Raw genomic sequence first — 57,671 nt, forward strand, 5'->3', positions numbered from 1 at the left:
GCTGTCACGCCGTGATTATGGAACGGTAGAGTTACACGCCCGTATGAAACGCCGTATGTATGAAAAAAATGAAGGTATTATTGATGAAACGTTGATTGAAAGAGTGATTGCTCGCTTAAATGAACAACATTTTCTTGACGATGTCCGAGTCATTAAACTGCACTTACAGGGGTATATTCGTAAAGGCTATGGACCATTGAGAATTAAGCAAGAACTAAAGCAAAAAGGTTTCACATCTTCTTTAATTGATTTGCAATTTGCAAACCTTGATGTTGATTGGTTTGAGCTTGCGCGACAAGTACGCTGTAAAAAATTTGGTGATGAAGCCCCTAGTGATTTTAAAGAAAAAAGTAAACAAATTCGTTACTTACAATATCGTGGCTTCTCTGGCGATATGATTTTCGAGCAGTTTCGTTAGCGAGTGCTTATCTCTATAATGCGTTATCATTAGACCGTTTTTTATTCATAAATCCGCCATTAATACCTGCTAAAATTCGACGACTTTGCCGCTAATTGACCTGTTCAAGGTGAAGTATTGCTTGCATAATAAAAAATAAAACTTGTAGTTCATTTCATCAAACTGGTTTGGGCGATAAAAACAATGTCACCTCAACTAGGAATGATCATGAAAATAAGCTCGTTATATAAATTAAAACTCGTTTTTTGGGCATTATTGCCCATTACTGCTATGGCAAATGTCGATTTAGCTGCGATGGAATCGCGTATTAAAGCACTTGAGGCTCAGATGGCAGAAGCAGTCTCTCGAGCAGTAAAGGCTGAAAATAGAGCCAGCAAGTTAGAACAAATGATGGTAGTGCAAGAACAAGTTTCATCAAATCAACCGCAAAAGGTGCCCAAAAAAGAGCCTGAAAAATCTAATGTCAAATATAACGCTCAAAACGGTGAGCTCAATATGTATGGCGATATTGAATTGAATATGGATGGTTCGAGCCGTAAAGGGCAAATTACTTCGATACGTACAGCAGTCAGTAAAAGTGCGAGTGGCGGTAAAAACGATAACTGGGATATTAATGGGCGGATCTTGCTCGGCTTTGAGGGCAAGCACTACCTTGCTAATGGCAATATGGCTGGTTTCAAAGCTGAGCCGTTAGCTGAAGCTGACGGTGGTATGGGGCTAGATGATGCTTTCTTTTACTTTGGCAATAAGGATAACTGGAAAATCAAAGTTGGACGTTATGAAGGCTACAGTATGTTTCCTCTTGAGCAAGATATCTTTATTTCCTACTCAGGAAACACATCGAACAGCTTATACACCGATGGTTACGGGTATGTGTATATGATGAAGGAAGGTCGTGGGCGTTCGGATGATGGAGGTAGCATTCAACTGTCGAAAACTATCGATGATTGGTATTTTGAGATTAATGCGCTAGTTGAAGATGGTACCGCATTATTTGGTGACGAGCGCTACCATGGTTATGATCTTGATAATCGTAAAAACTCCCTTTATATCCGACCTGTTGCGGTTTGGCAGCCAAAGCCATTTAAAATTGCGTTAGCAATGGAAAGCCAAGTGATGGATAACGCCTATGGCACGACTATTGATGGCCAATGGAAGGATCTGTCAAAGCGTAATGGTTATGGGCTAAGTATGGTTTGGGATTCTATAGCCAAGGATAATATGAGTGGCATAAAAACGGCGCTTAATATGGCTTATATGGATGCGGATGCTGAAACGGATTTTTCAGTAGGTGGGTATGCTAAATGGCGTCGTTTTGTTTTAGGTTATATTTATGCTCATAATAACATTAAAGATTTTAACCCTAATAAATATCAATATGTGTTAGATGATGACTCGATACTCAATGGGGTACCGGGAAAATATGATCTCCATACCATCTATGCTTCTTATGAAATTCCTAAAATCTTATACCTTGATAATTATAAGATTTATTTAGGTGCTTATTATTCAACAATTTATACTGCAAAAGCAGAATTAATTGATAAATCGGATGATGAACGTTATGGGTTTCGCGTTCGTTTCAAATATGAGTTTTAACTGTTAAGTTGTTAGGGGGCTTTCTCTTCAGAAAATGCTACAAATTTGGAGAGATAGCCTCTATATTCCTTCCTGCAAAAAATTATTAGCCATTCGATATAATGATCAGCAAATTTTTTATCATAACTATCCGCTACGGATATGATCCGCGTCAGTAAATTTTGCTTATCATTTGTGCAGAGTACGGTGAGATAAAATTAAAATATGAGACAGGCAGGAGAAATACATGATTGAGCTTTTAATCGGCGTCATCGTTGCGATAGGCGTTGGGCGCTATATTATCAAAGGCTACTCAGCAACGGGTGTGTTAATGACAGGGGGTATTTTACTCTTAATCATTACGGCCATAATGGGTAAAAGCATTTTACCCGAATCGGTGAAAGCAACAGGTTGGCGCGTTACCGATATTCTGGAATATATTAAATTCCTATTGATGAGCCGTGGTGGCGATCTAGGAATGATGATCATGGTGTTATGTGGGTTTGCTTCTTATATGACTCACATTGGTGCCAATGATGTGGTGGTTAAAATTGCTTCGAAACCGCTAAAAATGATCAACTCACCTTATTTGCTGATGGTTGCGGCTTATATTGTGGCGTGTTTGATGTCATTAGCGGTTTCTTCAGCAACAGGACTAGGGGTGTTGTTAATGGCGACACTATTCCCTGTGATGGTGAATGTTGGGATCAGTCGTGGTGCTGCGGCAGCAATCTGTGCTTCTCCTGCTGCTATCATCTTAGCGCCAACATCTGGCGATGTGATTTTAGCTGCAAAAGCTGCTGAGATGCCCCTGATTGATTTTGCTTTTAAAACCACGTTACCTATCTCAATTGCAGCGATTGTTGCGATGTCTATTGCGCATTTCTTTTGGCAACGTTTCCTTGATAGAAAAGAAAACGTTAAAACAGAAATGCTTGATGTGAACGAAATCAAAACTCATGCACCAAGTTTTTATGCTATTTTACCGTTTACCCCCATTATTGGTGTCCTGATTTTTGATGGTAAATGGGCGCCTGAGCTGCATATTGTTACGATTATTGTTGGTTGTATCATTATGGCTGCGATCATTGAATTCATACGTAGCTTTAGTGCCAAGCATGTCTATTCGGGGCTAGATGCTTGCTATAAAGGTATGGCTGATGCTTTTGCCAGCGTGGTAATGCTATTAGTTGCTGCGGGTGTGTTTGCTCAAGGTTTAAGCACTATTGGCTTTATTAAAGGTCTGATCGATCTTGCTCAATCTTTTGGTTCAGGGGCAATTGTAATGATGATTGCATTGGTGATTATTACGATGTTAGCCGCAATGACAACAGGTTCGGGTAATGCACCTTTCTATGCATTTGTTGAGTTGATCCCTCATTTAGCGAAACAAATGGGGGTAAACCCTGCTTATTTAGTGATCCCAATGCTGCAAGCCTCTAATTTAGGTCGCACATTATCGCCGGTGTCTGGTGTCGTGGTTGCGGTATCGGGGATGGCGAAAATTTCACCGTTTGAAGTCGTGAAGCGGACATCAATACCCGTTCTTGTCGGTTTAGTTGTGGTGATCGTTGCGACTGAAATATTGGTTCCTGTATATCTTTAATTAGATAGACTCGCCATACATCAAGGTGCAGTGGTGTTGATTACACTTATTTAGTCGAATTACATCGTTTACCTATGTAGTTCGACTATCTTCGTTTGTCGCCTACCTGCATCTCGACTTATTTAGAATATCATTAAAAATGGCTGAGAAGGTGAACTCTCAGCCATTTCTTATTTAAATACCAATAGTTAATAACGCTATTAATCAAAAATTTGTTAATTTTAAGTGTGGTTTGTTTAAACAAATTACGGTCTTTTATTTCACCATTAATTTCATTTCTCATTATTAAGCGCTTTTTTTGCGATCTGTGCCAAAAAGCCAGACAAAACCACAAAAATAAGCTAGGTACTTGATATCAATTGATGCAAAATCCGCACATCTTTTTTATATGAACAATTAATGATAATTTTATGAACGCGACAGACAAACCAGTTAATAAATGGACTTATAAAGATTTTACGTGGGTTTTATCCCTATTTGGTACAGCGGTTGGAGCTGGAGTACTTTTTTTACCGATTAAAGCAGGTGCTGGTGGCTTTTGGCCGTTAGTTATTCTTGCGATCATTGCAACGCCAATGATTTGGCTTGCTCATAAAGGATTGGCACGTTTTGTTTTATCCGCTAAAAATCCTCATGCAGACATTACTGACACGGTAGAAGAGCATTTTGGTAAAGTTGGCGCAAATATCATTACATTTGCATATTTCTTTGCCATTTACCCAATCGTCTTAATCTATGGTGTTGGTATCACGAATACCGTCGACTCGTTTTTAGTGAATCAGATTGGTATGGAGCCGCTCCCGCGTTGGTTACTTTCTGGTGTGCTGATTGGCGCGATGACTGCCGGAGTGCTATTTGGCCGTGATTTAATGCTACGTGTCACTTCAATGATGGTTTATCCGTTGGTATTTATTTTACTTGCGCTGTCACTGTATTTGATCCCTGAGTGGAACACATCAATGTTAGAAGTCGCTCCTGATTGGAGCGCGATGCCAGTCGTAGTATGGATGGCTATCCCATTGATTGTATTCTCATTTAACCATAGCCCGATCATCAGCCAATTTACCAAAGACCAACGCTTACAGTTTGGCGATAAAGCGGTAGTTAAAACGGATATGATCACCGGGGGCGCAGCGCTAATGCTAACCGGTTTTGTCATGTTTTTCGTTTTTTCTGTCGTGTTATCTTTAAATCCTACCGAGTTAGAAGTCGCGAAAAAAGAGAACATTAGCGTGTTATCGCATATTGCCAATATCAATCCATCACCAATCCTCTCTTACTTAGGGCCAATTGTGGCGTTCGCGGCGATTGTTTCAAGTTACTTTGGCCACTTCCTAGGGGCACATGAAGGTTTAGTTGGTTTAATTAAATCACGTTCTTCTTTTTCTATTAAGAAAATTGAAACAGCTTCAATGCTTTTTATTGTATTAACAACATGGTTAGTGACTATCAAAAACCCAAGCATTTTAGGGATGATCGAAACGATGGGAGCCCCAATGATCGCTGCCATCTTATTTATTTTGCCTGTTGTATCAATGCAAATCGTACCTGCAATGAAAAAGTATAGCACTTCAATCGCGGCTCGAATTTTCACCTTTATTTGTGGATTGGCCTCTATTACTTCAGTGATATACGGCGCGTTACAATAAGCTATCGTTAACCGATACATTGATAGAAAAAGCTCACTTTAGTTTTATGGTGAGCTTTTTTTTATGGTTTAACGTTATAAGAAATAACGTTAAAAATAGTGAATAACCTCGTGTTCATGCCGTGTGATGGCTGATCACTAAGATATTAACCTGTATGAAATAATTTCAAGTGATGATGGGTTGTCTGCTGAAAAGTGTTAGGTAATATCTATTTATATAACAAAATAGTCGTTAATCATGGAGTCCCATAAAGTGGGAATTGCGATAAATTAGCGGCAGTATAATAAGGATAACAAATGAAGTTAGAAACATTATCGATTCACGCAGGCTACTCACCCGATCCAACCACAAAAGCAGTGGCAGTCCCTATTTATCAAACAACGTCTTATGCATTTGATGATACCCAACATGGCGCTGATTTATTTGATTTGAAAGTTGCTGGCAATATTTACTCTCGGATCATGAACCCAACTAACGATGTTTTAGAACAACGCGTTGCAGCTTTAGAAGGGGGAGTTGCAGGGCTCGCCGTGGCATCTGGTATGGCGGCGATCACTTATGCAATTCAAACCATTGCTCAGGCAGGGGATAACATTGTTTCGGTCGCTAAATTATATGGCGGAACCTATAACTTGATGGCGCACGCATTGCCTCGTTTTGGTATTGAAACACGTTTTGCTGAGCATGATGATCTGGCCGCGCTAGAAGCATTAATTGATGATAAAACCAAAGCGGTTTTTTGTGAATCTATTACTAACCCAGCAGGTTTCATTGTTGATATCGCGGCATTAGCTGAAATAGCGCATCGTCATGGTGTCCCTTTAATTGTCGATAATACAGTTGCAACACCTTATCTGTGCCGCCCATTTGAGCATGGTGCAGATATTGTAGTGCACTCATTAACAAAGTATATAGGCGGTCATGGTACATCAATTGGCGGTATGGTTGTGGATTCTGGAAAATTTCCTTGGACGGAACATGCAGAGCGTTTCTCATTGCTAATTGAACCTGATATCGCTTACCACGGTGTCAGTTATACAGAACATTTTGGGGCAGCAGCCTTTATTGCACGCTGTCGTGTTGCTCCATTACGCGGTACTGGTGCAGCATTATCACCCTTTAACGCGTTCTTGATCTTACAAGGGCTTGAAACGCTTGCTTTGCGCATGGAACGTCATACTGAAAATGCCCAAAAAGTGGCTCAGTATTTGGAAAAACACCCTCAGGTTGCTTGGGTTAAATATGCAGGGCTACCAAGTCATCCTGAACATGCACTAGCGCAGAAATATATGCAGGGTAAACCTGCGGGGATCATGTCATTCGGTATTAAAGGCGGGCAAGAAGCAGGTGCTCGTTTTATTGATGGGCTAAAACTGATTGTAAGATTAGTGAATATTGGTGATGCAAAGTCACTTGCATGCCACCCAGCTTCAACCACGCATCGACAGCTCAATGATGAGGAGCTCGCGAAGGCGGGGGTTTCTCGCGATATGATCCGTCTTTCGATAGGTATTGAACATATCGATGATATTTTGGCAGATTTAGAGCAAGCTTTAAGCGCAGCGAAATAATATTTTTAATACTGGCAGCTATTGGGAAATTTTCATGCTCAATAGCTGCTTTTTATTAGAAATTTTAATATAACCCAGCTGACTATTCGCTTGGTGAATTTGCAAAAGAGAAATGATTGATAATCATATTTTGATTGTTTGATCTATTTTATTTTAAACGTTGAACTATTCTCTTAGGCTCCAGTCTTAAATTAGCGAGAGCAGTAGAGCCTTGCTAACTCTCTATTTTATCTTTATTTATTGATTGTTTAAGAATCATAATTTAATTATTTCTTTGTTTATGTGAGGTTTACTCGCACTATTGATAATAGTGAGTTAAGCCATATTAATGCTAAATGGTTATCGCGTGACATGTCACGCTTTTACTCGAAAATCGTATTTAGGCCTATATCTAATTATTAAATATTTATTACAAGAATGGTTGAGAAAAAATGAATATGGCAAATAATAAAATTGCCTACCTTAAGTGGTGCCTGTTATTTGGGTTTGTATTACTAACTTATTTTATTCCCCTCAATGGACGGCTTCTCTGGCAACCAGATGAGCTACGCTATGCAGAAATCAGTCGTGAGTTGATTTTAAGCTACAATTGGAGTGTACCTGAGCTTCTTGATATTCGTTATTTTGAAAAACCTATTTTTGGCTATTGGGTAAATGCATTTTTCCAAATGCTGTTTGGTGAAAATAATGTCTCAGTGAGACTTGGGGTGGTGTTTAGTACCCTCACCAGTGGGGTATTTGTCTATCTATCGGCAAAGATGGCTTGGAAAAAAGCCGATCTTGCCTTTAATGCTGTTTTAATTTACCTCTCTATGCTGATGGTACTAACCATTGGTACTTACAATGTGCTTGACCCAATATTGACGGCATTTATTACTATGTCGATTTTCTTTTATCAATGGGGGCTGACCACACGAGTTTTTTCGCAAAAACTACTGGCCTTTATTCTGTTAGGAGTGGCTGGTGGACTCGGTTTAATGACTAAAGGTTTCTTAGTATTAGTCATCCCTAGCTTAGTGATCTTGGTGAGTTCAATTTACTACAAGCAATTTAAAGAGATTTTCTTTTTTTCTTTTGTCTCTCTTTTCACTATGTTTGTGGTTTGTCTGCCGTGGGCGCTTGTGATTGCAGGTCGCGAGCCTGATTATTGGAATTATTTTTTCTGGGTGGAACATGTTCAACGCTTTATGTCGGATAATGCGCAAAACCGCTCACCTTTCTGGTTTTATATTCCTATACTGATTGCGGCTGTACTACCATGGTTAGGTTATCTAGTCGCTTCATTGATTAATAGTGTTAAAGAAAAAGGTCTGCATATCTATTTCTTGATGTGGTTTATCATCCCTTTTCTCTTTTTCAGTATTACAAAAGGTAAGCTGTTAACTTATATCTTGCCATGTCTTGCGCCGTTAGCCGTTTTAATGGCAGCCTATATCGATAAAATTCTACAACAAACGCAAGTTGCGGCGATCCGCTTCAATGCGATAATTAATATCATTATTGGTTTAGTTGTCGCCACTGCACTGTTTTTTGCACCTCATTTTTCTCAATTAAATGTGTATGCAGTAGATGAAGAGAATAAAAGATTGCTTGCTGCTGGCGCATTTTTGTTTTGGGGCGTGATTGGTATTGTTTCCTATCGCCGTCGTTTTTGGTCAGTGGCAGCCGCTTGTACTTTGGCTGTGAGTCTTGTCGTGGGTCATGTGCTTCCTGCTAAGGTAGAAAGTAATAACACCCCACAAAAATTGATTGAAAAGTATCGTCCCCAGCTGTCCGATAAAACTTATTTGCTGACCAACAATGTAGGGCTAGGAACAGCACTTGCTTGGGTGTTAAAGCGTAGCGATATTACGATGCTGCACCAAACGGGCGAGTTAGCTTATGGAATAAAATACCCTGATGCGGCAAATCGTTTCTATCGTTTAGATCAGTTACCAACGTTGCTAGAACAGCATAATTATCAAGATGTCGCCGTGGTTGTTGAAGGCTCTCAAGATAATATTTTGTCTGCTTTACCCGGAAACCCTACGATTATTCATGAAGGTAATTTAGTGTTTGCCCTTTATGAAGGCCGTAAATAGCTTAATCGGCTGGGAGTGATAGGGAATTGCTCATCGATATTGAGTATCCACATCATGTTGAATGAATGTGTTACCATTGATGAGCAATTTCTCGCAAGCATTTTTCTAGCTTTATTCGCAAAGCTTTTTACAGTCACAGGATAGCCATAAATCCTATTCTCGGATGGTATAGAGTAAGATTTTGTGGTGATTTTTGATCGTCTAAATTGAATTTTCTATAAACAACGTTGCTTTCATTTTTCTATTCCGTTGGTTTTCTAACCTCATATTAAATATAAAATTATAAGCCTAATATTATTTCAATAGTATTTTATTTGATTTAGGGATAATAATTTAAGCAAAAATAATGACATTCAATCATTAAATGTCAGTCTTATTTTGTGGGTTTTATTCGTGGCGACAAAATATGAATACATCGCTAATTTTTTAAATTAAATTTTTTATATCACATTAATATTTAGCCAAATTTAGCTATGATATAGGCCGCAATTTAGTATGAAATTGCAACCATACAATACTCTGGGCAAGCACAGTGTATTTAAACTTATCAGCAATGAGAGAACCATCTTATGCTAAATATATTTAATTTAAGAATAAAAGGAATAATTGATTATGACATCAAAATTAGGGGGAAACCGCCAGAAGCAACAAAATAAAACCGCCAATAAATCTAAGAGTGCTAGCTCGCAAAAGTCTGATTCAGCAGTGGTTGCTAAAATTAAGCAAATTGCTCCTGAGACGCTGAAAGAATGTAGTCATACATTACCAGCTGATTCAGATTATTACCCACTTCAATCTGAGAGTCATGGTGGTAGTAATGTCTTTTTTAACCAAGCTGGTTCTGATTGTCGTTTTAATTTGGTTGATGGAAAAACTGGGGCTATGTACCTAGCAACATCCCCTGAAACAGCGATGAAAGAAGTTTTTCAAAATAAGAGCCTAATTGAATCTGATCTTGATGGTTATTATATGGGGATTGTAACAACAGAAAGAGATCTGACTATATTACGGAGCTCTGATTTGATACGTAAAACAAGTCTAACTCTTCATGACCTGACAACATCTGTACGACAAGATACCCAATATCTCGCTCGTGTCGTACATCATGCGGGCTTTGATGGAATGGAATATCCATCGAATGTAACCACTGAGCCATGCTTTGTTTTATGGCACGGTGATCCTTCAGGTAAAGGGATGGTGAAAACATCTCAACAATCTAAGCTTACTGATTGGGACTTCAGTAATGGTAAAGAAGCAGCGGACATCCTTGTTTTTGAGTTAGGTGTATCGGTTGAAGAAGATTAATTTTAAGGTGTACTAGGCTGGATCTTGAGATCCATGTAATCTCGCTAGGCGATAAAGCTCTTCCATGACTTCTGAGTTTGGATTTGTTTTTAGCACATCAATGACAGTATAACTTTCTTTAGTTGGCTTAAAGCCATTGAGCTCTACATGCCTTTTTTCCATAAAAAAAGAGTACTGCATCCGGTCACTAAATGTATTAATCAGTTTGAGTAACTCAGGAAGCCCTTTAAGCACACCTTTATTGGAAATGTGCTCTTCATCTGTAAATTGAAAAATTGGGTAAACGAACTCATTATCAAGCTTAATTGCGAATAAATTCCCTTGCTCTTTCCAATTCCTAACAGTCGTTTTTGTGATACCTAATGATTCAGCTGTTTCTGCTGAACTTAAGTAGCCGCCATCTTGATTGAGTCTAGCTAAAAACATCGATTTACTTTTAGCTCGTCTTAATAGACGTTGTTTCTCTTTGGATGGTGAATTTTCGTATTTATGACGGATCAGCTCAATGATTGCATTTATAGCGTAATCATCATCAGTTTGTGACAGATTATTATTTTTTAAAACAACCTCACTGGAACTAGCAACATCCAGCATATCATTAAAAATGTTTTTTAACCGGGTGACTTTCGACCCTTCATTATTGATTGAAAGCTTTAGATGCTTATCGGAGGAGCGAGTAGCAATCTTTTCTTTCTTAATTGCAGTAGTCATAAAACCTCCTTTTCGATTTTCATACTATTATAATATAGTATGAAAATCGAAAAGTTGTTCAAGTTTTCCTCAGCTGAGTTTTTGTAGGGCTGTCTCTAAGTTTCTACTTTGTATGTTCGAATTGTTGGGTTTTGTAGACATGCTTACTTATGGAGTCTGAAGCTCAATCATACTTAGTGCTTGTTTTCGTGTAATTGAGGCTTCAGACTTGGCTGATCAGTTTTAATCATCGAGTGCTTTGTCGGCTAAAATAGTGCTTACCATACTGGTTGATTAAAACGGCTATTTTGGCGAGTTATTTCCTCATTTTATATGATTGAGGTACGCTACTCTCCGCTTCAGGTTTGACTATGCTATCGGTAACGCCATGGTAAATCATTAGCATCGCGAAGCTATTGTTCATGTTACTGATAGGGACATCATTAGTGGATCGGTTATTTTTTGAATGACGATCTGTTATGCGATGATTCATAATGCCTTCTCCTCATCTTCTTTCAATAGACGATCTGCTTCAGCAAGTTCATAGCGTCTAGGTGTTAATGCAGTCGCGCTGTGGTTACGTGCCAATAGGGAATAAATCGTAGGTAGAACAAACAGTGTGAATAGTGTGCCGACTAACATACCTGTTACAATTACTAGACCTAATCCAAAACGGCTATTGGCACCAGCACCTGTTGCAAATAGTAGTGGAACTAAGCCAATCACCATGGCTGCGGTGGTCATTAAGATCGGTCGTAAACGAATTTGCGCCGCTTTTAGAATAGCTTGGCGTCTATCAAGACCTTCATGTGCTTGTAATTCATTCGCAAACTCCACCATTAAAATACCGTGCTTACTGATCAATCCGATCAGTGTCACTAACCCTATTTGGGTATAGATATTGAGTGTGGCGTAGCCAAATGCGAGTGGGATCAGTGCACCACAAATTGAAAGCGGGACTGTGATCAAAATAATTAAGGGATCCACTAAGCTTTCGTACTGTGCAGCAAGAACCAGATAAATGATGATCAGCGCCGCCATAAACGCAAAGGCGAGGGTGTTTCCTTCTTGTTTATATTGGCGCGAATCTGATTGCCAGTCGTGACTGAAGCCTGCTGGTAATTCATTGGCGATATCATCTAAATAAGCGACTGCTTGACCTAAAGTGACTCCCGGAGCGGGGATAGCTTGGAAAATAGCCGCATTTTGTTGATTAAATTGCGTCAATTTATTGGGCTCAATTTGCGTATTGATATCAACGACTGTTGAGAGCGGGATCATGCTGCCATCTTGGGCTTTAACATAGTGGCGAGAGAGCGCATCAGGTGTGAGGCGTTGGCTACGTACACTTTGTGGGATCACGTCATAAGAGCGTCCATCCATACCAAAGCGGTTAATGTAATTTTCCCCAACCAGCAATGTCAGCGATTCACCAATATCTTGCATACTAATTCCAAGGCTATTCGCTTTGGAACGGTTAATTTTGACTTCAACCACAGGGTTGTTGTAATCGAGGTCACTATCAACCACCATAAATAAGCCACTTTCACGCGCTTGCTGCTTTATTTCTTCCATTGTTTTATACAGTACTGGATAACCTTGTGGGCTCCTAAGTACCATCTGTATCGGTAAACCACCTGTAGAGCCAGGTAGAGCAGGTAATTGGAAAACAAAAATGCTATTACCTTCAACATCCCCGACCTTCCCCTGCAAGTCAGATTGTATGGCTGAGGCAGGCCGCTCACGTTCTTCCCATGAGGTTAAGTTAGTTCCCCCAAAACTGGCTGAAATACCATCAGTACCATTAATGATCCAAGTACTTTCCGTTTCAGGTAACTCCATCATTACGTCGTGCAGCTTGCGAGAAAAACGTTCAACATACTCAAGATTGGCATGTTGTGGTGATTTGATCGCAGTTAAAACGGCGGATTGATCTTCAACTGGGGCGAGTTCACGGGGCGCTGATTGGTATAATACTGGCAAGCTAACAAACACGATAATCGCGACAATACCCGTGATCCAGCGATGCTTCAGTGAAAAATTCAACCCTTTTGTATAGTAGTGCGCAAGGAAATTAAAAAATCGTTCAGCCATGTGCGCCATGCGGCCTTCATTCTGTTTTGAATTCAACATAAATGAACTCATTACTGGTGATAATGTTAAAGCAACAACACCAGAAACGATAACCGAACCGGCTAAGGTTAAAGCGAATTCTTTAAATAAAGCGCCTGTTAAGCCAGACATCAGACCAATAGGCGCATAAACAGCCGCTAAAGTAATCGTCATGGCAATAACGGGGCCTGCAACTTCCCTAGCGCCAATTAATGCAGCGAGTACGGGGGATTTTCCCTCTTCAATATGACGGTGCACGTTCTCAACCACCACAATCGCATCATCCACAACTAAGCCAATCGCTAATACCATGGCGAGCAAAGTGAGTAGATTGATACTGAAGCCAAATACCATCATCAAGGCGGCAGCACCTAGCATGGATAATGGGATAGCCAATATAGGAATAATCACACTGCGGATGGAACCTAGGCATAGATAAATAACTGCGATAACAATGAGTAATGCTTCGATAAGGGTGTGAAAGACCTGATCGATAGAAGCTTTGATAAAGCGCGACGTCTCAAATGCCATCTCAACTTTCACGTTAGGTGGCAGAGTTTTGATAATATCTGGCATTAACTGTTTCATGCCGTCAACAATCACTAACGGGTTTCCTGTTGGTGTTGCAAATAAGCCTAAATAAATAGCCGGTTCACCATTCATCAAACCACTCGTTTCAGTGGATGCGGCTCCCAATTCAATTGTTCCTACATCACGTAAACGAACCAACCCGTTACCATCATTACGGATCACGAGGTCTTGGAATTCGGCCACATTGGTGAGATCAGTATTCACATAGACGTTAGAAATAACATATTCGCCTTTCACCTTACCTGGGGCGGCTTGGTAGTTATTTTGTCTTACGGCTTGAGCGACATCTGCCGCTGATAGGCCTCTGCCTGCTAATTTATCGGCATCTAACCACAAGCGCATCGCGAGTTGCTGTCCACCGAATACTTGAACTTTTGCAACCCCATCTATGGATGAATACATAGGTTCAACAACACGAGATAAATAATCGGTTAATGCAGGGATAGACAGTGTGGTACTGGAAAACCCAATATAAGCGACAGCCGTTGATTCGCCGGAAGAGAGTTCAATAACAGGATCATAAGCTTCTTTTGGTAACTTGTAGCGTACCTGATTAACCTTTGCCATGACTTGCGCAAGTGCTTGGGTTGAATCACGATTGAGCTCCATTCTTACGGTGACTAAGCTACTACCTTGTACCGATGATGACGATAAATAATCCACGCCTTCAACCGATGAAACAGCTTGCGCAATAGGTTGAGTCACAAAACCCTGCATAAGATTGGCTGATGCGCCGGGGTATTGGGTTGTGATAGTAATCGTGGAGCTTTCCAGTTGTGGATACTGGCGAATAGGCAGCTTACTTAAGGCAAATAGCCCCATCAGTACGATGAGAGAACTCACTACCAGTGCTAACACAGGGCGGCGAACAAAAATATCTGTAAATTTCATTGCGCCTCCTTAGGAGCCTTGATGAGGATTAACCGGTGTTTCAGTTAACGTATCTTGTGCGACTGGGGTAATTGCGGAGCCATTATTAAGGCGCAATTGTCCAGAGGTAACGACCTTATCTTCCGCCTTCAAGCCTTGTTCAATCTCAATTTTTCCATTCCAACGCTGACCTGTTTTCACTGACACTTGTTTGACGGTCATTGCATCGTTATTGCCTTCTACCACGAATACCGTATCGCCATAAGCGGTATAGGTGACGGCGGTTTCAGGTATTGTCAGTACTTGGCTGGCAGCTTGGCGTACCACATTAACATTGGCATACATACCTGCTTTTAACGCTCCATCACTATTTTCAAGGGTGGCTTGCAATTGTATGGTGCGCGACTTACCGACGAGAGGATCGATAGCACTGATGCGTGCTGGAAAGGTTTTTTCTGGGTAGGCGTCAACATGAATATCAACAATTTGCCCGATATGCAATTCGGGAGACGCTTGTTCATCAAGGGAAAAATTGAGTTTCAATGTCTTAGTATCAACTAAGCTGGCAATTGCCTCACCGGGACTCAGGTATTGTCCTTCATGTACTTGACGAATACCTATAGTGCCATCAAAAGGGGCTCGAATGGCTTTTTGCGCAATCAACGCTTGAGTCTGACGGATCAGCCCTTGGGCAATATCACGTTCTGCTAGAGTGCTATCAACTTGTGCTTGCGCAACTAAATTTTTAGCCGCTAACGTTTGAGTTCGATTATAGAGACGTGCAGCATTGCGCAACTGTGCTTGATAACGCGCTAAATCAGCTTGTTCAACAGCATCATTAAGTTGGACTAACAATTGGCCTTTTTTGACTTGCTGCCCAGATTCAAAATCAATTTTGGTGATACGTCCGCTAGTTTCTGCGGCAACAAAGACTTGGCTGCCTGCTTCTAGCTCACCTACACCATAAAATGTACGCGGCGCACTGTCTTGAGTAACAGGTGCTAAGGCGACTTTTACTGGCGGATATTGATATGCAGCTTGTTGTTTTTCACCATCCTGTGCATAAGAAGTATAAACAGCTATACCTCCTCCAGCAGCGATGATCAGCGCACCTAATGTGATAATGGTGGTTTTATTCATTATTAGTACCTACTTTTTCTGTGCTTTAACAGCGTAATAAAGATCACGGAAATGCCCTGCAATGGCGAGAGCCATGAGTCCACCAATAACGGAGACATGTTCAATAGCCCAAAACAGGGCAATTTGGGCTTCTGGGCCACTGTAAAGCCAAAATGTATGAACAATAATGATGGTAAGAAATAGAAAAACAGCGAGAGCTCCAGTAGCAAGCCACAGTAGGCGATTAAGCAGTACTAAAATTGAGCTGGCTAACATGACAAATGCAGATGCAATCGCAAAAAACCAATCTGGGTGTAAACCCGCAGCCCGCATTTCTATCAGGCTGTTTTGGTAATCAAAAATTTTTGCTAAACCTGACGAAATAAATAAAACCAGTAACAATAATCGAGCGATAAACCATAGTGTGTTGCTCTCTAAAATTCTGGCAATGATCAACGGCATAGCCCATCCCCTTTAAAAATTAAGTTAGCCTGCATGACATTTAATAAGCGCTGTCACCACCTCATGCAGGAAAATAATGTGGAATAAACTGAATTGACAAACTCAGAGGCTGGCACTATAAAACCTTAAGTTAAGTTGAGGTCAAGTGTAGGTGGTTAAAAATGGTAGAGAAAGACACAAAAGCGACAAAAAGACGTGGCAGTGGCGAAATAAAGATTGATTATACAAGGGCATTAACGGTTGGTGAGGTTGCGAAACGCTCGGGTGTACCTGTTTCAACGGTGCATTTTTATGAATCAAAAGGACTCATTCAAAGTACCAGAACACAAGGTAATCAGCGGCGTTTTCCGTCGGTCGTTTTGCGTTATATTGCCATTATCAAAGTGGCGCAAAGTACGGGGATCCCATTAAAAGAAATTCAAGATGCATTAGGTAAATTTCCCGCTAATAGCAAATTAACGTCAGAGCAATGGAAGGAAATGTCGACACAATGGAAAGTCTCTTTAGATAAACGAATTCGTCAGTTAACGCGTTTGCGAAATGAGCTGGATCACTGTATTGGCTGTGGTTGCTTATCATTGAGTGACTGTCCATTACGCAACCCTGATGATGTTTTAGGACGAAAGGGACCTGGTGCACGTATTTTGGAACGACCCTAGACGCCCCCCCTCAAAACATAAAATATTTTAGCGAGCCTTTCGAGGTTCGCTTTTTAATGGCTCTATTTCTGTTCTTTCGGTTAATACTGACTCGTTCTCTCTGGTTTTTCGATATCTGAATGGCATTTTTTGTTGTTGTGCTGAATTGCGCACCATTTCTATTGAAACTCATCAAGATCATCTTAGCAAAATCCCGCAGGCTATAATCTGAAACAAAAATGTAACAATAATTTCACAATAAAAGTGAATGCGTTATTGTCAGCAACAATCAATGCAATAAAAACACAACAAAAACAATCAGGCAGTGAGTATTTCTCGATCGCTAAGACGGTTGTTACGAAGAACAATAAACAAAAGAGAGGCGAGTATGGATTATCGTATTTTTTTACAGGCGGCCCAGATTGCGGCGGATAGAGCTCGTTATATCCTGACTGAGCATCGAAAAAATAAGCTTTACGAACATATTTATTTTGATACTAAAGATGACGAAAGCCCAGTAACTGAGATAGATCAGTACGTTGAGCGGGAAATTCGTCAAATCATTCAAACATTTCATCCAGATCATAATATTTTAGGTGAAGAGTACGGTTTTCAGTTAGGGGGATCTGAATTTACATGGGTAATTGATCCAATTGATGGTACTCGGCAATTTATTGCTGGGATCCCGATTTACGGTACTTTAATTTCACTTTGCCACCATGGTGTGCCTGTTCTGGGGATCATCGAACACCCCGCGGTTTTAGAACGTTGGATTGGTATAAAAGGTCATCCTTCAACGTTAAATGGTCTACCAATTGAAACGCGCAAATGTACTCAATTAGAGCTTGCTCTGATGTCTTCCAGTAATACTGAACCGGTCCTACCTGAGCATCGTGCTGGTTATGAACACATCATTCCTAAAACTAAGTGGCGCGTCTATGGCGCAGCTTGTTACTCCTATGCTTGTCTCGCAACCGGACGTATCGATTTAAGTATTGATAGTGGGGGGATGAGAGAGGTGGATTATTGCGCACTGGTACCGGTTATCGAAGGTGCAGGCGGAAAAATTACGGATTGGGAAGGTAAACCTTTAACTATGCATTCAGGTAAAACTGTTGTTGCAGCAGGGACGCCTGAACTCCATCAACAAGCCTTAGATGTATTGCATCAATACAAATAACACTCAAAAAATAAAAATTATTATTAAGGAGAATGTTATGTTTCGATGGATCAAAACATTGCCTGACCAAGAGCCGATAACCGATAAAAAAGAGATTGATGACTTGTACCGCTATTGGCGCATTCACATTATGATCGCGCTATATGCAGGATATGCCACATACTATTTTACGCGTAAGAGCTTTAATTACGTGATGCCAGAAATGATCAAGGATCTGGGAATTAGTATTTCTGATGTTGGTATTCTAACCACTGCATTCTATTTAGTTTATGGTGTATCGCGTTTTGCTTCGGGTATTATGAGTGATGCATCAAACCCTCGTTTTTTCATGGGGGTTGGCCTAATCATTACTGGTTTTATTAATATCTTTTTTGGCATGAGTTCAAGTTTGTGGTTATTTGCCTTCTTTTGGATATTAAATGCCTTTTTCCAAGGTTGGGGATGGCCGCCATGCTCCAAATCATTAACTTCATGGTATTCACGTAATGAGCGTGGCCTGTGGTGGTCTATTTGTAATACCTCACATAACGTGGGTGGGGCGATTATTCCATTATTAGCAGGTGGTTTGGCGGTACATTATGGTTGGCGCTATGGTATGTATATTCCAGGGGTAATAGCCATTGTGATCGGACTATTTGTTTGCTTACGCTTACGTGATAAGCCATCTACGATGGGGCTACCCACAGTTGGGCATTGGCGTAATGACCAACTCGAATTACAACAAGAAGCTTCTAGCCGGAAATTAAAACTTTGGCCGATATTAGTACAATATATTTTTACCAATAAATATGTTTGGTTATTAGCGGCTTCCTATATTCTTGTTTACATTGTGCGTATTGGATTAAATGATTGGACTAATTTATATTTAGTTGAAGAATATGGATATGATTTGATTAAGGCGAACTCTGCACTTTCTTTCTTAGAAATTGGAGGGTTTATTGGCACCTTAGTTGCAGGCTGGGGATCGGATTTTTTCTTTAAAGGAAATCGAACGCCAATGAACATCATTTTTATGATTGGCATTGGTGTTGTTGCCGCTTTCTTATGGCTATTTCCTGAAATGGGCTATTTATTGATATCCGTATGCTTCTTCTTTGTTGGATTCTTTATTTTTGGTCCACAAATGTTGATTGGTATGGCCGCCGCGGAAGCCTCCCATAAAGATTCAGCTGGAGCGGCAACAGGTTTTGTTGGGTTATTTGGCTATTTAGGGGCGGCATTAGCGGGCTATCCATTGGCTAAGATCATTGAGAGCACAGGCTGGAATGGCTTCTTTATGGCCATGATCATGGCAACCTTGTTATCGGCTGCATTATTATTACCATTATTAATTAAAAAGAAATAAATTAAGCTCCTCATTAAGAGCACTATTGTTAATGGCAATGGTGCTCTTTTTTTGATGGTCGCCATTTCCTTTCATCAATCACAGTTTTCGTAAATTGGATATCCAGTGCTTAAATTGGATATTTATCCAATAATATCATCGTTTTAAATCTAAAATTATCGCGCTGTATGGATAATCATTGCATACAGCGGCTACAGCTTTTTCCCTTTTTTACGTAATCATGCCTCATGTTAATTAATTGTGAATTTATTGTGAGCGAATGAGCGCAAAGAGGGCACAGCAAATGAAAGGTTTGAATAGCAAAATAGCCATTGTCACGGGTGGTGCAACGAAGATCGGTGCGACTGTTGCCAAAGTATTGAGTTCTTATGGTGTTAAGGTCACGATTTTTGATATTGACCAAACCAATGGTGAAAAAGTTGCTCAATCAGAGCCAAATATTGATTTTTTGGCTGTTGATATTACTGATGATCAGCAGCTGAAATTGGGAATTGATCGTGTTGCACAAAAATACGGTCAACTGGATTTTTTAGTCAATCTGGCCGCAACTTATCTTGATGAAGGCCAGTCATCCACAAGACAGGATTGGCTTACCGCTTTAAATATTAATGTTGTGAGTGCAGTCATGGCGGCACAATTCGCTCAACCTCATTTTGTACAAGCAGGTAAAGGGGCGATTGTTAACTTTACCAGTATCTCTTCTTCCGTCGCACAAACAGGGCGCTGGCTCTACCCCGCCTCCAAAGCCACCATGCTCGAAGTGACTCGCAGCCAAGCGATGGATTATGCGGCAGATGGTATTCGAGTGAATTCAGTTTCTCCTGGTTGGACATGGTCTCGTGTGATGGATGAAATCACTGGAGGCGACCGTCAAAAAACAGACCGCGTTGCCGCCGATTATCACTTACTAAAACGTGTAGGTGATCCTGAAGAGGTCGCTCAAGTGGTGGCTTTCTTATTGTCTGACCTTGCCAGTTTTGTCACTGGTGCTGATTACGCGGTTGATGGTGGCTACTCCGCTATGGGCCCAGAACAAGCCAAACCCGCAATTCCACGTCTTGCTGAGTAACCCTCGGTAGCCTTCATTTTGTAAAACAGTATTGAGGAAATAACTATGCGTAGTATAGCGATCGTAGGTGGTGGTCAGGCGGGGATGCCATTGGCTCTTGGCCTATTAGATAAAGGTTATCAAGTGACCGTTGCGACAAACAGAACACCCGATGATGTTAAGAATGGCCGCGTGATGTCAAGCCAATGCATGTTTGATATCTCACTGCAATTTGAGCGTGACCTTGGCATTAACTTTTGGGAAGAAGAGTGCCCGCCTGTAGAAGGTATTGGTTTTACGATACCAAATCCAGAAAAATGTGGTGAGAAAGCAATTACATGGCGTTCGCGTCTCGATAATTACGCACAGGCGGTCGATCAGCGGATCAAAATGCCATATTGGATGGAGCTGTTTGCGGCACGTGGCGGTAATTTACGCATTGAGGATGTGGGGGTCGCTGAGTTAGAAAAATTAGCTGAGACCCATGATTTGGTTGTGCTGGCGGGTGGAAAAGGGGAAATTGTTAAATTATTAGAACGTGATGCAACACGTTCTCCTTATGATAAACCGCAGCGTGCATTGGCGTTAACCTATGTACATGGTATGACCCCAACACCTGAATTCTCACAAGTTTCTTTTAATTTGATCCCCGGTGTTGGTGAATACTTTGTGTTTCCATCACTGACCACCACGGGTGCCTGCCATATCATGGTGTTTGAAGGGATCCCCGGCGGGCCAATGGATCAGTGGAATGAAGCAAGAACACCACAAGAGCATTTAGCATACAGCAAAAAAATCCTTGATACCTATCTACCGTGGGAGGCTGAACGTTGCCGTCATATTGAGTTAACGGATGATAACGGGATATTAGCTGGTCGATTTGCACCTACCGTTCGTAAGCCAGTACTGACACTGCCTTCAGGCAAACAAGTGTTTGGTTTAGGGGATGCATTGGTAACCAATGATCCTCTAACAGGACAAGGATCAAACAACGCTACTAAAGCGTGCAAAGTCTACTATGATGCGATCCTCGCCCATGGTGACAAGCCATTTACTGCTCAATGGATGAACGACACCTTTGAGCAATTCTGGAAATATGGGCGTCATGTGGTTGAATGGACTAACTCTCTGTTAGCCCCACCAGAGCCACATATCCTCAATTTATTGGGAGCAGCACAACAGCTGCCAGCCTTATCACACACAATCGCAAATGCGTTTAACTATCCTCCAGTGCTATTTCCTTGGTGGAAAGATGGGCACGCTTGTGATGCCTACATTCAATCATTAATGACGGAAGATGCGCGAGCGTCATAACAAGAGAGGGTAGATGTATGTCGATGATTGCAGAGGATATAACAATGTGTGAGAGCGAATGGGGACATACTGAGTTTGAATCGAAAGTATTGCGTAACCTGTTGGGGTGCTACCCAACAGGGGTTGCGATTGTTACGACACGTACTGCCGATGGCCGCGATGTTGGGTTGACTATCAACTCATTTGCTTCGCTATCCCTCGATCCTCCTTTGGTTTTATGGAGCTTAGTTAATCATTCACCCAATTTAGATGCCTTCCGTGATTGTACGCACTTCACTATCAATATACTGGGTAAAGATCATCAAGAGCTTGCATTACGCTTTGCTAACCCACGGATCACCAACAAGTTTGAAGACGTTGCTGTGCACATTACACCAGAAGGTATGCCTGCATTACGAGGGGCTATCGCCACACTCGTGTGTGAAAACCATAAACAAGATCATATCGGTGACCACTTATTAATGGTTGGTCATGTGCGTCGTATTGGTAGCGAGGCAGGTAAACCTTTAGTTTTCCACGGCGGTAGCTTTACTGTCCTACATGACGCGCAATAAGCGCAGGAGACACTATGAACCAGCAAACCTTAATGTCATTTGCGACACAGTTACAAAAAGGCCAAATTCGCATTGTCGATCTGACTCAAACATTGTCACCGTCATTTCCGGCATTGCAGTTACCTGAACAGTTTGGTCAAGTATGGTCATTTAGCATGGAGCAAATCTCTCGCTACGATGAGAACGGCCCTGCATGGTATTGGAACAACTTTAGTTGTGGGGAACATACAGGAACCCACTTTGATGCTCCCATTCATTGGATTAGTGGCAAAGATCAGGCGAACAACACCGTCGATACTATTCCATTACAGCATTTTATTGCCCCTGCTGTAGTGGTTGATGCCAGTAAAGAGGTAGCGGAAAACGCCGATTGGGTATTAACCGTTGATTTTTTACAAAAGTGGGAGGCTCAACACGGGAAAATTCCCGCAGCGGCATGGGTACTATTGAGAACAGATTGGTCTAAAAAAGCCGATAACCCCGAAGCTTACGTCAATATGCGTGAAGATGGAGCACATACACCGGGTCCTTCACAAGAAGCCGTCGAATGGTTAATTCATCAACGTGATGTGAAAGGATTTGGTGTTGAAACTATTAATACCGACGCAGGCCAATCTTATAGCTGGCCGATCCCTTACCCATGTCATACGTTGATGCATGGTAATAATAAGTATGGCCTACAGTGCTTGAAAAATCTCGATCAATTGCCAGCAACGGGGGTTGTTATCGTTGCTGCGCCATTAAAAATTGAAGGGGGTTCTGGTAGTCCATTGCGTGTTCTTGCATTGGTGGGGTGATGTATGGCGATGCAATCTAACCCCCAAGTGATTGTCGTAGGGAGTGGTATGAACTCCTTAATGTGTGCCGCCTTATTGGCGGTACGTGGAAAATCGGTCTTAGTGTTAGAGCGCAATGATAGATTGGGTGGTTGTATTCGCACCGAAAATCTCTATGAGGGATACACCCACGATGTGCTTTCTTGTTGGTATTCGTTATTTGTTGGTAGTCCTGGCTACCAAGAACTCGAACCTTACTTAAAACAGCAAGGGCTAGAATTTGCTCAATGTGACTATTCAACTGGATTAGTACAACCGAATGGGCAGTCGATAGCATTAAAACGCGATATTACTGAAGCGGCAAAACAGTTAGATCAAGTGGCAGAAGGTGATGGGCAAGTTTTCCGGCAAATGGCAGAAAAATTGTTTAGTGAAGATGCCTCTTTGACTTTTGGCTTGCTCGGACAGAACCCTTACAGCGGCAGCATGCTAAAGCTATTGTTCAGTGAATGGCGTAAACGCGGTGTCGATGGGCTACTCGATTTTGCTAAAGCAGGGGTTGAAAGCTTTAGGCGATGGTCTGAACGTGAGTTACAGCATGATTTTAGCCGTGCCTTGATGGCGCCATGGGTGTTGCATACAGGTTTAGGGCCTGATGAAGCAAGTTCGGCATTAATTGGTAAATTAACCTTTGCAGCGGTGGTTGCCGGTGGAATGCCTGTTGTAAAAGGCGGTAGTTATCGCATTGTCGAGGCATTTTCTCGCGTTATTGAACAGCATGGCGGGCAATTACGAACCTCCATGAATGTGGAAAAAATCATCACTGAAGGCACAGGAAAGCAACGACGTGCAACTGGTGTGAAAGTTAACGGTCAAGTGTTGTTGGCGACACAGAGCGTGGTGTGCAACGTCACTCCAACACAGCTATACGGCAGTTTGCTTGACGATGTGCCACAGCAAGTGAGGCAAAAAGCAAAAGGGTATCGCTATGGGCGAGCAGGCATGCAAATTCACTTTGCCTTGAGTGCCCCACCACCATGGTGCAATCCTGAATTATTGCATGTTCCACTGGTACACTTTACGGAAAGTATGGAACAAGTTTGCTTGTCTGTGACGCAAGCAAACAACGGTTATTTGCCGGATAAACCGACTTTCGGTATTGGCCAACCAACGGCGCTTGATCCTAGTCGTGCACCAGAAGGTGGTTGGATCTTATGGATCCAGATGCAAGAGCTGCCTCGGCAATTAAAAGGTGATGCTGCGGGGCTCATTAATATACCCGCAGATGGTACTTGGAACGATGAAGTACGAGAAGCTGTTGCCGATCGTATTCAACAACGTCTAGAGCTAGTCATGCCCGGAGTTTCATCATTGATTGTAGGCCGAACTGCAATCTCTCCGGCTGATCTTGAAAATTATAATTGTAACCTTGTTGGCGGCGACCCCTATTCAGGAACCTGTTCTCCTGATCAGTTTTTCTGGTTACGCCCATTTGCTGCCACAGGACAAACGAAAACACATCAAACAGCAGTCAAAAATCTCTTCCACATTGGCGCATCAACACATCCAGGCCCCGGTTTAGGTGGGGGATCTGGCTATCTTGTTGCACAAAAATTAGCAGTAAAACGTAGGAAGTAACTATAAGTGCAACGGAATGTACACCATAACAAGCAAAGACAAACACAGCAATTACCGCAACCACTATGGCAGGATAAATGATGAATAAAAGAATGATCAGTAAGTTGGTAGCAGGTTCATGTTTAGGTGCACTTTCGTTCGGTGCGATGGCAACTGAAGGCGGTGGATTAGGTATCTATCCGGATGGATTAGAAAACTTTATGTCAGGGGCATTGCCTCCGCCGGGTGTGCATGTATTGATGTACGCAGGGAATGCACACTATGACAGCGTCAGAGATAATAAAGGAAATAAAGTACCTATCCCAGGTTTTAGCGTGAACGTGAATGTATTAGCACCACGTTTGATTTGGGTAACCGATCAAAAAATATTGAATGGTGACTTTGTTGTCCATACGGTTATTCCATTACTGGATGTTACGGCAAAAGCGGCGGGTCATAAAGAAACCAGTCGTGGCCTTGGTGATATTACGGTGGGGGCAGGCTTAGGTTATCACCCATCCGCTGATTTACATTATGTTGTTGGATTAGATACTTTTACACCAACAGGTAAATACAGTAAAACTGACCCATCTAGCTTAGGTAAAAACTATTGGACCATTCAACCTGTTTGGGCAATTAGCTATATTCCACCCGTTGGTGTAAATGCGGACTTAAAGATGATGTACGATTTTAACTTCCGCAATGATGAGACAAAAACGCGTTCAGGTCAGGCATTTCATGCTGATTATGCACTGGGCTGGGGTTTTGGGAATGGCTGGGTTGCTGGTGTGGGGGGGTATGCTTTCCTGCAAACAACGGATGATAGTGGTCCTAATTCAGCACAAGGTAAGGCTCGTGCTTATTCGATTGGCCCATCCATTCGTTATGCTAACCAGCAAGGCTGGCTATTTACGGCTAAATGGGAAAAAGATTTCGAAGTGAGAAATCGTCCTGAAGGCTCACAACTTTACTTAAAGGCCTCGATTCCTTTCTAATATGACGTAGCCCAGTAAGGTGATTACTGGGCTATACTCGTGATATTTCAAATTGTAGCGTTGTTGATTACGTTCATTCGTACTAGTCATCTACTATATGTAGGCTCTCTGTGAGTCATTCACTTGTCGCCTAGCTGCACCTTAAATTATTTAGGGTATAGTCTCATGTAATAGCAAAGGATGAAGGCTTTTCTTACGTAATAAAGAGAAGCCTTTATTGAGGTGCAACAATTAAGTCTTTTTTATACTTTGGCTTGGTGTTTCACCATAGCGTTGTTTATATTCAGCGCTGAAACGCCCCATATGTGCAAAGCCCCACCGTAGCGCGACACCAGCAACACTGACTGCTTCGCCAGAAAGTAATTCAGAACGTACACGTTCCATTCTTAAGTCACGTAGATATTGCATAGGACTGATATCTAGAAATTCTTTAAACCCTGCATATAAACTGCGAAGGCTAACACCTGCGATATGTGCGAGCTGTTCTACCGTAATTGGCTCGTGAGCATGGGCTTCTAAGTACTCCTGCACACGCCTAACATGCCTTGGACGGATCGTGGCACGTCGAGTTCCGGGATCTTCCGTATAATTATGGGATTGAGTTGATAACAAAGTGACAGATACTAATTGTTCAACTTGAGAGATAATCAACTTATGTTGTAAAAGATCGGGAGTGCCTGTAGCGCATTCAATCAAATAATTCATTAGGGTTCGCCATGCAATACAAGATTGCCATTCAAACCCTAATTCAAATACTAAAGGCTTATCTAAAGTATGTCCGAGTTGTCCAACTAGTGAGCGCTCTAATAATGAACGTGAAATACGTAACATGAACTGGTCGTTATTGCTATTCCAACACATACTCGTTGATTCTTCTGGGCTGAGTAATGATGCCATATGAGGCGTTGATTCTAATCGCTTTCCGCCACTTTCAATCACTGCGCTTCCGGAAAGTGGCATTTGTACCAGAAAAAAATCTTCTAGTTGGCCTGGGGCAATCCGTACATCAGCACCATAACGCAGGCGGCTCAATGAAATATCTCCCATTGGGATATAGTGCATGCGAGCATCTAGGCGTTGATGTGGGTTAAGTAAATTAAACTGGTGTGGTTTCATCACTCGGCCAACCATAGATTTGATCTCTTCAGGATCAGCCGAAGTAAATAGCAAACGCTCTGTTGAACAGAGCTGATTTTCAATCTGGGGTGCAGATGATTGGGACCACGAGTTGCTCAACATCGTAGGACCTCCAAATAAAGTCGTCAGGCTATTTATTGTTATATATTCGTCATACTTCAAGTTGCAGTGCGTTGACTACGCTCATTCGCTGCTCATCACATATTGATGTATGCTCCTAGCGACTCATTCACTTGTCGCCTAGCTGCACTTTGAATTATTCAGAATAGAGGCTTTATTTACGCAGTGCCTGATCCATTCTTTTTTTATTTATCCATAAGCCTTTTTCAAGGAATGACAATGCGAAATAGAGCTCGTTTTGTTAACATTTTATTAAAATACTTGTAACTATTGTGTCTCGAACATAGCACGAATGATGTGGTAGACATAGGTAGTTGTGTGCAAAAACTATCCATAAAATGCAAAAAAATCCCCCAATATTAGTTAATGTGATGGTGTTATCAGTATAAAAAATAAAGCTATTTGAATTATATAATGGTGAAATATTCATGATAAATCATATTTATTCTTATATTCTGTTGCCTTTATAAGCTAACGTTAAATTAATAATGATGTTTATTGATTTATTTTAGATTATTACACTATAACATTAGCTTAACTATGGTTATTAGTGGTGTTTTTGACTAAGTGAGCTAATCGTTTATTCATAGTCCTATTGTTCTCTTCTATTTTCCTTCCTCGATATAAATCGTATTTTCTTATTGTTTTTACTGGTTTTTGTCCAATCAATGCAGGGCTTATCCACTCTTTGCAGAAATCTAATATACATGATTAATCATGCATTGACCTTTTGGTAACAAAAAAGATACAAGAAAGAAACGCAAAAATGATAACAACGTTCTGACGTTCATTGTGAGGTTAAAATGGCTGAGCGATCGTTTGTACAAGAAGTGCAGAAATTACGGCAAGGGGAAGGTGAAGTTTTTAGTGGTGAGGGGATCCTCGCAGTCACCAAAGCTTTATTAGAATCCGGTGTTTCTTATGTGGCAGGCTATCAAGGTGCGCCTATCTCGCATTTAATGGATGTGCTTGCTGATGCACAAGATATTTTATCTGATTATGGTATCCGTTTTGAGAATAGTGCCAGTGAAGCGACAGCAGCTGCAACACTTGCGGCATCGGTCAATTATCCACTACGAGGTGCTGTGACATTTAAAGCAACAGTAGGTACTAACGTTGCTTCTGATGCATTGGCTAACTTGGCTTCAGGTGGCGTACTGGGTGGAGCCTTGATCATCGTCGGTGAAGATTATGGCGAAGGCTCCTCGATTATGCAGGAACGTAGCCATGCGTTTGCAATGAAATCACAGATGTGGTTGCTTGATCCGCGCCCTAATTTACCGTCAATTGTTCAAGCAGTAAAAGATGGATTCGATCTTTCTGAAGCGAGCAATACACCGGTTATGTTGCAGATGCGTATTCGGTCTTGCCATGTTCATGGGCAATTTATTTGTTCCGATAATCAGCATCCTAAATTTACCGTAAAAGATGCATTAGAAAATCCAACTCGCGATGTCAGCCGTATTGTATTACCTCCGGCAAGTTTCCTGCATGAAAAAGAAAAAATAGAAGCTCGCTGGCCTGCGGCTGTGAAATTTATTCAAGAGCGTCAATTGAATGAATTTTTTGCTGAAGATAGCGATGATGTTGGCATTGCTTTACAAGGTGGCTGCTATAACACCTTGATCCGTGCATTAAACCAAATTGGTCTAGCGGATGTATTTGGTAATAGCAAAATTCCATTGTATGTGATGAACGTAGCTTACCCGCTTATTGACGATGAATTTGAACGTTTTTGTCGTAATAAAAAGTCAATTTTAGTTCTTGAAGAAGGACAACCGAATTTTGTTGAACAAAATGTGGCTAACATTTTACGTCAACGCAATATCGACATTGGGTTACATGGCAAAGACATGTTACCCATGGCAGGTGAGTACAATACAGCCACCGTTTTAGCTGGTATTCGTTCTTTTTTAGAAAGATATGGCAAGATTGAACCGCAAGTAAAAGCTGCCGCAAAACAAATCCGTATACCTACAATTACGGTAGCCGCCCCACAGACAGATGCTGCTGAAGAGCCTGAATATATCAACGCAGCGGAACCCACTTTGGATGAAACCGTCCATTCGCGCCCACCAGGGTTTTGTACCGGTTGTCCCGAGCGACCAATTTTTACCGCAATGAAATTAGTCGAACGTGAGTTAGGTGAACACCACGTTAGTGCGGATATTGGTTGTCATCTATTTTCTATTCTACCGCCTTTCAACTTAGGAAATACCACTATGGGCTATGGCCTAGGTGGCGCAGGAGCGGCTGCGCTAAATGCTCAAGCGGATAAGCGAGCCATATCAGTAATGGGGGATGGGGGTTTTTGGCATAACGGTTTAACCAGCGGAATTGCTAATAGCGTGTTTAACCGTAGCGACAATTTAACTATCGTCATCGATAACAGTTATACCTCTGCGACTGGTGGGCAAGATATTTTGTCATCAACAGCATTAAATCCAACGCGCAGCACAGGTCATGAGATAGAAAAAGCCGTAAAAGGCGTCGGTGTTAAATGGGTCAAAACCATTAAGCGTACTTATGACTTAAAAACCATGACTAACACATTACGCGAAGCACTAACAACTCAAGAAAAAGGCCCTAAAGTGCTGATTGCGCAAAGCGAATGTATGTTGAATAAACAGCGTCGTGAAAAGAAAAAAGTGCGTAGTGATGTTGCAGCGGGTAAACGCGTGGTTCGCGAGCGTTTCGGTGTAGATCCAGATACTTGCACAGGGGATCACTCATGTATTCGCTTATCTGGTTGCCCCTCTTTATCTATTAAGCCAAACCCAGACCCATTACGTACAGATCCGGTGGCAACAGTGATGGACAGCTGTGTTGGTTGTGGCCTTTGCGGTGAAGTTTCCCATGCCGCAGTTCTTTGTCCTTCTTTTTTCAAAGCACAGATTATCACTAATCCAAATGGCTGGGACAAATTACGTCATCGTGTTCGCGGCTGGTTTATTGGCTATTTGCAACGTCGTGACACACGTCGTCGTGAGCAACTGAGCTTCTAAGGAGAAACACATGGTTGCATTACAACCCATTAAAATAGCGATTTTAGCGATGGGCGGCGAAGGTGGTGGCGTGCTCGCTGATTGGATAGTCAATCTAGGTGAAGAAAATGGTTATTTTGCGCAAACCACTTCGGTTCCAGGGGTTGCGCAACGTACTGGCGCAACTATTTATTATGTTGAATTATTCCCTGGTGCAGAGAACCCTCTCACGCCAAAACCTGTACTCGCACTCATGCCAATGCCCGGCGATGTGGATGTTGTGCTTGCATCAGAATTGATGGAAGCAGGCAGAGCAGTACAGCGTGGTTTTGTGACACCAGAGCGTACCACACTGATTAGTTCAACACACCGTGTCTACTCTATCGCTGAAAAATCCGCCATGGGTGATGGGCGTGTTGATAGTCAAGCATTGATCCGTCATGCGGGTCTTGCAGCGCGCCAATTCATCCATTTCGATATGGAGAAAGCTGCACAGGAAAGTGGCAGTGTGATCAGTGCAGTATTATTTGGCGCATTATTTGGTGCTGGAGTCCTTCCGTTTAGTCGTGCGCAATTTGAAGAAACCATTGTGCGTGGTGGTGTTGGTGTTAAGCCAAGCTTACGTGCTTTCTCTCTTGGCGCTGAAATGGCGGCTCACCCCGAGGAAGCTCATAAACCACAAAGTGCAGAATCGGCACCTTTTAATCCGAAAAATAAGCAAGTTGTCCAATTATTGGCACGTATTGAACATGAGTTCCCTCAACACACTCACTATTTAGCTAGGGAGGGAGTACGCCGTTTAATTGATTACCAAGATCCCGCATATGCCTCTCTCTATTTAGATCGTTTAATCAAATTGTTTAGCCAACAAGGCGGCAATGATGAACGCTTGCAGCGTGCATTAGTGCGCCATTTAGCACTGTGGATGTCATACGAGGACACCATTCGTGTTGCCGATTTAAAAATTCGACACAGCCGTTTTCAACGCGTACGTAATGAAGTACGCGCTAATGATAACCAACTGCTCGATATCAATGAATTTATGCATCCACGTATTGAAGAGATTTGCGAAACCCTTCCCAAAAATTTAGGTAAGTGGTTAATGCGACCACATTGGGTACACAAAGCGCTTCGCAAGTTTACACAAAAGGGACGCACAATCACTACCAGTTCACTGGGGGGATTCTTACAGTTATATCTACTCGCAGCTTGGCGACGTGGGCGTCGTACAACATTGCGCTATCAATTAGAAACTCAGCGTATTGAGCAGTGGTTATCGGCAGTTTTAAAAGCCGCGCAAACTAATCCTGCTTTAGCGACTGAAATTGCCCAGTGTCAGCGGGTGGTGAAAGGTTATAGCGATACTCATGCGCGAGGCTTACGTAACTTCCAGATATTAATGGATATTGTCGATAGTTATGGCACTCAATTGGTTCCTGCTGATTTGCGAGAACTGCGTGAAGCTGCTCTGGCTGATGAACATGGCAACGAGTTGCGCAAATGCCGCCAGCGTTTGGCGATGGAATAAGGAAAACATAATGAGCCTACTGAAATTTACTCGACCACATAAGATTCTATTTTCTGAATGCGATCCTGCGGGGATCGTATTTTACCCACAGTATTTCATTATGTTTAACAACCTATTAGAGCGTTGGGTGGACGAACTGCTTCCTCAAGGTTTTGCGGGTTACATTCTTGAGCAGCGTTTTGGCCTACCTACCGTGCATTTAGAGGCTGAATTCAAAGCGATTAGTCGGATGGGCGATGATGTTCAACTGGAGTTGCAGGTTGAGCGCATTGGACGCAAATCAATTACGTTGCGTCAGGTCTGTACCAGTAATGCAGGGGAGTTGCGTATGCAAGTCACTCAAACTTATGTCACGACGTCTTTAGAAACGCATCAGGCCATAGCAATCCCTGATGAGCTATATCACGCCTTAACCCAGCAGCAACCTGTGTGATGGCACGACGCAACAAAGGAGAAACTGTATGAATATCGTTTGTATCGGTGGTGGACCAGCAGGGCTTTACTTCGGGTTGCTGATGAAATTACAAAACCCACAAAATCGTGTGGTCATTGTGGAGCGCAATCGTCCATATGACACGTTTGGTTGGGGCGTGGTTTTTTCTGATGCTACGCTCAGCAATTTGCGCAAAGCAGATCCAGTTTCAGCTGAAACTATTTCTGCTGAGTTTAGTCATTGGGATGATATTGATATCCACTTTAAAGGTGAATGTAATCGGAGTGGGGGTCATGGGTTCATTGGGATCGGACGTAAAAAATTACTCAATATCTTACAAGACCGCTGTTTAGACGTTGGGGTTGAGCTCGTTTTTGAAACTCAGGTGACCGACGATCAAGAAATTGCTCGACAATATAACGCCGATCTTATTATTGCCTCTGATGGGATCAATAGCGCGGTGCGTACACGTTATGAAAATGTGTTTAAACCTGACATTGATCAGCGTCGTTGTCGGTTTGTTTGGTTAGGTACTAAGAAGATCTTCGACGCATTTACCTTCCTTTTCGCAGAAAATGAACATGGTTGGTTTCAAGTCCATGCTTACCAGTTCCAAGAAGGCTTATCGACATTTATTGTTGAAACAACAGAAGAAACTTGGCTCAAAGCTGGCATCGATCAAATGTCGCAAGAGGATGGTATTGCCTATTGCGAAAAGCTTTTTGCACCGTGGTTAGAGGGTGAGAAATTGATAGCCAACGCGGCTCATTTACGTGGAGCAGCGATTTGGATCCGCTTCCCTCGGGTGATCTGTGAAAATTGGGTACATTGGACAACACCAACCGATGGGAAAGATGTTCCCGTTGTGCTCATGGGAGATGCTGCTCACACCGCACATTTTTCCATTGGCTCAGGAACTAAATTAGCACTTGAAGATGCCATTGAGCTTACTGAAAGCCTGAAGGCAACTGGTGGTGATTTGCGCAAAGGATTAGAGCACTATCAAAAAGTACGGAGTGTGGAAGTACTAAAAATTCAAAACGCTGCACGTAACTCAACAGAATGGTTTGAAAATGTGAGTCGTTATGAAAACCTTGAGCCAGAGCAATTTGCTTATTCATTACTGACACGCTCTCAACGCATCTCTCATGAAAATTTACGTGTTCGTGACTCGCAGTGGCTACAAAATTACGAAAACTGGTTTGCAGCAAAATCAGGTGTGGATTTAGCTCCTGCTGCGCAGCAGATACCACCAATGCTAACGCCATACCGTTTGCGTGGTGTTGAGTTGAAGAACCGAGTTATTGCTTCACCAACGTTACTGTATTGCGCAACGGATGGCTTAGTCAGTGATTTTCATTTGGTACATATCGGTAGCCGTGCATTAGGTGGTGCTAGCCTGATCATGACAGAAATGACCGCGATCTCTCCTCAAGCACGAGTCACTGAAGGTTGCCCCGGTATTTGGAATTCTCAACAAGTGGATGCTTGGCGATCGGTAACACAGTTTGTACATCAAAAAACGGATGCCAAAATTGGTATTCAACTAGGGCACGCGGGACGTCGTGGTTCCACGCAGCGTGGTTGGGAACAAGAAAACCATCCATTGAAATCTGGAAACTGGCCTTTAGTCAGCGCATCTGCATTGCCTTATTTAGAGAATATTTCACAGGTACCTAGTGAATTAACAGAGTCTCAGATGGCGGAGATCATTGACCAATTCGTCGCAGCTGCAAAACGTGCCGATGAAGCAGGCTTTGATTGGCTAGAGTTGCAAGCTGCGCATGGTTATTTGCTATCAAGCTTTATCTCACCATTGGCAAATCACCGCACCGACAATTTTGGCGGTACGCTCGAAAACCGTCTACGTTTCCCTCTTGCTGTCGTGAGTGCTGTTCGTCAAGTATGGCCAGAGGATAAACCACTTTCTGTACGTATTTCTACTACTGACTGGGTTGATGGTGGCACAACAGTTGATGAGGCAGTTCTCATAGGCCAAGCCATGTATCAGGCTGGTGCTGACATTGTTGATTGCTCTTCTGGGGAAGTCTCTCCACTACAGCAGCCAGTCTATGGACGTATGTATCAAACACCGATGGCCGATCGTGTTCGCAATGAAGGTGATGTGCCGGTTATTGCTGTTGGTGCGATTACTGATGCTGATCAGGTCAACAGTATTATTGCTTCAGGGCGCGCTGATCTGTGTGCGCTATCCCGCCCATTACTGGCTGATCCTGCTTGGTTACTACATGAGTGTGCTCGATTTGGTTGGAACACGGTGAGTTGGCCAGCACCTTATGAATACGGGCGTCAACAATTGATACAACAAGCAAAAAATCGCTAACTGTAATGGCTATTAGGAGGAAACAATGGGTACCAAATCGCATGATCAATATAGAGAAAATATAGCAGGGCGTGCTGATGTTGCTGATACTCCGGAGCTGGTTGAGTATTACAAACAATTAGCTGATTTGAAAACCGGCGCATTATGGACGGTTGCGAACAAAATAGAGCCTTGGCAGCCGCAGTCTTCATCAGTTCCTGTGTTATGGCGCTATCGTGATTTACGTGATCACGTACTACGCTCCGTTGAGTTGGTTACCCCAGAAAAAGCGGGGCGTCGGGTCGTTTATTTAAATAATCCAGGTCGGCAAGACGTTGCGGCCGCAGTTGGCTGGCTCTATTCAGGCTTGCAGGTCATGCACCCCGGTGAAGCTGCCTCGGCGCATGCTCATTCTTCATCTGCATTACGCTTCATCATGGAAGGGCGAGGCGCCTATACCATCGTTGAAGGGCAAAAAATGATGTTAGAAGCCAATGATTTTGTATTAACGCCTAATGGGACATGGCATGAGCATGGTGTTGCTGAAGATGGTTTGCCGTGTATTTGGCAGGATGGTTTAGATATCCCATTAGTTAATGCAATGGAAGCCGGTTTTTATAAAGTGCATCCTGATTTACATCAGGTACAAACTCACCCAATTGATTACCCAGTAGGTATGTGGGGAGGTACGGCACTGCGGCCACACCACATTGGTTGGGATAAACCATATTCACCATTATTTAAATATCAATGGGGGCCGACATATGAAGCATTACAGCGAGCAGCAAAAGCCGCAGATGGCTCACCTTTTGATGACATTTTAATGCACTACACCAACCCATTAACAGGTGGACCTGTGATGCCAACCATTGGTGCCAGTATGCAATTGTTACGTCCTGGGTTTGTTGGGAAAGCACATCGCCATACAGGCAGTTTTATCTATCAGGTTGCTAAAGGTAAAGGTTATTCAGTCATTAATGGGCAACGGTTTGATTGGCAAGAACGTGACATTTTTTGTGTTCCGTCGTGGATGTTCCATGAACATGTAAACACTTCACAGAATGATGATGCTTGCCTGTTTTGTTTCAACGACTTACCTGTTATGAACTCACTTGGGCTGTACTATGAAGAAGCCCTAGCTGAAAACGATGGTCATCAAAAAATTATTAGTTAGTTATTAAATTATATTAATTATTTACGTGAAGATTTAAGTCAGGTGAACCTGACAAAGGAGAAGAATTATGCGTCTTATTACTTACCGTTCAGATATCACCGCGGCTGCACGTTTAGGGGCAATTGTTGGTAATCAAGTGGTCGATCTCGCTCGATTGGCAGAAGAGCAAGGTCAGTATCTACCGGATAATATGTTGGATTTTATCGACCTAGGCCCTCAAGGGGTTCGCTCTGGAACTGATTTATTAGAAGCATACCAAGGCCATTTTCCTGCGGGCACTGCTTGGCCCGTTCAGAACGTCAAAATTTTGGCACCAATTCCTCGCCCAAGAAAAAACATTTTTGGTATTGGTTTGAACTATGTAGAACACGTCGCGGAGTCTAGCCGTACACTCGATACATCGAAAGAATTACCAAAAGAGCCCGTTATTTTTTCTAAGCCACCGACCACGGTGATTGGTCCAGATGATGCGATTGAACATAACGCAAAGATCACTCAACAGTTAGATTGGGAAGTGGAACTGGCGGTAATTATGGGAACCCGTGCAAAAAGGGTTTCAGAAGCCGATGCGTTAGATTACGTCTTTGGTTATAGCTTAATGATAGATATGAGTGCTCGTGACTGCCGTCGTGCAGGTCAGTGGATTTATTCTAAAGGACAAGATACCTATGCACCATTTGGACCTTGTATTGTCACCGCAGATGAAATTCCAGATCCACATAGCTTAAATTTGAGTTTGAAAGTGAATGGTGTGACTAAACAGGATTCAAATACTCGACATATGCTATTTAACGTAAATGCTCTGATTGCTGATATTAGTAAAGGGATCACGCTTGAACCGGGCGATATTATTGCGACGGGTACCCCTGAAGGCGTCGGTGCAGGGCGTTCTCCTCAAGAATGGGTATGGCCTGGTGATGTTATTGAAGCCTATGTCGAGAAGATTGGTGAGTTGCGCCATCCTGTTGTAGCAGTATAACGCCAAGGAGAGCAGAAGATGTTAAATTTACCTCAATTTAAAGCTGCGGCGGTACAAGCCGCCCCTGTTTTCCTCGATACCGATGCCACTGTTGATAAAGTGTGTAAATTAATCGAAGAAGCTGCGGATAATGGCGCAAAATTAGTCGCATTTCCTGAAGTGTTTATCTCAGGCTACCCTTATTGGAGCTGGGTGATGAACCCTATTGAAGGTAGTCCTTGGTTCGAAAAACTTTGTAAGTCTGCGATTGAAGTTCCTGGGCCTGAAATTCGTAAGGTTGCCCAAGCAGCTGCTCGCCACCATATCAATGTGGTTGTCGGGGTGAATGAACGTAATCCAAATGGTGTTGCAACGCTTTACAACACATTAGTCACCATTTCGGATGAAGGCAAAATATTAGGCCGTCACCGTAAGTTAGTCCCAACGTGGGCAGAAAAGCTAACGTGGGCAAATGGTGATGCTTCATCATTAAAAGTACACCAAACCAGCATTGGGCCTTTAGGTGCACTTGCTTGTGGTGAAAACACCAATACATTAGCGCGTTTCTCATTACTTGCTCAGGGCGAGCTAGTGCATATCGCAAGTTATATTGCGTTACCTGTCGCTCCTAAAGATTATGACATGGCAGAAGCCATTAGATTACGTGCGTCAGCGCATTGCTTTGAAGGTAAGGTGTTTACCATTATTTCTTGTTCGACTGTTTCTGAGGAAATAGTTGAAGCAATGGCAGCATCTCACCCGCAATCTAGAGAATTACTCGCGCGACCTAATAGTGCATTTTCAGGGATCATTGGGCCAGATGGCCGTGTGATAGGTGAACCTTTAATTGATAAAGAGGGCATCGTCTATGCGGACATTGATTTAAATCGCTGCATTCAGCCAAGACAAATGCATGATATTACAGGTCACTATAATCGCTTTGATATTTTTGATTTACAGGTTAATCGTCGTCCACTGACAGCAGCACGTTTCCATCATAACGGGCAAGATATTGATGAGTTAAATCAATTTGGTGATCAGGATGAAATTTCACAGGAGAAAGGGCTATGAGTCATGTGCGTTCGTATCGTATCGGGCAAATAGTGCCCTCTTCGAATACCACTATGGAAACGGAAATCCCTGCTATTTTACGAGCTCGTGAGGCACTGTTTCCGGAACGGTTTACATTTCATTCAAGTCGTATGCGCATGAAAAAAGTGACTAAAGAAGAATTGGAAAAAATGGATGCAGATAGCGATCGCTGTGCTATCGAACTGTCTGATGCAGCCGTTGATGTATTAGGCTATGCCTGTTTAGTCGCTATTATGAGTATGGGGAAGGGCTATCATCGCGTTTCTGAGAAACGCCTACATCAACGCACGATTGATAATGGCCATATGGCTCCCGTTGTGACAAGTGCCGGAGCGCTTGTTGATGGATTGCATGCAGTTGGGGCCAAGCGCGTCTCTATCTTAACCCCTTATATGAAGCCACTGACTCAGTTAGTCATTGATTATATCGAAAATGAAGGCATCGAGGTGGTGGACAGTATTTCTTTGGAAATACCGGACAACTTGGATGTAGGCCGACAAGATCCATTAGCACCAGTGGAAATCACGAAAAAGTTAAATACTAACGTTGATGTGATTGTGGCTTCAGCTTGTGTGCAAATGCCTTCATTACCATCAGTGCAATTAATTGAAGATCGCATAGGGTTGCCTGTATTGTCATCATCCGTTGCAACAACCTATATGATGCTGAAAAAGTTAGGATTAGATACTCGCGTTGATGGATTCGGCTCTCTGCTTTCAGGAAAGTTTTAAACAAATGGTATTAAAGAGTCGTTTTCTATCTGCTAACCTTTTAATATCGAATGAAATAATACGTTCTATATCCTAAAATAATTCAAGATGCAGATAGGTGACAAGCAAAGATAGTCGGGGAACGTAGATAGGCTATGTGGCTCGACTAGCTGAGCGTAGTCACCATATCTTAACCAAAAGCCCCGCAGCTTGAAGTATGGCGAGTATATTAGGCAAGAGGAACCGATGCCAGACTCTAAAGTATTTGTTGATAATTACTTGCCTGCCCTATTGGGGCAGGCATGGATGCTTGTTTCATCCGAGTTTCATGCTGTTGTTGAAGCTAATGGTTTGTCGGTGCTTGAATGGCGGGTGCTTTCGACATTGGCTGATAATGGCTCAATGGGGATCACTGAGTTATCCCAAAAAACCGTCAGTAAGCAACCAACGATCACCCGTGTATTGCAGAGATTAGAGCAACAAGGGCATGTTATTCGGCACAATAATCATACAGGCAGTGATCGTCGAGTAACGCTAGTAAGTATGACTTCAAGTGGTATGTTACTTGTGGAAGGGCTATTAAAAGAAGCAGAACAACATGAGCAATTGGTTTTGGCTCCTCTAGGTACACGTAAAAGTAAAATGCTAAAGCAGGTATTACAAGAGTTGATTGAACGGCATAGTACAGTGGAAATAAAAAATAACGAAAAATGACTAATCAAATTAGTAGTGAATAATTTATTTATACTAATCGTAATAAATGCTTAATTATCATTATGATAATATATATAGGAGTAGAATTTTATTGTTACTGTAATATTCTGTAACAGAATGATAGTAATCAAAGTTTTATGAAAGTTCTGTTTTTTAGTTTTCTAGTAAATAGATACTTTACATCGATTCAATTTATCTATTTACTTCACTACTGATAACTTCTGCTTAGCTTAATATTGGAGCAAATCCATGTCAGTTGTGACCCTTGTATTAGTTTTTTTACTTGCCGTTATTGTGAGCGTGTTTGTCTCGCGGCTGCTTAGGGATATTATTCCTTTACCTATTATTCAGATAGCACTGGGTGCAGGGCTATCACTGTTTGGTTTTACGGTTGAGTTTGAGCCGCATTTATTCCTATTTTTATTCATTCCACCATTATTGTTTTTAGATGGCTGGCGTATTCCTAAAGAAGCTTTATTTCAGGAAATAAAACCTATTATGTCACTTGCCATTGGTTTGGTTGTGGTGACAGTTATTGGAATGGGCTTTTTTATTCATTGGTTGATCCCTGCAATTTCTCTGGCAGTTGCTTTCGCATTGGCAGCTATTCTATCACCTACGGATCCCGTTTCTGTTTCGGCAATGACAGTGAATTCACCATTACCTTCTCGTATGGCACATATCCTAGAAGGTGAATCACTCCTTAATGATGCGACGGGTCTAGTCTGTTTTAGCTTTGCTGTAACCGCTGCTTTAACGGGAACATTTTCCCTTGCTTCTGCGGCTGGGCAATTTGTACTTGTTGCATTTGGTGGGATTTTAATTGGTTTATTAGTGGCATGGGTTATCGGTTGGCTAAACCAATTTTTGGTAAAGCGTACGGGTGAAGAGCCAGCTATTCAAATCATGATCAGCCTATTGATGCCATTTAGTGCCTATTTGCTGGCAGAGCATCTACATGTTTCTGGTATTTTAGCTGCGGTGGTTGCCGGTATCGCAATGCACTATGAAAAAATAGCAGGCCGTATGCAAGCAGCTACCCGCATGCAAAGTAAAGCGGTGTGGGATACTGTACAGACCGCGCTTAACGGCATGATTTTTATCTTACTTGGCGAGCAGTTACCTGGGATGTGGAATAACATGCCACAAGTTGCAGAAGCTGCGGGTGCAAGCCATCCATGGATGCTGTTGGTTTATGTTATTGTTATCACAGTCGCTCTAGCTATCTTGCGCTTTAGCTGGGTATGGATATCGATGACATTAACGGTGTTCCACAAACGTCGTCGTGGCAAAGAAGCGGATGTATTGCATATTCGTATGATGGCAGTGATGGCAACCGCTGGAGTGCGCGGAGCAATTACATTAGCAGGTATTTTGACGCTACCATTGCTGATGCCTGATAACACGCTATTCCCAAATCGTGATGTGGCTATTTTCTTAGCAATGGGCGTGATTCTGTGTTCATTACTGATTGCGAGTATTGCATTACCGATCTTAACGAAAGGCTTAGTTCAGGATTTACCTTATGATAATGATGAGATCCGTGCTCGTATGGCACTGAATGAAGCTGCAATGTCTCATTTGCGTGAATTGATGAACCATCCATCAGAAGATATGGATGAAATAGCCATGCGTACAGAAGTCGGTGCACAATTGTTAGAAATCTATGGTAGACGTTTAGACAATACTGATGAAACAGAGTCCGATGTCTATGATCTACATAGAATGATTGATATGGAGCGTGAAATGTCACGTTCTGCATTACAAGCGAAACGTGATGCACTGTATGTGATGCGCAAAGGCAAAAATATCAATGAGCGGGTATATCACCGCTTACGTGATGAGTTAGATCTTAAAGAAGAAACGTTAAATCATCATAAGAGTAAGAAACATTAACGAAAAAAACGGCCAGCGACTACGTCTGGCCGTTTTTTATGTTGTAGATAGATGAAGGAATTGGCATGGATGACTATCAATTTTCTGAAAGTGAACTTGATGAAATATGGGAAGAAGCACTGTTTATCTCTCATGACAATGAGAGCAAAGGCTTCAGGCAAGATGAGCAAGGTAACTGGATACGGCGTAGCGAACAGGGTAACCAACAGAGTGAATATGGCTGGTTACCGTTACGAGTAAAGACAGGTGAGGGGTTCGCAAAATCAGGTGATTTTATCCCTGCTCACTGGAAATATGCCCTTGCTTATAACCAACCGAAACCTCATCAATATCGTTTTAAATTATTGCCAACTGAAAACTTCAATCCACAGCAAATCCAAAGTTTTTGGGACATCGCGCACAAGCACTCCAGTGATAATGAGCAAAAAGGTTACCGTGTTGATATTTTTGGTCATTGGGTTGGTCAGAAGTTTTTTGGTGACGCAAGCAGTCCTTTTGGTTGGGGGGTTGTTTTGGTAGATGATATTAACGATATGCGAGCAGATAAAAATGTTCGTATGCTTCCTATCAATTTGCATTTGATTTACTCGCTCATGGAGCAAGTACAACCAGATAAGGAAGGCTGGACCGCTTGGGATGCAATAGAACATGGGAGCAATATTTTCGAACTCGCACTTGGTGCTATTGGCTCAGCAATGATAGCCCCATTTTCAATTTTTGATTAAAACGTAGCACCCCCGAAAATCTATTGCTTGATAATAATTCATTAATTGATATGTTAATTATTAGTCATTTTGAGGATTAATACGTGTTCACGACCACAGTTCATCAAATCATTATTACCATCACTTAGTGGTGGGGAATGAGCTGTGTGCTAAACCTGCCAGATAGGCGGGTTTTTTTGTCCTTGTCTGGTAGTTAAAATCATCAAATATCAGCAAGGAATAGTTATGTGCGATACATTAAATTCAACAATAAAAAAACAGCAACTGATTGATTTTGTTTCTAAGTTAGATGCTGAAGATACCTGTGAGATCTTAGCTTATTTACTGAAATCTGCACCAGACACACGCTTACACTTTCTGTGTGGAAAAATAGCATCCGGTAAATCGACATTAGCTAACAAGCTCGCTAAGAGACCTAGAACTATTTTGATCAGTGAAGATGAATGGCTATCAACATTATTTTCGCAGCAAATTACCGACCTTTCACATTATATTGAAAAAAGTCGTTTAATTAAAAATGTGCTAGAAGCTCATATCGTGAAGCTAGTACAGGCAGGCAATACCGTAGTGATGGATTTCCCTGCAAATACACCAGCGCAACGAAGTTGGTTAAAATCGTTAGCTGATTTGGCTAACGTCGCGTATGTATTTCATATATTGGAAGTCGATTCAAATGAATGTAAAAGGCGATTAGCTGTGCGTAATCAAGTAGGGGGCAACCCATTTAAAACCTCAGAAGCACAGTTTGATTTGATCACTCAACATTTCTCTTATCCTAGCTCTGAGGAGCAGCTGATTTGTCGATATGAAAAGTGATAGTGACTAAGATAGATAACCATAAGAGAGAAAATAGGCAATGTTCTCTCTTATGTTATGAGTTTACTTAGGGCGATACATTTGCAGTCGCTGCTGTTCTTCTATCCAAAAATAATCAGCGGGTCCACCTGCTCGTAGTAATGGCTGTTGGCGAGCTGTAGTATAAAGACCTTGTTCAAGTGCATTTTCATCAATGTGCACCATTACCACTTCCCCCATAACCATCCAAGTATCGAGAAGGCTGCCATCAGCGCGTTTTAATTGCTGATATTGTGTGACGATACATTCCATAGAGACAGGTGTTTGTGCAATACGCGGTGGCGTAATTAATGTTGATGGCAATGTTGCAAGCCCCGTCAGAGTAAACTCACTTTCTCCGTGTTGTAACGCAGCACTGCTGGTGTTGACATGTTCCCCTAGTTCTTTAGTCGCAAGGTTGTAGACAAATTCACCAGTAGCGATAGCGTTAGCTACCGTGTCTTTTTTACCAACACTAGAGAACACCAATATCGGTGGAGAATAGTTAAATATGTTAAAGAAACTATAAGGTGCGAGGTTAGTTCTTCCTTCTGTATCACAGGTGGAAATCCAGCCAATGGGCCGTGGGCCAATTAATGCAGGAATAGGATCATGAGGTAGTCCATGACCTTGCATGGGCTGATAGCTATAAAATTGAGTTGTCATTATTGGCTCCTTTTTCCTACCATCATAATGGATTTTGCGCTTATAAAGTGGGAATTGATTGGAAAAATGCAGAAAAAAGATAATAGTTGCATAAGTTGGATATTAAAATATAGGGTAGTCTCAGCGATTTATTATATATTTTTATTTTAAATTATTAATGCTGATATATTTTATATGGTTAATGCTTTTTATTTACATTCCCTCTACATAATATTTCAATATGGATTGAAATTGTAATTATTCTATATGATATAAACTCGGTAATTGTGTTGTTTTGTTTTTTATATGTAAATATAGCGTTTATTTTCAAACTCTATTTAGTAATATTATTTTTTGATTTAATTCTTGTTTTCTGAAACGTATTTATAGCTATTTTTATTTTTACATATGATGTAAGTATGTTATTTAGTTCAACTTAAAATTATTTCAATGTCAGCTATATAAGTTAATCTATTGATATTTAATATAGTTAAAATGTTATTCATTGTAATTGACGATCGGTTTTAATATATTCAATAGTTTTTGACTATTAATGTGTTGTTATTCGATCGATATAAACGTATTTACAGCTTTAAATGTTAAATCTATATTCTATTAAAGATGTATTTTTATTTATTATAAATAAATCCATTTCTTAGTTTAATTATTAGTGATAGATAGTTATCATTTTAATATCGAAATGATAGTTCGCTATAAATATTCAATTAACTGACTATTGGTTTTTTAATATGATTAAAAATAGAATTTTATTACGACAAGAAATTGGTGATTTTTTAAGGTCGGCGAGACGAAGTAAATCCCTAACAGGTATTCAACTTGGTAAAATGCTACATGTCAGCCAGCAGCAAATATCGCGTTATGAGAGGGGTGAGACGAGTATTAATATTGAAACATTAGATATTTTATTAAAAGTGTTGGATATGGATTGGTCAGATTTCTTTTTCAAAGTAATGGCTAATTACTCAACGGAAATAGCAGAAATAAAACTATATCGCTAATAAAGTATCAGCAATTATTTATTTTATACGTAAATTCTTATTGTGTATTGAGGAGTCTTTAGACAGTTCAATCAGGGATGATTTTTTGTAGTGATAATTTGAACTATTAATGAAATACCAAGCTTACGCCATTAAAAGTATTTAATAGTGTATCTATTTCAATGTAATTATTTATTTGAAAGGTAAAACACATGAAACTAGTTAAATTCACGCAAGTGGTTGTAATTGCTACATCTGTTATTTCTTTCAACGTATTAGCAGAAAACGCAGGTACCCTAGATTTTATTGGTACAGTTGTTACCTCACCTTGTAATATCGCGCAATCTTCCTTGAAGCAAACTATTGATTTTGGACAATTATCTCGTCGAGGATTAGAGAATGGCCGAGCTGCGGAAGTGGATTTTAAAATTGAATTCACTGGCTGTGACTTTACTGATTTTGATAAAGGCACCGATGATAAACCAATGGCAGTGAAATCAATGGAATTGGTTTTTACTGGACAAAGCTATGCAGATGCAGCCAATACGCTACTTTCAACCTCCGCGGGTAATACCAATAACGTTGGGGTGGGGATTGATGGTTTTACCTTTGGTACAGCTAAAGATGTTTTATCACAGATGATAAATAAAAAAGGTAATAACACTTTAAAATTCAAAGCACTTGCTAAAGCCGTTGATGTTACTAAGCCTGTTGTTGAAGGGCAATTTAATGCAACGTCCAATTTCCGTATTACATATCAGTAATTGATAGTAGCCCGCCAGTCGATAGCTGGCGGGATCATTAATGTGTGTGGAGGAAAGCTGTGAGTGTATACAAACAGATTGGTCACCAAATAACACGGTTAATAATGCTATCAATAATGGCCTATTTTGTTTCGCATGGCATTGTGAATGCAAAGAGTTTTACTTTTAATGGTATGACAAAATTGATGGGAAATGTGATTGCGGCGCCTTGTTCAATTGTAATGCAAGATCGTTACCAGACAATTAATTTTTCTCCTTTAACGTTAACGATGTTGGCTACTCCAAGTCATCGTGAACGTTATAACCAACCTTTTATCATTGAATTACGTGATTGCGGCAGTGTGTATTCTTCGATTGACAGTAAAACTTGGTTCATTCGCTTTGACGGGCAAAGTGCAGAAAATATTAATGCATTTGTCTTGCAGGGGCCATCGCGTGGATTAGGTATTGCGGTATTGAATGATCAACAACAAATATTAATACCTAATCAAAACTATCTCTTATCCAGCAGTGTATTACGTCAAGGTAAATCAGGAAAAACGCTTTTTTTACGTTATTTTTTGCAATTAGAACTGACAGGGAAACCGATTCAGGCTGGTAACTATCAAGGATTGATTCGGTTTTTCATCGACTATCAATAAACAGAAATGAAGGATCCTGCAAATTTAGTTTTGAGGGAGTCCTTTTGTCGCATTTGGGATGGAGTAGAGCATGATGTTCAAACATAGCAAAGTAAGACAGGCTGTTTTATTGACGCTCGGCTTGACGACATGGGCTGCTAGCGCTTCTGAATTCAATACTGATGTATTAGATGCAAAAGATATTCAAAATATTGATATGAGCCAGTTTTCCGTTGCAGGATATGTTCCTCCAGGGGATTACGTATTAACTGTATTTGTTAATGGGCAGCGATTGGGGGCTCCACGAGATATCTCTGTATACGCAAAAAAACCAACACATAAGCCACAATCGCAAAGTGTGTGTATCCCTATCAATATGCTACATATGTTTGGGCTAAAAAGTTCCTCTGAAAAAAAAGTAACAACCTCACATGATGGTCAATGCCTCGATTTTTCAGCTTTAACGGGGGTGCAAACGAAAATTGAACTGTCAACGCTATCGTTGAATGTGACGATCCCTCAAATGTGGATGGAGTATCGCGATCCTTATTGGACACCTCCCGCGTTATGGGAGGATGGGCTGAATGGGGCATTTATTGATTACAATGCTAATGCCTCAGGAACAAAGGAAAAAGGAGGAATTAAGCGCGTTTATCTATCAACTAATGGGACTACAGGGGTAAATATAGGTGCATGGCGTTTTCGTGGTGATTATAACGCAACCTATCAAAAACAGCGTGGTGGTTACCATCCGCAAGAGACTCATCAATTTGATTTTAGTCGATTGTATGCATTCACTTCATTGAAAGATGCTGCGTCTATTTTGACGGTGGGTGAAAACTATTTTTACTCAGACGTTTTCGAAGCATGGCAGTACAGTGGGGTTTCATTAGAAAGTGATGATCGCATGTTGCCGCCTAAACTCGTGGGCTATGCACCTGAAATTATTGGTATTGCGAATACTAATGCGACAGTGATTGTTCGCAGCCAAGATCGCGTTATCTCTGAAACAGTAGTTCCACCGGGGCCTTTCCGTATTCAGACGTTAGATAGCGGTATTCGAGGGGTATTGGATGTTACTGTTCGTGAAGAAGATGGTGAAGAGAAAAAATTTAGTGTTAGTACTGCTTCACTTCCTTACTTAACTCGGCCCGGCCGCGTTGTTTATAAACTAGTGGGGGGGAAAACTCGTTACGATGGTCGCCACATGACTGGTAAACCTGTTATTGGTGGAGAGTTTTCTTATGGAGTATCGAATGCATGGTCATTATATGGGGGAACTCAGTTAAATGGATATTATCAGACCATTGCGGTAGGAATTGGACGAGATCTCTCAACCATCGGAGCCATTTCGTTGGATATGACACAGTCATTTGCTGATTTTTCAGAGGAACGTTTACAAGGGCGCTCTTATAGGCTGAATTATGCAAAGTCTTTTGAGGATTTAAAAACGGATATTACTTTTGCTGGCTATCGTTTTGCTGATAAAGAATATCGAACATTAACCCAATTTATGGATCAAGACCGCACAGGAATTATTCCACGTTCGCAAAAAGAGAATTATCAAATCTACTTAAATAAGTATTTTGATGATTTTAATATTGCATTAAATTACCAATATAGCACCTATTGGCGGAATGACTCACAAACCCAATACGGGTTATATGCAAGCACTAATATCCTTATTCCTCAATTATCTCAGTACAATGCGAATTTATCTCTATCGGCGACTCGAACCGAACGTGACAACGGTTTTGAAGATGATTCGGTAAATTTATATCTCACGCTGCCACTTTATACGGGGCATAGTATTACTTTCTCAGAACTTTATTCACGTTCATCGGGTAATAACCGTTATAACCACAACATGGGCTATAACGGTTATAGCGGCACTGATAATTACAGTTTAAACATGGGGTATAATCATGGGCAAGAGATAGATAATCAGGCAAGTTTTAGCGGTTTCTATTCTAAAGATATGTCACAGGCTAATGTCTCTGCAAATGCCAGTTATGTTCCTCACCAATATCGTAGTATTGGTGCATCCATTAATAGTGGGATCACTGCTACGTCTAAAGGCGTTGCGTTCCATCGTTCAGCGCATGGTGATACACGTTTGATGATTGAAACTCCAGGGGTTAGCGATGTACCGTTGGATAGCGGGGTGATTAAAACTAACCACTTTGGGCTAGCTGTTATTCCTAATATTAATAGTTATCGCAAATCCACCGCGTCTATTAATACCAGTAAGTTGCCTGACAATTTAGAAACCTTAGATTCAACAACCGATATTACGCTGACAAAAGGTGCTATTGGTTATCGTAGTTTATCGGTAATGAAAGGGGAAAAATTATTCGCTGTTTTGTCTTTGGATAATGGCAAAAATCCGCCTTTTGGAGCCAGTGTGCGTAATGTTGATAATCGTGAATTAGGTATTGTGGGTGAGGATGGCGTGACTTGGTTAGTGGGCGTCTCTGCTCAGGAAAACCTATTTATATATTGGAATAATAAACAACAGTGTCAGTTAACATTACCTGAAAATCTTACTGCTTCATCTAATATGTTGCTGTTGCCTTGCACATCAAAAATAGCCATCTCATCTATTTCTCACTCTAAAGATAAATAAATCATATTTATGGGGAACGTTATGTTGAATTTATATTTAGGTCGTAAATTATTTATTTGTGTTGCGTTATTCTCAGTGATTATAGTAATGAATGCTTATGGTGCGGTCACCTTAGATCGTACTCGAATTGTATTTCCTGGTAATGAGCGATCTATTAATATTCGTATTAGCAATGATAACCCTGAAGAAGCGTATTTAGCGCAAAGTTGGATTGAAGATTTACAAGGAAATAAACTCACTCAAGGTGCTATTTTAGCCACGCCACCTTTACAGAGGATTGAGCCAAATAGTGACAGTTTAGTTCGATTAAGTGTCACGCCAATGTTAGGACAGCTTCCTAAAGATAGAGAGTCTGTATTTTATTTTAACCTACGTGAAGTTCCGCCCAAATCTACGGAAGGTAATACATTGCAAATTGCTTTGCAGTCACGTGTTAAATTATTTTATCGGCCCCAAAATATATTAGCGGAGTCAGACACAAAATGGGCACATAAAGTGACATTAACCAAAACAGCTAAAGGGTATTTATTGAATAATGTGACCCCTTTTAATTTAACTATTATTGGTATTGGTAATAGTAAACCGCAGTCAGAACAAAGTAAATTCACTCCGGTGATGGTGCCACCAAAATCAACTCATAACATAGAATCAAAAATATTATCTACGCCTTACATAACTTATATCAATGATTATGGTGGGAAGCCGACACTGGCGTTTCGTTGTACTGGCGAGCTTTGTGCAGTGACAGGTGAATTGTGATGGTAGCGATGTTCGTCGTTACCCAAGCGACCTCTCGTATTATTTAGAGCCTATTTCCATATCAAGGTGGAGTCAGGTAATGAGCAAGAAAAAAGCAGGTTTGTTATTGCTATTGGTTATCGGTGGAATAACAAGCTATTTAGCGCACGCGAAGAGCACTGTGCCAAATACACCCAGTGAAGCATTTAAATATGAGCAGTCGCTACAAGGATGGATACGTGTTAATGCTGCTATTTTTAATGCTCCTTGTAATTTAATAACTAACAAAGCCGTATTTCTGACAGGATGTGGTGCTGGTACTGTTTTTCGTACCAAGGATCTTCTCAGTAATACGGCGAATACCCCTGCAATATTAGCATTTTATGATGTTAAGAAAGAGCAAGTCATACAACATTTTCCGATCAGCTTACGTAATGGCAATAATAAAATAATACTTCCTATTCTTGGTGAAGAGCAGCATCTATTAAGGTTGGAGGTTAGCTATGAATAAGGCACTTTTTTTATCAGTACTATTTTTAAATCCTCCTAATACATTGGCCAGTAATCAATTAGATGTGCAATTTAAAGGGGAACTTATTCGCACTCATTGCCAAATCTCAGCAGACTCAGTCAATAAACAAATAAAGTTAGATAATTTACGTTGGCAGTATATTAATCAGTTTGGGGCTAGTGATGTGATGCCTTTTTTTATTGAGATAGAAAAATGCAGTGATGCCGATTTAAATAAAACCATTCGTATGACTTGGCAGAGTAGCCAACTTATTAATATTGAAGGAAACGATTATTTACGTACACAAGGTACCAGTGGTGCGTTATTAGGCATTATTGAAGTTGATAAAAATGAAAAACTTATTGTTTGGAATTCTCCGATAGATGTTGGTGTTGTTTCAGTGGCCGAAAATCGACAGCAACTTAATTTTGGCGTCTTTGTTCGTAAACCTGCAACAGGTGATATTAAAGTGGGCGATTTTAAAGGAACGGCGACATTTGCAGTGGAGTATCAATAATGAAACGATATTCAATCATCACCACAATATTACTTTTATTCGCCTCATCTGCTGTATCTGATATTTTGGTTGAGGTAAATGCAACGATGATAACGCCTGTTTGTGATATTCGCAGTGAAAATAATAGTTCCCCACTTGTGATCGATTTTGGCACTGTTAATTCAGATAATCTTGATGGAAATACCGTTGATAGAGAATTTCCTATTTATATTTCGGGATGTGATTTCAATAAAAAACTTGCTATTACGTTGAATACGAATGGAAGTAATACATTAATGCATAATGGGCAATTATTGCTAGCAACAACAATCGAGGGATTAGGGATCCATTTCAAGGAAATTACTCAAGGAGTTGTACGTCCGTTTGATGTTAATTCTGTTCAAGCCATTCATCCTGTACAAATTACGGCAACTGAATACCGAGCTGATTTACAAGCACAGTTAGTAGGAACTATACCGGCAGAGCAATTATCAGATGGCCAGTTCACATCATCCATGACGATTTTGATGACTTATGAATAATAAGGAGTTCAACTATGTTTGATTTAAAATTTCATCATGATAATGGTGTTGCTGACAAAGGTTGGAATAGGGTATTGCTATTGCTATCAATGTTGATATCTCCAATTGCCATTGCAGATTATGCAGGGCAAATTCAAGATCCTTCTACTGGTTACACCATTAGATTAGAGAGAGATAGTCAATTAGTAGAAACACCCGTTATCGGATCTAATGGGGACAAATATTATCGCATCGGCAATATTATCAATGTTGGTCATACGGGGCCGGAAGTGGAAGTGTCGGGGGTGGTAAAATGCCATGGGAGAGTGTGGGGAAATACCAGTAAACCTATTCCTGCTCAAAATGCTTTCCATCGGCTTTTTATCTATCCACCCAAGTCAGGGATAACGATTGAAGGAAAAGCGGCTTACCAAATCCACAGTAATTTGCTGATGACAATTGATACAAAATTTACGGATTGGGTTAAAGGTGATGCAGGTCTTTGTTCCAATGGCTTTGGGCAGGAAATTTTTTCAACATCAGCATTTACCACTTATTTTCCCTTAGGCATCACATTTTATATAAATGAAAAAATTATTGATAGTCAGTTGGTTATTGGCGCCATGGATTTAGCCGGTTATGTGCGTGCTTTCACCGCTAAAGGTGAGGCTCCTCCTTATGATGATTGGCCAATAAATGAAACAACAACACCATTACGTTTGGCATCATCGCAAATACATATTCGTTCTAGATGTTCAACTATGGCTAGTACAGGGCAAACAGAGACGGTGAGTCTCAGTCATGGTGGGCTCAATAGTATAAATTATGACAGCTTAGTGACTGAAAAAGTGATTTACACTTGTCGATTTACCTCTGGAACAAAAGTTCGTTTACGTTTGGATTATGCAAAAGATAGCGATCCGCAGAAACGCTTACCTCTAGTCAGTGATGAGAATGATAGTGATGTTATTTACAGCCAGTTAACCTTGACAGATGAGGCTTCAGGGCAAACAGGGCAATCTTTACAGGTTGAATTTAATGAACAAAATATAATCAGTATTGCCAGCCATATAAAAGGAGAAAATGCAATCGCTGGAAATTATCATGGCTCTGCATGGTTGATCGCTACTTATGAGTAGCCAGTTTCAAAAAATGTAACAACTTTGGTTGACCGTAAACATCCGTTATCGACTCGTCACCTTGAATGATACCTAGATAGGTCGACGCTTTTTGTCCTGTTCCTTACAAGGTGTTTGGCTTACGGTTCAACCGATTTTTCTATTGAGCGATACGTTGGATAAAACTGGATGGTGTTTGCCCTAACCACTTTTTAAACATGGTTGAAAACGATCCGACGCTGTTATATCCCAAGTCAAAAGCGACTTCAGTGATCGATTTCCCAGCTGAAATATGCGTGATAGCACTAAGTAAACAAGCCTGTTGGCGCCAATCTGAAAATGACAAGCCAGTTTGAGCCCCAAAAAAACGACTAAAAGAGCGTTCACTTTTATGTAATTTTTCAGCCCATTCATGGGGTAATGATGTGATTTTCGGTGATTTTAGGAACTCTCGGCATAGTTTAGCTAAGTTTGCATCTCGGGGGATCGGTGCATAAAAAGGTAGGGGGGCAGCACGGGCGATTTCATGTAACGTCAGCTGGATCAACACACCATCTCGCCCATTAAGATCATATTCTATAGGCATATCAACAGATTCGAGTAATAGCTGACGTAATAATGGAGATACTCGCAATACCTCGCATTTCTGATTTTGCCGTGGGGCAGCGGTAGGCTCGATATATAGGCTGCGTGTACTTACATTCAACATACGTGTTTCATGTGCAGTATTTTCAGGGATCCAAACACCACTATCTGGTGGGATAACCCACTCACCATCAGCGGTACTCACCTCAATGAGACCTGTCGCGCCGTATAAAAATTGAGCACGTCGATGAACGTGTGAATTGAGCAGGACATTTGGGAGGTAGTCAGTGCCGATCGCTAACACATCGCGCTTTACGTCATCGACGCTTTTAAGTGGGATATTTCGCATAGTCACCCTTATTGGCTGAGATTCAAATATCATTGTCTATTTTTCGAAAGTTGGCAACTCAATAAATGTTTACTATGACATGGCAACCTAATGTATCTTTGAGGTAGAGTTATTATGGAAAGTAAGCACAATCAGTCGGATGAGCAACTGATTGGCCCGTTAAGTCGTCGCCGGTTTATCCAAGGCAGCTCTGCACTAATGGCTGTTCCTTTCTTAGCATCTAAGTCAGTCGCCTCTCTTCCTACAGACCCGTCAGTTATTCCAACAAAAAACATCTCAACTCAGGATAATGAACGGGTCGTTTCGACTTGCAGTAGTTTTGACTGTGGTGGTAAGTGTGATATCAGAGCGCATGTTAAAGAAGGCGTTGTTACACGTATTAGTACACGGCCTGATGCGGATCTTGATGAAGAGATGCCTATTATGCGAGCTTGCGTTCGTGGGCGAAGCTATCGCAAATTTGTCTATCACCCAAACCGCTTAAAATATCCAATGAAACGGGTTGGCAAACGAGGTGAAGGCCGCTTTGAACGAATAAGTTGGCAAGAGGCCACCAGTTTAATTGCGAGTGAATGGCAACGTATCACTGATCAATATGGCCCAGCTTCGCGTTTTGTGAGCCTAAGTACAGGGGTAACCGGAGGTATTTTTTCAGGCGCTAACATGCTACGCCGTTTGTTTAATTTAACGGGGGGATTTCTGGAAAACTACCATTCAGTCAGCAATGGCAATACGATGGCGGTGACACCCTATACTTATGGCACCTCAGCCAGTGGTAGTACCCTCGATACATTAGAAGATACCCCGCTAGTTATTTTATGGGGACATAATCCAAACGAGACTATTTTTGGTCATACCAACCATTATTTTCAAAAAATGAAGAAAAACGGCACTAAATTTATTGTCGTTGATCCACGTTATTCAGATACGGCTTCATCTTTGGCAGATCAATGGATCCCCATTTTACCTACGACAGATAATGCGCTGATGGATGCAATGATGTATGTGATTATCAGCGAAAATTTACATGACCAAGCGTTTATTGATAAGTATACCCTTGGATTTGATGAACATCAGATGCCAGAAGGTGTTGCTGAAAACGAATCATTAGTTGCTTACTTAATGGGTAAAAAAGATGGTATTGCTAAGACACCTGAATGGGCAGAGCCGATAACCAAAGTCCCCGCAGAAACTATCAAACAGTTAGCGAGAGAATATGCATCGACCAAACCAGCAGCCTTAATGCAAGGTTGGGGGCCTCAGCGTCATATTTGTGGTGAGCGTTCTGCGCGAGGTGCAACTTTACTTGCGACGATAACAGGTAATGTTGGTGTTCGTGGTGGTTGGGCCGCTGGATATGGAATGGCGGTAACACCTGATTTACGAAAAACGATTGCAGGGCCTAGCTTATTTGAAAATCAAGTGAAAGCGAAAATTAATATCACGAATTGGGTGCAAGCTTGTGAAAATGCAGCACTTGTTACACCTGATAATGGTTTAAAAAATGCAGAAAAATTGGATACTGAAATTAAAATGATTTTCTCGCTTGCGGGAAATTATATGACTAATCAGAACCCTGATATTTTGCATGCAGCACAAGTGCTGGAAGATGAAAATAAAGTCGAATTTATTGTTTGTAGCGATCTTTATCTTACGCCAAGTGCTAAGTACGCTGATTTGTTATTACCTGAAACCAGTTTTTTAGAGCGTTGGAATATTGGTGGAACTTGGGGACCGGGTGATTACATTATTTTATCCGAAAAAGTGATCGAGCCTGAGTTTGAGCGACGTAGTGACTACGATTGGTTGTGTGATGTTGCTGATAAATTAGGGGTTGGTGAACAATTTAGTGAAGGGCGCACCGAAAAACAGTGGATAGAATATTTAGTGAACGATGCGCATGTAAAACGCCCTGAAGATGGTATCCCAACATTTGATGAGCTGTTAGTTAAACGTCGTCATTTATTAAAACATAAGCCACATACAGGTCATGTTGCTTTCGAAAAAAATATTCAAGATATCGAAGCACATCCATTTGAAACGCCATCAGGGAAAATTGAAATTTTCTCTAAACGGTTATATGACCGCAACAATCGAGATATACCTGCTTTATCACATTACGTCCCAGCGATTGAAGGCCCTGAAGATAGCTTAACGCTTCGCTACCCTTTGCAATTGATCACTTGGAAAGGGCGAAATCGTGCTAACTCTACCCAGTTTGCAAATCCATGGCTACAGGAAGTTCAGCGACAAGAGCTGTGGATAAACCCAATTGATGCTAAGCAACGCGGTATTGCTGATGGTGAGCGAGTTACTGTGAGTAATGACCGTGGCACGACGATGGTTCCCGTTAAGATCACGCAGAGGATCATGCCTGGAGTTGTCGCTTTACAAGCGGGAGCATGGTGGATGCCTGATGAGAAAGGTGTGGACCAAGGTGGATGTGCCAACGTATTAACCTCTGCGCGCAGCACCGCAATGGCACATGGTAATGCGCATCAAACCTTACTGGTGGAGGTAAGCAAAGTATGAGTAAGTTTGAAATTCGGCCAGCGGTTAGTGATCGACAGTTAGGATTTTATATTGACTCGGCACGTTGCTCTGGCTGCAAAGCCTGTCAGGTTTCTTGTAAAGATAAAAACAATCTTGAGGTCGGTCGCAAGTTTCGTCGTGTCTATGAAGTCACTGGGGGGGAGTTTATTGAAAACGGGAAGGGTGGGCTGATAAATAATGTCTTCGCTTACACCTTATCGATTTCATGTAACCATTGTAAAGACCCAATGTGTGTTAAAAACTGCCCAACAACGGCAATGCATAAACGCGAAGGTGATGGCATTGTGCTAGTTAATACAGACAAATGTGTTGGTTGTGGCACTTGTGCGTGGTCATGTCCTTATGGTGCACCACAGATGAACCCAGAAACTCAGCAAATGTCTAAATGCGATTTTTGCATTGATTTACAACTAAAAGGTGAATCTCCTGTTTGTGTGGCAACCTGCCCTTTAGGTGCTATTCAATTTGGTCCTATCGACGAATTAAGAAAACGCTATGGCTCACTAGCCGATGTAAAAGGGTTACCTGATTCATCGATTACTCATCCAAATTTGGTTATCCACCCACATCAAGGTGCAGGGCGTCATACTATGACATCTCAAGGAGAGAAAAAATGAATGAATGGCCATTATTACTGTTTACGTTTTTGATGCAAACCTCTATTGGTCTAACTTTAATGTTAGTTCTCTCCGCTAAAAAATTAGCGGGTTTATTCGAGCGGGGGATTAGTCGTTCATTTTTACTTGGTTACCTTTTTGTTGGTTGTGTTTTTGCTGGAATAGGATTGATTTCTTCAATTACTCATTTAGGTGTGCCACTTAATGCACCAAACTCGTTGTTGAATATTTTCTCGTCTTGGCTCAGTCGGGAAGTGGTATTGACTGCGACTTACTTTACCTTTTTAGGATTGGCATTTTTATGGGCATGGTTTAAGAAAGAGTTATCTTATCCATTATTGAGTTTAGCAGCTGTCGCTGGGCTATGTGATGTTTATGCGATGGCATCGATTTATCGTTATACATCAATGCTAGTATGGATGAGTGATAATACTTATCTAATGTTTTATGGCGCTACATTCACACTGGGGGCGGCTGGATATTATTTATTAGTTAATTTGTTGCTAAAGTATAAGCAAGAGAATGTCGTTAAACATTTGCCTTACCAATGGGGTTGGGGTCTGTGTGCCGTTATTAGTGCCAGTTTATTTATTAGACTGTTATATCAACCTTATTATGAACGTTATCTGGCCGATACTTCGTATAATAATGAATCAATTACGTTTCCGATTTCCTCCATTGAGGCTTATCAATATATCGCTTCATTGCGGTTAGTCGGTTGGGGGATAGCAATAGTTGCAGTATTTGTGCTTGGATATAGCGTGTTCCTTCGAACTAAAACTCATCTAGGTAATGTAGCTACTGTGAGTCGCCAGAAATTTTTAGTATTGGGATGCTGTGGCGCGATTGTAGGGGAGTTTATGCTGCGTTACTGTTTTTATTATATTCATATTTAACATTAATAGTGGCTTTAAAAGGTTTAGACGTTTCTTATGATCCATTTTTCGCATTATGCTGCGGCTTTTAACCTACTAGGGACTTGCTATTTATTTGCACCAAGTGATGAAACAAGTCATAGTGCACTGAATTTTTTTAAGACGGAAAATTTTGCAGAGCAGTGGCCTTGTAAAATAGGTAACTCATTGAGTCAACAAATTAAAAGTGCACTAGAAATCAATTTTGAACAATTAAATACTCAGTGGGTAGAGTTATTTATTGGTCCTGATAGTTTACCGGCTCCTCCTTGGGGGTCGGTGTATTTAGATCCTGAAGGCGTGCTGCATGGATCATCAACAGTTGCACTAAGTGAGTTTTTAAAACGAGAAAGATTAAAATTACAGACTAATTATCCTGAACCCTCAGATCACATAGGATTAATGTTATTTCAAGCTGCCGTTCTTGCTTCAGAAATACGAGAAAAGGCATTAATTGAGTTACTTGATGCACATTTAGGGACTTGGTTACCGTTATTTGCAACACAATTTAATCGTGTTGTTGATAGCCCATTTTATACAGCTCTGACAGAGTTAACATTAGTTACTGTTAATCAATGTCGCCGATAGTTCTATGATGAATAAGTAAACGGGAGAAATTCCATCGCTCCCGTTTTAATTTCATTTATGGACTAAATAATTTTAAGTTAAAAAATAGTAAACGGAGCTATCACAGAAAATTTAATATCTTTTTCATCTTGGAAGACATTATTATAACCACCACCCCAACTTGGAATATTGGAATGGTTATCATAGCGTGTATAGTGCAGCTTAAATGTTGTGTCTTTCGCTTTTCCTGATTGGATGGTATACATAATATCAAAATTCCATGCACTTTCAGTGAGACGTTTATTTGGATCTACACCAGAGGTAATATTTGTATTCGGTTTTGCATCCCAACCATGAATATATGATGTTCCGACTTTCCAACCAGCAAGATCCCAATTGGTTAAATCGTACGTTACACCAGCAAATAAGGCTTTTTCACCATCGGCGTTAAAGTCTGAGCGGCCATCCCACCAAATATCTAACCGACCATTAGAAGAGCCATAATGATTAGTTAAACGTTGTAAAAAGTAGCCCATCCGACCTGGTGAATGGATCATGGTTCCTTCTAGACGAAAATCAAATGAGTCATAAGTATAACCGAGAGTAAAGGCTTGTAACCATGCAAAGCCATCATATACATCGTTGACCCCGCCGCTATTGTCTTTGTCATTTGCACCATAAAACTGATAGGACAGTCTGAGATCTCGTTCAGCGAGAGGGAAGGCATAAGACAATTTACCAAAGTACTGTTCCATATAATCTGGCGCTTCGCCCACTGCGGCTTCTAATACCAATTTATTTTTAGCGTCATATTTAACGCCTAATGAATGCAGGTAATCAATTGGGGTTGAGCCATCAGCCATACGGAAATCATACATTGTGGTATACCATGGTGCTTTATA

50 protein-coding genes (2 of these 50 cut by a window edge) are annotated in these 57,671 nt (G+C 41.2%); 41 read left to right on the plus strand and 9 right to left on the minus strand.

Translation table 11 applies throughout. The annotated features are described in order from the left end of the window. The 7 genes from SC428_RS13440 to SC428_RS13470 all read left to right on the plus strand — a co-directional run. A protein-coding gene (locus tag SC428_RS13440) for a regulatory protein RecX (protein ID WP_283126285.1) crosses the window boundary here: on the plus strand, positions 1-418 show its 3' portion. The gene continues 38 nt to the left of window position 1, outside the view; only the last 418 of its 456 coding nucleotides appear in the window; the start codon falls outside the window, past its left edge; its stop codon occupies positions 416-418. Between the two features lie 207 nt (positions 419-625). Beyond that, positions 626-2,017: a carbohydrate porin gene (locus tag SC428_RS13445; protein WP_318708037.1), complete on the plus strand. Its 1,392-nt coding sequence runs from the start codon at positions 626-628 to the stop codon at positions 2,015-2,017. Positions 2,018-2,243: 226 nt separating this feature from the next. Then, positions 2,244-3,602, plus strand: a complete 1,359-nt coding sequence (gene dcuC / locus SC428_RS13450; protein ID WP_070925734.1) for an anaerobic C4-dicarboxylate transporter DcuC — start codon at positions 2,244-2,246, stop codon at positions 3,600-3,602. A gap of 410 nt (positions 3,603-4,012) precedes the next feature. After that, on the plus strand, positions 4,013-5,251 hold the full coding sequence (locus SC428_RS13455) for an aromatic amino acid transport family protein (RefSeq protein WP_070925732.1): 1,239 nt from the start codon (positions 4,013-4,015) through the stop codon (positions 5,249-5,251). Positions 5,252-5,547: 296 nt separating this feature from the next. Next, the gene (locus tag SC428_RS13460; protein ID WP_070925730.1) at positions 5,548-6,822 is read left to right on the plus strand and encodes a bifunctional O-acetylhomoserine aminocarboxypropyltransferase/cysteine synthase; all 1,275 of its coding nucleotides are present in this window, start codon (positions 5,548-5,550) and stop codon (positions 6,820-6,822) included. Positions 6,823-7,253: 431 nt separating this feature from the next. Further along, on the plus strand, positions 7,254-8,903 hold the full coding sequence (gene arnT, locus SC428_RS13465; RefSeq protein WP_318708041.1) for a lipid IV(A) 4-amino-4-deoxy-L-arabinosyltransferase: 1,650 nt from the start codon (positions 7,254-7,256) through the stop codon (positions 8,901-8,903). Between the two features lie 612 nt (positions 8,904-9,515). Next, on the plus strand, positions 9,516-10,208 hold the full coding sequence (locus tag SC428_RS13470) for an RES family NAD+ phosphorylase (RefSeq protein WP_318708043.1): 693 nt from the start codon (positions 9,516-9,518) through the stop codon (positions 10,206-10,208). 12 nt (positions 10,209-10,220) lie between these two features. On the opposite strand, the gene SC428_RS13475 is transcribed toward SC428_RS13470, so the two are convergent. The 5 genes from SC428_RS13475 to SC428_RS13495 all read right to left on the minus strand — a co-directional run bounded on the left by SC428_RS13475 (position 10,221) and on the right by SC428_RS13495 (position 16,052). Continuing rightward, on the minus strand, positions 10,221-10,919 hold the full coding sequence (locus SC428_RS13475; RefSeq protein ID WP_140178819.1) for a hypothetical protein: 699 nt from the start codon (positions 10,917-10,919) through the stop codon (positions 10,221-10,223). Positions 10,920-11,214: 295 nt separating this feature from the next. After that, the gene (locus SC428_RS13480) at positions 11,215-11,391 is read right to left on the minus strand and encodes a hypothetical protein (RefSeq protein WP_175442468.1); all 177 of its coding nucleotides are present in this window, start codon (positions 11,389-11,391) and stop codon (positions 11,215-11,217) included. Then, a complete protein-coding gene (locus SC428_RS13485; protein ID WP_318708049.1) occupies positions 11,388-14,492 on the minus strand; it encodes a MexW/MexI family multidrug efflux RND transporter permease subunit in 3,105 nt (1,034 codons plus the stop codon). Before SC428_RS13485 ends, SC428_RS13480 begins: the two co-directional genes overlap by 4 nt. A 9-nt stretch (positions 14,493-14,501) precedes the next feature. Next, positions 14,502-15,611: an efflux RND transporter periplasmic adaptor subunit gene (locus tag SC428_RS13490; RefSeq protein WP_070925720.1), complete on the minus strand. Its 1,110-nt coding sequence runs from the start codon at positions 15,609-15,611 to the stop codon at positions 14,502-14,504. 9 nt (positions 15,612-15,620) lie between these two features. Continuing rightward, complete coding sequence (locus SC428_RS13495; RefSeq protein ID WP_070925718.1) at positions 15,621-16,052, minus strand: DoxX family protein; 432 nt, start codon at positions 16,050-16,052, stop codon at positions 15,621-15,623. A gap of 161 nt (positions 16,053-16,213) precedes the next feature. Here SC428_RS13495 and soxR point away from each other — a divergent pair, with 161 nt between their 5' ends. The 9 genes from soxR (at position 16,214) to SC428_RS13540 (ending at position 25,519) form a co-directional block, all read left to right on the plus strand. Continuing rightward, complete coding sequence (soxR, locus tag SC428_RS13500) at positions 16,214-16,711, plus strand: redox-sensitive transcriptional activator SoxR (protein WP_070925716.1); 498 nt, start codon at positions 16,214-16,216, stop codon at positions 16,709-16,711. Between the two features lie 367 nt (positions 16,712-17,078). Beyond that, positions 17,079-17,870, plus strand: coding sequence for an inositol monophosphatase family protein (locus tag SC428_RS13505; RefSeq protein ID WP_070925714.1), 792 nt, complete (start codon positions 17,079-17,081; stop codon positions 17,868-17,870). Positions 17,871-17,907: 37 nt separating this feature from the next. Continuing rightward, positions 17,908-19,215: an MFS transporter family glucose-6-phosphate receptor UhpC gene (gene uhpC / locus SC428_RS13510; protein WP_070925712.1), complete on the plus strand. Its 1,308-nt coding sequence runs from the start codon at positions 17,908-17,910 to the stop codon at positions 19,213-19,215. 283 nt (positions 19,216-19,498) lie between these two features. Then, positions 19,499-20,284 (plus strand): SDR family oxidoreductase, encoded by a 786-nt coding sequence (locus SC428_RS13515; RefSeq protein WP_070925710.1) that lies wholly within the window; start codon positions 19,499-19,501, stop codon positions 20,282-20,284. 45 nt (positions 20,285-20,329) lie between these two features. Next, on the plus strand, positions 20,330-21,577 hold the full coding sequence (locus tag SC428_RS13520; RefSeq protein WP_140178825.1) for a styrene monooxygenase/indole monooxygenase family protein: 1,248 nt from the start codon (positions 20,330-20,332) through the stop codon (positions 21,575-21,577). Positions 21,578-21,594: 17 nt separating this feature from the next. Further along, on the plus strand, positions 21,595-22,131 hold the full coding sequence (locus tag SC428_RS13525) for a flavin reductase family protein (protein ID WP_318708061.1): 537 nt from the start codon (positions 21,595-21,597) through the stop codon (positions 22,129-22,131). 14 nt (positions 22,132-22,145) lie between these two features. Continuing rightward, positions 22,146-22,928, plus strand: coding sequence for a cyclase family protein (locus SC428_RS13530; protein WP_318708062.1), 783 nt, complete (start codon positions 22,146-22,148; stop codon positions 22,926-22,928). A gap of 3 nt (positions 22,929-22,931) precedes the next feature. Further along, complete coding sequence (locus SC428_RS13535) at positions 22,932-24,545, plus strand: phytoene desaturase family protein (protein WP_070925704.1); 1,614 nt, start codon at positions 22,932-22,934, stop codon at positions 24,543-24,545. A gap of 77 nt (positions 24,546-24,622) precedes the next feature. Continuing rightward, complete coding sequence (locus SC428_RS13540; protein WP_318708065.1) at positions 24,623-25,519, plus strand: transporter; 897 nt, start codon at positions 24,623-24,625, stop codon at positions 25,517-25,519. A gap of 231 nt (positions 25,520-25,750) precedes the next feature. On the opposite strand, the gene SC428_RS13545 is transcribed toward SC428_RS13540, so the two are convergent. Then, complete coding sequence (locus SC428_RS13545) at positions 25,751-26,758, minus strand: AraC family transcriptional regulator (RefSeq protein WP_318708067.1); 1,008 nt, start codon at positions 26,756-26,758, stop codon at positions 25,751-25,753. An 821-nt stretch (positions 26,759-27,579) separates the two neighbouring features. Here SC428_RS13545 and SC428_RS13550 point away from each other — a divergent pair. The 12 genes from SC428_RS13550 to SC428_RS13605 all read left to right on the plus strand — a co-directional run bounded on the left by SC428_RS13550 (position 27,580) and on the right by SC428_RS13605 (position 42,129). After that, positions 27,580-29,781, plus strand: a complete 2,202-nt coding sequence (locus tag SC428_RS13550; protein ID WP_272581145.1) for an indolepyruvate ferredoxin oxidoreductase subunit alpha — start codon at positions 27,580-27,582, stop codon at positions 29,779-29,781. A 10-nt stretch (positions 29,782-29,791) separates the two neighbouring features. Further along, positions 29,792-31,288, plus strand: coding sequence for an indolepyruvate oxidoreductase subunit beta family protein (locus SC428_RS13555; protein ID WP_140187658.1), 1,497 nt, complete (start codon positions 29,792-29,794; stop codon positions 31,286-31,288). Positions 31,289-31,298: 10 nt separating this feature from the next. Next, the gene (locus tag SC428_RS13560) at positions 31,299-31,721 is read left to right on the plus strand and encodes a thioesterase family protein (protein WP_318708071.1); all 423 of its coding nucleotides are present in this window, start codon (positions 31,299-31,301) and stop codon (positions 31,719-31,721) included. Between the two features lie 28 nt (positions 31,722-31,749). Continuing rightward, positions 31,750-34,065, plus strand: a complete 2,316-nt coding sequence (locus SC428_RS13565; RefSeq protein ID WP_283126276.1) for a bifunctional salicylyl-CoA 5-hydroxylase/oxidoreductase — start codon at positions 31,750-31,752, stop codon at positions 34,063-34,065. A 25-nt stretch (positions 34,066-34,090) separates the two neighbouring features. Beyond that, positions 34,091-35,218, plus strand: coding sequence for a cupin domain-containing protein (locus tag SC428_RS13570; protein WP_318708074.1), 1,128 nt, complete (start codon positions 34,091-34,093; stop codon positions 35,216-35,218). Positions 35,219-35,285: 67 nt separating this feature from the next. Next, complete coding sequence (locus SC428_RS13575) at positions 35,286-36,197, plus strand: fumarylacetoacetate hydrolase family protein (RefSeq protein ID WP_070925692.1); 912 nt, start codon at positions 35,286-35,288, stop codon at positions 36,195-36,197. A gap of 18 nt (positions 36,198-36,215) precedes the next feature. After that, positions 36,216-37,247: a carbon-nitrogen hydrolase family protein gene (locus SC428_RS13580; protein ID WP_318708077.1), complete on the plus strand. Its 1,032-nt coding sequence runs from the start codon at positions 36,216-36,218 to the stop codon at positions 37,245-37,247. Next, positions 37,244-37,999 carry an Asp/Glu racemase gene (locus SC428_RS13585; RefSeq protein WP_070925689.1) on the plus strand — a complete coding sequence of 252 codons (756 nt, stop codon included), beginning with the start codon at positions 37,244-37,246 and terminating at the stop codon, positions 37,997-37,999. The genes SC428_RS13580 and SC428_RS13585 overlap by 4 nt, the downstream gene beginning before the upstream one ends. 225 nt (positions 38,000-38,224) lie before the next feature. Then, positions 38,225-38,692, plus strand: coding sequence for a MarR family winged helix-turn-helix transcriptional regulator (locus tag SC428_RS13590; protein ID WP_272581139.1), 468 nt, complete (start codon positions 38,225-38,227; stop codon positions 38,690-38,692). 249 nt (positions 38,693-38,941) lie between these two features. After that, on the plus strand, positions 38,942-40,588 hold the full coding sequence (locus SC428_RS13595; protein ID WP_070925685.1) for a Na+/H+ antiporter: 1,647 nt from the start codon (positions 38,942-38,944) through the stop codon (positions 40,586-40,588). A 65-nt stretch (positions 40,589-40,653) separates the two neighbouring features. Next, entirely contained in the window at positions 40,654-41,313 is a 660-nt protein-coding gene (locus tag SC428_RS13600) for a hypothetical protein (RefSeq protein ID WP_318708082.1), read from the plus strand. A gap of 225 nt (positions 41,314-41,538) precedes the next feature. Beyond that, positions 41,539-42,129 carry an ATP-binding protein gene (locus tag SC428_RS13605; RefSeq protein WP_318708084.1) on the plus strand — a complete coding sequence of 197 codons (591 nt, stop codon included), beginning with the start codon at positions 41,539-41,541 and terminating at the stop codon, positions 42,127-42,129. Between the two features lie 63 nt (positions 42,130-42,192). Here the strand turns inward: SC428_RS13605 and SC428_RS13610 are convergent, their stop codons facing one another. Continuing rightward, a complete protein-coding gene (locus SC428_RS13610; RefSeq protein WP_070925681.1) occupies positions 42,193-42,813 on the minus strand; it encodes a flavin reductase family protein in 621 nt (206 codons plus the stop codon). A gap of 728 nt (positions 42,814-43,541) precedes the next feature. Here SC428_RS13610 and SC428_RS13615 point away from each other — a divergent pair. The 9 genes from SC428_RS13615 (at position 43,542) to SC428_RS13655 (ending at position 51,205) form a co-directional block, all read left to right on the plus strand. Further along, entirely contained in the window at positions 43,542-43,811 is a 270-nt protein-coding gene (locus tag SC428_RS13615) for a helix-turn-helix domain-containing protein (protein WP_070927295.1), read from the plus strand. Between the two features lie 191 nt (positions 43,812-44,002). Then, positions 44,003-44,554 (plus strand): fimbrial protein, encoded by a 552-nt coding sequence (locus SC428_RS13620; protein ID WP_070927294.1) that lies wholly within the window; start codon positions 44,003-44,005, stop codon positions 44,552-44,554. A 116-nt stretch (positions 44,555-44,670) separates the two neighbouring features. After that, positions 44,671-45,195 (plus strand): fimbrial protein, encoded by a 525-nt coding sequence (locus SC428_RS13625; protein WP_306803484.1) that lies wholly within the window; start codon positions 44,671-44,673, stop codon positions 45,193-45,195. A gap of 70 nt (positions 45,196-45,265) precedes the next feature. Then, positions 45,266-47,800 carry a fimbria/pilus outer membrane usher protein gene (locus SC428_RS13630; protein ID WP_318708089.1) on the plus strand — a complete coding sequence of 845 codons (2,535 nt, stop codon included), beginning with the start codon at positions 45,266-45,268 and terminating at the stop codon, positions 47,798-47,800. A gap of 21 nt (positions 47,801-47,821) precedes the next feature. Further along, on the plus strand, positions 47,822-48,559 hold the full coding sequence (locus SC428_RS13635) for a molecular chaperone (RefSeq protein WP_070927290.1): 738 nt from the start codon (positions 47,822-47,824) through the stop codon (positions 48,557-48,559). Between the two features lie 79 nt (positions 48,560-48,638). Next, complete coding sequence (locus tag SC428_RS13640) at positions 48,639-49,049, plus strand: fimbrial protein (protein ID WP_318708091.1); 411 nt, start codon at positions 48,639-48,641, stop codon at positions 49,047-49,049. Beyond that, complete coding sequence (locus tag SC428_RS13645) at positions 49,042-49,566, plus strand: fimbrial protein (RefSeq protein WP_318708093.1); 525 nt, start codon at positions 49,042-49,044, stop codon at positions 49,564-49,566. Before SC428_RS13640 ends, SC428_RS13645 begins: the two co-directional genes overlap by 8 nt. Further along, a complete protein-coding gene (locus tag SC428_RS13650) occupies positions 49,566-50,087 on the plus strand; it encodes a fimbrial protein (RefSeq protein ID WP_140178859.1) in 522 nt (173 codons plus the stop codon). Before SC428_RS13645 ends, SC428_RS13650 begins: the two co-directional genes overlap by 1 nt. A 14-nt stretch (positions 50,088-50,101) precedes the next feature. After that, entirely contained in the window at positions 50,102-51,205 is a 1,104-nt protein-coding gene (locus SC428_RS13655; RefSeq protein WP_283126263.1) for an adhesin, read from the plus strand. A 139-nt stretch (positions 51,206-51,344) separates the two neighbouring features. Here SC428_RS13655 and SC428_RS13660 read toward each other — a convergent pair whose 3' ends face one another. Continuing rightward, a complete protein-coding gene (locus tag SC428_RS13660) occupies positions 51,345-52,118 on the minus strand; it encodes an AraC family transcriptional regulator (RefSeq protein ID WP_140178863.1) in 774 nt (257 codons plus the stop codon). 114 nt (positions 52,119-52,232) lie between these two features. On the opposite strand from SC428_RS13660, the gene SC428_RS13665 reads away from it, so the two are divergent. From SC428_RS13665 to SC428_RS13680, 4 genes are read left to right on the plus strand one after another with little or no spacing between them, the layout of a single operon-like run. Next, a complete protein-coding gene (locus SC428_RS13665; protein WP_318708096.1) occupies positions 52,233-54,650 on the plus strand; it encodes a DMSO/selenate family reductase complex A subunit in 2,418 nt (805 codons plus the stop codon). Continuing rightward, entirely contained in the window at positions 54,647-55,288 is a 642-nt protein-coding gene (locus SC428_RS13670) for a DMSO/selenate family reductase complex B subunit (RefSeq protein ID WP_070927278.1), read from the plus strand. Before SC428_RS13665 ends, SC428_RS13670 begins: the two co-directional genes overlap by 4 nt. Beyond that, entirely contained in the window at positions 55,285-56,184 is a 900-nt protein-coding gene (locus SC428_RS13675) for a dimethyl sulfoxide reductase anchor subunit family protein (RefSeq protein WP_318708098.1), read from the plus strand. Before SC428_RS13670 ends, SC428_RS13675 begins: the two co-directional genes overlap by 4 nt. Positions 56,185-56,220: 36 nt before the next feature. Next, on the plus strand, positions 56,221-56,790 hold the full coding sequence (locus tag SC428_RS13680) for a molecular chaperone TorD family protein (RefSeq protein ID WP_070927274.1): 570 nt from the start codon (positions 56,221-56,223) through the stop codon (positions 56,788-56,790). Between the two features lie 77 nt (positions 56,791-56,867). On the opposite strand, the gene chiP is transcribed toward SC428_RS13680, so the two are convergent. Further along, on the minus strand, positions 56,868-57,671 hold the 3' portion of the coding sequence (gene chiP / locus SC428_RS13685) for a chitoporin ChiP (protein ID WP_410003661.1). Its footprint extends 573 nt past the window's final position; only the last 804 of its 1,377 coding nucleotides appear in the window; its start codon lies off the right edge, out of view; its stop codon occupies positions 56,868-56,870.

It is taken from the genome of Providencia sp. 2023EL-00965 (assembly GCF_033550225.1).
Taxonomy (GTDB): domain Bacteria; phylum Pseudomonadota; class Gammaproteobacteria; order Enterobacterales; family Enterobacteriaceae; genus Providencia; species Providencia manganoxydans.

What these genes read in the sequence shown, in the direction of transcription:
- SC428_RS13495 (WP_070925718.1), bottom strand. Translation starts at nt 16,052, where the DNA reads ATGCCGTTGATCATTGCCAGAATTTTAGAGAGCAACACACTATGGTTT.
- SC428_RS13580 (WP_318708077.1), top strand. Translation starts at nt 36,216, where the DNA reads ATGTTAAATTTACCTCAATTTAAAGCTGCGGCGGTACAAGCCGCCCCT.
- SC428_RS13635 (WP_070927290.1), top strand. Translation starts at nt 47,822, where the DNA reads ATGTTGAATTTATATTTAGGTCGTAAATTATTTATTTGTGTTGCGTTA.
- SC428_RS13675 (WP_318708098.1), top strand. Translation starts at nt 55,285, where the DNA reads ATGAATGAATGGCCATTATTACTGTTTACGTTTTTGATGCAAACCTCT.
- SC428_RS13560 (WP_318708071.1), top strand. Translation starts at nt 31,299, where the DNA reads ATGAGCCTACTGAAATTTACTCGACCACATAAGATTCTATTTTCTGAA.
- SC428_RS13550 (WP_272581145.1), top strand. Translation starts at nt 27,580, where the DNA reads ATGGCTGAGCGATCGTTTGTACAAGAAGTGCAGAAATTACGGCAAGGG.
- SC428_RS13485 (WP_318708049.1), bottom strand. Translation starts at nt 14,492, where the DNA reads ATGAAATTTACAGATATTTTTGTTCGCCGCCCTGTGTTAGCACTGGTA.
- SC428_RS13655 (WP_283126263.1), top strand. Translation starts at nt 50,102, where the DNA reads ATGTTTGATTTAAAATTTCATCATGATAATGGTGTTGCTGACAAAGGT.
- SC428_RS13545 (WP_318708067.1), bottom strand. Translation starts at nt 26,758, where the DNA reads ATGTTGAGCAACTCGTGGTCCCAATCATCTGCACCCCAGATTGAAAAT.
- SC428_RS13530 (WP_318708062.1), top strand. Translation starts at nt 22,146, where the DNA reads ATGAACCAGCAAACCTTAATGTCATTTGCGACACAGTTACAAAAAGGC.
- SC428_RS13660 (WP_140178863.1), bottom strand. Translation starts at nt 52,118, where the DNA reads ATGCGAAATATCCCACTTAAAAGCGTCGATGACGTAAAGCGCGATGTG.
- SC428_RS13460 (WP_070925730.1), top strand. Translation starts at nt 5,548, where the DNA reads ATGAAGTTAGAAACATTATCGATTCACGCAGGCTACTCACCCGATCCA.
- SC428_RS13480 (WP_175442468.1), bottom strand. Translation starts at nt 11,391, where the DNA reads ATGAATCATCGCATAACAGATCGTCATTCAAAAAATAACCGATCCACT.
- SC428_RS13525 (WP_318708061.1), top strand. Translation starts at nt 21,595, where the DNA reads ATGTCGATGATTGCAGAGGATATAACAATGTGTGAGAGCGAATGGGGA.
- SC428_RS13650 (WP_140178859.1), top strand. Translation starts at nt 49,566, where the DNA reads ATGAAACGATATTCAATCATCACCACAATATTACTTTTATTCGCCTCA.
- SC428_RS13600 (WP_318708082.1), top strand. Translation starts at nt 40,654, where the DNA reads ATGGATGACTATCAATTTTCTGAAAGTGAACTTGATGAAATATGGGAA.
- SC428_RS13585 (WP_070925689.1), top strand. Translation starts at nt 37,244, where the DNA reads ATGAGTCATGTGCGTTCGTATCGTATCGGGCAAATAGTGCCCTCTTCG.
- SC428_RS13640 (WP_318708091.1), top strand. Translation starts at nt 48,639, where the DNA reads ATGAGCAAGAAAAAAGCAGGTTTGTTATTGCTATTGGTTATCGGTGGA.
- SC428_RS13515 (WP_070925710.1), top strand. Translation starts at nt 19,499, where the DNA reads ATGAAAGGTTTGAATAGCAAAATAGCCATTGTCACGGGTGGTGCAACG.
- SC428_RS13605 (WP_318708084.1), top strand. Translation starts at nt 41,539, where the DNA reads ATGTGCGATACATTAAATTCAACAATAAAAAAACAGCAACTGATTGAT.
- SC428_RS13555 (WP_140187658.1), top strand. Translation starts at nt 29,792, where the DNA reads ATGGTTGCATTACAACCCATTAAAATAGCGATTTTAGCGATGGGCGGC.
- SC428_RS13625 (WP_306803484.1), top strand. Translation starts at nt 44,671, where the DNA reads ATGGCCTATTTTGTTTCGCATGGCATTGTGAATGCAAAGAGTTTTACT.
- SC428_RS13455 (WP_070925732.1), top strand. Translation starts at nt 4,013, where the DNA reads ATGAACGCGACAGACAAACCAGTTAATAAATGGACTTATAAAGATTTT.
- SC428_RS13630 (WP_318708089.1), top strand. Translation starts at nt 45,266, where the DNA reads ATGATGTTCAAACATAGCAAAGTAAGACAGGCTGTTTTATTGACGCTC.
- arnT (WP_318708041.1), top strand. Translation starts at nt 7,254, where the DNA reads ATGAATATGGCAAATAATAAAATTGCCTACCTTAAGTGGTGCCTGTTA.
- SC428_RS13505 (WP_070925714.1), top strand. Translation starts at nt 17,079, where the DNA reads ATGGATTATCGTATTTTTTTACAGGCGGCCCAGATTGCGGCGGATAGA.
- soxR (WP_070925716.1), top strand. Translation starts at nt 16,214, where the DNA reads ATGGTAGAGAAAGACACAAAAGCGACAAAAAGACGTGGCAGTGGCGAA.
- SC428_RS13445 (WP_318708037.1), top strand. Translation starts at nt 626, where the DNA reads ATGAAAATAAGCTCGTTATATAAATTAAAACTCGTTTTTTGGGCATTA.
- SC428_RS13610 (WP_070925681.1), bottom strand. Translation starts at nt 42,813, where the DNA reads ATGACAACTCAATTTTATAGCTATCAGCCCATGCAAGGTCATGGACTA.
- SC428_RS13620 (WP_070927294.1), top strand. Translation starts at nt 44,003, where the DNA reads ATGAAACTAGTTAAATTCACGCAAGTGGTTGTAATTGCTACATCTGTT.
- SC428_RS13590 (WP_272581139.1), top strand. Translation starts at nt 38,225, where the DNA reads ATGCCAGACTCTAAAGTATTTGTTGATAATTACTTGCCTGCCCTATTG.
- uhpC (WP_070925712.1), top strand. Translation starts at nt 17,908, where the DNA reads ATGTTTCGATGGATCAAAACATTGCCTGACCAAGAGCCGATAACCGAT.
- SC428_RS13535 (WP_070925704.1), top strand. Translation starts at nt 22,932, where the DNA reads ATGGCGATGCAATCTAACCCCCAAGTGATTGTCGTAGGGAGTGGTATG.
- SC428_RS13490 (WP_070925720.1), bottom strand. Translation starts at nt 15,611, where the DNA reads ATGAATAAAACCACCATTATCACATTAGGTGCGCTGATCATCGCTGCT.
- SC428_RS13475 (WP_140178819.1), bottom strand. Translation starts at nt 10,919, where the DNA reads ATGACTACTGCAATTAAGAAAGAAAAGATTGCTACTCGCTCCTCCGAT.
- SC428_RS13470 (WP_318708043.1), top strand. Translation starts at nt 9,516, where the DNA reads ATGACATCAAAATTAGGGGGAAACCGCCAGAAGCAACAAAATAAAACC.
- SC428_RS13570 (WP_318708074.1), top strand. Translation starts at nt 34,091, where the DNA reads ATGGGTACCAAATCGCATGATCAATATAGAGAAAATATAGCAGGGCGT.
- SC428_RS13595 (WP_070925685.1), top strand. Translation starts at nt 38,942, where the DNA reads ATGTCAGTTGTGACCCTTGTATTAGTTTTTTTACTTGCCGTTATTGTG.
- SC428_RS13565 (WP_283126276.1), top strand. Translation starts at nt 31,750, where the DNA reads ATGAATATCGTTTGTATCGGTGGTGGACCAGCAGGGCTTTACTTCGGG.
- SC428_RS13670 (WP_070927278.1), top strand. Translation starts at nt 54,647, where the DNA reads ATGAGTAAGTTTGAAATTCGGCCAGCGGTTAGTGATCGACAGTTAGGA.
- SC428_RS13540 (WP_318708065.1), top strand. Translation starts at nt 24,623, where the DNA reads ATGATGAATAAAAGAATGATCAGTAAGTTGGTAGCAGGTTCATGTTTA.
- SC428_RS13665 (WP_318708096.1), top strand. Translation starts at nt 52,233, where the DNA reads ATGGAAAGTAAGCACAATCAGTCGGATGAGCAACTGATTGGCCCGTTA.
- SC428_RS13615 (WP_070927295.1), top strand. Translation starts at nt 43,542, where the DNA reads ATGATTAAAAATAGAATTTTATTACGACAAGAAATTGGTGATTTTTTA.
- SC428_RS13680 (WP_070927274.1), top strand. Translation starts at nt 56,221, where the DNA reads ATGATCCATTTTTCGCATTATGCTGCGGCTTTTAACCTACTAGGGACT.
- SC428_RS13520 (WP_140178825.1), top strand. Translation starts at nt 20,330, where the DNA reads ATGCGTAGTATAGCGATCGTAGGTGGTGGTCAGGCGGGGATGCCATTG.
- dcuC (WP_070925734.1), top strand. Translation starts at nt 2,244, where the DNA reads ATGATTGAGCTTTTAATCGGCGTCATCGTTGCGATAGGCGTTGGGCGC.
- SC428_RS13575 (WP_070925692.1), top strand. Translation starts at nt 35,286, where the DNA reads ATGCGTCTTATTACTTACCGTTCAGATATCACCGCGGCTGCACGTTTA.
- SC428_RS13645 (WP_318708093.1), top strand. Translation starts at nt 49,042, where the DNA reads ATGAATAAGGCACTTTTTTTATCAGTACTATTTTTAAATCCTCCTAAT.